The following is a 57185-nucleotide window of genomic DNA, read 5'->3' as shown; positions in this document are numbered from 1 at the left end:
CGCGGGGAGCTCCCCGGTGCGGACCAGCGAGTAGGCCTGGGTGGCGGAGATGCTGAGCATCTCCTGGACCTCGGCGAGGGAGAGGAAACGACCGGGCATGGCCCCATCCTGACACAGTCGTGCTGCTTCATCGCGGTTGTCCACAGGGGGTCGCGGATGGTGGCGGGGGCACCCCCTCGTCCCGGATGATGGGAGACGACTGCATCGTCGCTGGTCCCGGCGCTAGGGTGGCGGCGAACCGACGGCCCCCGCCCGCCGGACGCGACGATGCGCCCGGCCGAACCGAAGGACCGCTCCGTGAACGACGACGCCCTGCCGACCCCTGTCGCACCCCGCCTGCGCCGGCCCACCTGGCGAGATCCCCGGCTCGTCGTCGGGCTCGTCCTCGTGGCCGGTGCGGTCGCTCTCGGGTCCTGGGTCGTCGCGGACGCGGACCGCACCGTGCCCGTCTACGCCGCGGCCGGCACCCTGACACCCGGCGAACCCGTGGCGGCGGACAGCCTGCGGGTCGTCGACGTCAACCTCGGCACCGAGACCGCCCGGTACCTGCGTGCGGACGCCGGTCCGCCCACCGACCAGGTCGCCCTGCGCGTGGTGGAGGACGGCGAGCTCGTGGCCGCCGCGGCCCTGGGCCCGGCCGACGGCGTCGACGTCCGGGCGGTGGCCGTCCCGATCTCCGCCGGGCTGTCCGAGCGCATCCGCGCGGGCGCCGTCGTCGACCTCTGGTTCGTGCCCGAGGCGCGACCCGGAGCGAAGGGCGACGCGCCCGAGCCCGCACCGCTCGTCGCCGACGTCGTCGTCGAGCAGGTCGACGTCTCGGACAGCGGCCTGGTCGTGGCCGACGGTGGCACCGTGCACGTCCTGGTCGGCACGCAGGAGCTGCCGTCGGTCCTGGCCGCGCTGGGCGCCGACGGGTCGATCGCCGTCGTCCCCGTGGCGGGTGCCTGATGGCCGCACCCGTCACCGTCCTGTGCGCCGTCGACGGCCCGGAGGAGCCCGACGTCGTCGTCGCCCTCGGCGCCCCGGGGTCGGGTGCCACAGTGACCCGGCGGTGCGGCGACGTGGCCGAGCTGCTCGCCGCCGCGGCCGCCGGGGCGGGCACCGTCGCCGTCGTGACGGCCGACCTCGTCGGGCTCGACCGGGAGGCGGTCGGACGGCTGCACGCCGCCGGGACCCGTGTCGTCGCCCTGACCCACGCCGGTGGCGCGGACCGGGCGGAGGCGCTGGGCGCCGACGCCGTGCTCACCGGGCCGGGCGACCCCGGGTTCCTCGACGCCGTGCGGGACACCGCCCCGATCGACGACCCGCTGGCCACCGGCGAGCTCGACCTCGCCACCCTCGAGCGCGACGGCGCGACCCCGGGACGTCGTGGCGAGGTGGTCGCGGTGTGGGGGCCGGTCGGGGCGCCGGGACGGTCCACCACCGCGGTGGAGCTCGCGGCCGAGCTCGCCGGGATCGGTGCCGCGCCGCGGCGTCGGGGTCGCCGTCGGGCTACCTCCGGGCGTCCGCCGGGGGAGACCACGCTCCTCGTCGACGCCGACACCTACGGCTCGTGCCTCGCGGCCCGGCTCGGCCTGCTCGACGACGCCCCGGGGCTGGCGGCCGCGGCCCGCGCGGCCTCCCAGGGCAGCCTGGACCTCGCCACGCTCGCCCGGCACTCCCCGGTCGTGGCAGGTCGCCTGCGGGTGCTGACGGGGATCACCCGGGCGTCCCGGTGGCCCGAGCTGCCGGCCAGCGCCGTCGAGGTCGTCCTGGAGCGCGCCCGCGACCTGGCGCGCTGGACGGTGGTCGACTGCGGGCCGCTGGTCGAGGCCGACGAGCTGCTCATGTACGACACGCACGCGCCGCAGCGCAACGGCGCGACCCTGGCCGCCCTGCAGGCCGCCGACGTCGTGGTGGTCGTGGGCGCCGCCGACCCCATCGGCATCCAGCGGCTGGTGCGGGCGCTGGAGGACCTGGGCGAGGCGCCGGTCCCGGTGGCCGGCCGGCGGGTCGTCGTCGCCAACCGGGTGCGGTCGACGGCGGTCGGGCCGGACCCCGCCGCAGCGGTCGCCGCCGCGCTGGCCCGCTACGGCGGGGTGACGGACGTGCACCCCGTGCCCGACGACGCCGCCGCGTGCGACGCCGCCGTGCTCGCCGGTCGGAGCCTGGCCGAGCATGCGCCGTCGTCGTCCGCCCGGGACGGCTTCGCCGCCCTGGCCGGCCACGTGCGCGACCTGGTGGCCTGAAGGCCCCGCAAGGCCTGGTCGGGCAGACTGTCCCCATGCGCATCTACGTGCCCGCCACTCTGGACGAGCTCGACACCGCCGTGGTCGGGCGGGTGACCCGCTGGCCCGTCGGCCCGCGGAGCGCGCACGCCGTGACCGGGGCGCTCGCGGCCGAGCTCGCCGACGCCGACGACGAGGGGCGCGAGTACGCGGCCTTCCTCGCGGCAGCCGACGACTCGCTGTCGCTGATCGCGGCCCGGCCGGGTGCGGCGCCCGTGCGCGTGGTCGTGTCGGCGGACGTCGAGGACGACGTCGTCGCGGACGGTGCGGCGGACGGTGCGACGTCGGCGGTGCAGGTGCTGCGGGACGTCCCGGACGTGCCCCTGGCCGCCGTGCACGTCGACGAACCGGCCGCCGCCGAGGACGTCCGTGCGGTCCTGGCGGCCGTCGACGCCGACGACGCCGCCGACGACGAGGCGCTCGCGGACGCCGTCCAGCGGGTCACCGACCGGGACCTGCTCTGGTACGACCCGAGCGAGGTCCACCAGATCCCGCGCCCCTGACCTCGTCGCCCCACCCACCGCTGCGCCTCTTCATCGCTGCGCCTCCTCATCGCTGTGGGCATGAAATCTGCAGGCCGTCGATGCCGACGGCCTGCAGATTTCATGCCCACAGCGACGGGGGAGTGGCGTGAGTCAGCCGAGGTAGACCATCGCCTTGTCGTGCAGGAGCCCGTTGGTGGCCACGGCGTTGCCGCCCCACGGACCGTCCTCGCCGTCGAGCGAGGTGAAGCGGCCGCCGGCCTCGACGACGATCGGCACGAGAGCCGCCATGTCGTACAGCTCGAGCTCGGGCTCGGCGGCGATGTCGGCGGCGCCCTCGGCCACCAGCATGTACGACCAGAAGTCCCCGTAGCCGCGGGTGCGCCAGCACTCGCGGGTCAGGTCGAGGAACCCGTTGAGCTTGTCGCGCTCCTCCCAGCCGTCCAGGGACGAGTAGGCGAACGAGGCGTCGCCCAGGGAGGAGACCCCCGAGACGTGCATCCGCGTGGCGGCGGCGATGGACTTGCCGGTCCAGGCGCCGGAGCCCTTGGCGGCCCACCACCGGCGGCCGAGCGCAGGAGCCGAGACGAGGCCCATGACGACCTCGTCGCCGTCGGCGAGCGCGATGAGCGTCGCCCACACGGGCACGCCGCGCACGAAGTTCTTCGTGCCGTCGATGGGGTCGATGATCCAGCGGCGCGACCCGCTGCCGGCCTCGCCGAACTCCTCGCCGACGATGGCGTCACGCGTGCGGGCGCGGGCGAGCTGGGCGCGGATGAACTCCTCCGCGCCGCGGTCGGCGTCGGAGACCGGCGTCTGGTCCGGCTTGGTCTCGACATGGAGGTCGACCGCGCGGAACCGGGACATCGTCATCGAGTCGACCTGGTCGGCGATCACGTGGGCCAGGCGCAGGTCGTCCTCGTACGTGCGCCCGTGCCCCTGTGGGCTGGGAGTCTGCTGGAAGGTGGCCACCCTCACACGCTAGCGGTTCGTGACGTCGACGGGGGGCGCCACGACGCCAGGCGAGACGTGCGTGTCGTCGGCCCGGGGAGGTGCGCCCACGGCCGGGGTGCTCCCTAGCCGGCGTCGGTCCGCGAGGCCAGCAGCCGTCGGAACGAGGCCAGCCGCGCCGCGCGTGCCGCGCGGGCGTCGTCGTCCTCGGTGGCCCCGACCCACTCGTCCAGCGCGCAGTCGGGGGCGTCGGCGAGGTGCGTGCACCCGCGCGGGCACTCCTCAGCCGCGGCGTCCAGGTCCTCGAAGGCACGCAGCAGGTGCTCGGGCTCCACGTGGGCCAGCCCGAAGGAGCGCACACCGGGGGTGTCGATGACCCAGCCGTCGTGCCCGTCGTCGTCCACCGAGGAGCCCGGCCCGCTCGGCAGTCGCAGCGCCACGGCCGACGTCGAGGTGTGCCGTCCGCGTCCGGTGACGTCGTTGACGACGCCGGTCGCCCGCAGGGCGTCGGGCACCAGGGCGTTGATGAGCGTCGACTTGCCGACGCCGGAGTGCCCGACGAGCACCGACGTCCGCCCCAGCAGGCGCTCGCGGACCGTCTCGACGGAGTCCGCGTCGTCCCGCCGTGTCACCACGACGTCCACGCCGATCGGCTCGTACAGGTCGCGCAGCTCGTCGGGGGAGGCGAGGTCGGCCTTGGTCAGGCACAGCAGCACGTCCATGCCGGCGTCGTAGGCGGCCACGACGCAGCGGTCGATCATGCCGGTGCGCGGCTCGGGCTGGGCGAGCGCCGTGACGACGACGAGCTGGTCGGCGTTGGCCACCACGATCCGCTCGTAGGGGTCGGTGTCGTCGGCGGTGCGCCGCAGCGTCGAGGTGCGGTCGGTGACCCGCACGATCCGTGCGAGCGTGCCCTCGTGGCCGGACGTGTCACCGACGACGTCGACGCGGTCGCCGACCACCGTGCGGGTCCGCCCGAGCTCGCGGGCCTTCATGGCGAGGATCTCGCGCTCGTCCGGACCGCCGTCGTCGACCACGAGGGTGTACCGGCCGCGGTCGATGCCGGTGACCAGCGCCGGGACGGCGTCGGCGTGGTCGGGCCGCTGCTTGGAGCGCGGGCGCGACCCGTGCTTGGAGGGACGCGCGAACCGTTCGTGCTCGTCGCGGACCCGGCGGGCCATCAGTCCTGGTCCTCCGTGCCCCGGCCGAGTATCCGTGCCCAGATGCCGTCGAAGCCGGGCAGGGTCTTGGCGGTGGTTGCCACGTTCTCGACCTGTACGTCCGGGACCCGCAGGCCGAGCAGGGCCGCGGAGGTGGCCATGCGGTGGTCGGCGTAGGTGCGGAACACCCCGCCGTGCAGCGGGCGCGGGGTGATGACGAGCCCGTCGCGGGTCTCCTCGCACCGGCCGCCGAGCCGCGTGATCTCGGCGGCGAGCGCCGCCAGCCGGTCCGTCTCGTGGCCGCGCAGGTGCGCGATGCCGCGCAGGCGGGTGGGGGAGTCGGCCAGCGCCGCGAGCACGGCGAAGGTCGGGGCGAGCTCGCCGCCGGCCCGTAGGTCGACGTCGATGCCGTGGATCTCGCCGGTGCCGGTCACCGAGAGCACGCCGTCGTCCAGCGACGCCGTGCCGCCCATCTGCTCCAGCAGCTCGGGGACCATGGCGCCGGGCTGGGTGGTCGACGTCGGCCAGCCCGGCACCCGCACGGTGCCGCCGGCGACCAGGGCGGCGGCCAGGAACGGCGCCGCGTTGGACAGGTCCGGCTCCACGCGCAGGTCGCGGGCGGCGATCGGGCCGGGGGTGACCTGCCAGATGCCGTCGCGGGAGTCGTCGACGGCGACGCCGACCTCGCGCAGCGCGGCCACCGTCATCTCGATGTGCGGCAGGCTCGGCAGGGTCGTGCCGATGTGCCGCAGCGTCAGCGGGCGGTCGAACCGGGGGGCGGCCAGCAGCAGCGCGGAGACGAACTGCGAGGAGCCCGAGGCGTCGATGTCCACCGACCCCCCGGCGACGTGCCCGCGGCCGTGCACGGTGAAGGGCAGGTGCGACGGCACCGTGGCGCCGGCTTCGTCGCCCTCACCCGTGACGCGGACGCCGAGGCCGTGCAGCCCCGCGAGGACCGGCTGCATCGGGCGCACCCGTGCCTCCGGGTCGCCGTCGAACCGGACGTCGCCGTCGGCCAGCGCGGCCACGGGCGGCAGGAACCGCATGACGGTGCCGGCCAGGCCGCAGTCGATGCTCGTGCTCCCGGTGACGGGACCGGGCGTCACGTGCAGGGTGCTGGGCGCCTCGCCCTCGGTGATGGTGGCGCCGAGGGAGCGCAGCGCGGCGATCATGAGGTCGGCGTCGCGCGAGCGCAGCGCGCCGCGCAGCGTGCCGGGGCCGTCGGCCAGGGCGGCGAGGACGAGTGCCCGGTTGGTGAGCGACTTGCTGCCCGGGACCTCGACCGTGGCCTCCAGGGGGCCGTCGGCGACGGGGGCGTCCCACAGGGGCAGATCGGTCGAGGCAGGCGCAGACGTCATGCCCCGAGACTAGTTGACCGCGTCCGACGTCGGCGGCCCCGTCCGGACGTCAGGACACCTTCGCGGCAGCCTTCGCCGCGGCCTTCTCGGCGGACGCCCGGGCGCTCTTCGCGGTGGCCTTGGCGCTCTTGGCGCTCGCCTTCGCGTTCTTGGCGGTCGACCGCAGCTCGCGCTCGACCTGCTGCGTCGCGTGCCGGGCCGACGCCGAGGCGGACCGGCGGGCGTAGGTGGCGGACCGCTTGGCGTTCGCCACGGCGTGCTTGCCGGACCGCTCCAGGTTCTCGACGGCGTGCTTGCCGGACGTCGACGCGCTCTCGACCGCGTGGTGGGCGGACTTCGAGGCGGCGGCCCGCTTCTGGGCGATGCGGTAGGAGACGCCGGGGCGTCCCTCGAGGTCGATCCCGGCGATGACGGCGGCGCCGATCGCGCCGAGGTTCTTGACGAACTTGTCGGTCCGCTCGCGCCGCTCGTCGCCCTTGCTGGTGAAGGGCTGGTTGACCACGGCCAGCGGCGCGGTGAGCGCGGCGAGAGTCAGGGCGGCGGACCGCGGTGTGCGCCCGACGGCGAGCAGCAGGCCGGCCAGCGCCGTCGCACCGCCGTGCGCGCGGACGAGCAGGGAGACCTGGGTGTCGTCGAGAGGTTCGACGCCGAGCGCCTCCGTGACGGTGTCGGCGCCGCGACGGGCGGCCTCGGTGTGCTCGGCCGGTCGCAGGGCGGTGGAGACGCCGTCGTAGACGAACGGGACGGCCAGCAGGGGGCGGGCGAGACGTCGGAGCAGCATAGGCCCACTGTGGCAGAGCGGCTGCAGACATGCCCACCGATACACGCTGGTTGACGGCGTGAGCAGGGGTGCGGTCGGATGTCTGTCGTGCCCTCGACCCTCCGGCGCGCCGCTGCGCCCGCCGCCCTGCTCGCCGCAGCCGTGGTGCTGTCGGGCTGCGGGGACGTCGGCCTGGCACCGGAGGAGCCGTCGGACGTGCGGGGCGTGGTGGCCGACGGCGGCGCGGTCGACGACGACGGCGGCAGGGCGGGCCGGCCGGTCCTCGTGCGGGCCTCCGACCCCTACTACGAGGGGATGGCGCTGCTCACCGACGGCACGGAGGTGCTGGACGTCGACGGCTCCGCAGCGGACGTGGCCGTGCTCGTCGCCGGGGCGATGGTCGAGGTGTGGGTCGACGAGGTCTGCCAGGAGTCGGACCCCGTGCAGTGCGGCGTCGAGGTCGTGCAGCTCCTCGAGCCGTAGCCGCCCGCTGCCCGCCGCCTCCCGGAGCGGCCCTCAGCGCGGCTCGGCGCCCTCCCACCACTCGAGGTGGGACCGGGGCGGCCGGCGGCTCCCGAGCCCGTCGCGCCGGACGGTCCGTGCGAGCGCCGTCATCCAGACGCCGGCGGTCAGCAGGGTGAGCAGCAGCAGGATCATCGTCATGGCAGCAATTCTTCGCTCGTCGATGTTCTGTCACGAGTGGCGGTATCGACATCACCCGTCGATGTTCTGCCATCGAGCCGCCGGCGCCGCGGGGCGTTGACAGCCGATGGCCCGTGCGGTGCCATGACCTGCGTGGAAACAGGCCTCGTGGCGAGTGCGCCGGTCCGTCCGTGGAGGCGGGGTGTCGAGATCTGCGCGTGGGGGATGGCGAGCTACGTTCTGCTCTCCACTGCTGTGGCCGCGGTGGTCCGGGGGATCGCCGGCGCCGCGGCGCCTTCGGTCGGTGGACAGGTCCTCACGGTGCTGATCTGGGTCGGGCTGCCGCTGCTGCTGGCCGGCGTCCCCGGAGCCGCGCTGATCGTCGCGCTCGTGTGGCACCGTCCGCGATGGGCTCGTCTGACGGCGTTCGCCGTGGCGGGTGTCGCGTTCGGGCTGCTCGTCCGGGGGCGAGGGCTGAGCGTGTACGCGTTGTTCGACAGTCGGTCGTACCGGCTCGTCGGCTGGCTCGACCTCGGGATCGCGGTCACCGCCGCCGCAGCCTGCGCCGTCACCGGGTGTGCCGTCGTCTGGTGGCGCGTGGCGCGGAACGCCGGAGCCGGCTCGACCAGCGGGGGCGAGCAGGTTCGCGGTGCGACGGGAGCGCTCGAGGAGGGCTCCGGGGCGCCCGGTGCCCGGGCGCCCCGTCGCGCGACCGGTGAGGCGGCGTGGGCCGGGCCGCTGGCCTGGCTCGTGGGCGCCGCCGGCATCGTGATGATCCCCGCCTACCTGGCCTTCGCGGCGATGATCACCGCAGCGCCGCTCTTCGGTGTACCGGGCGATCTCGAGGCTGCCGCCGCCTACTTGTGGCGCGGGGCTGCCGTGGCCGGGGCGGCGACAGTGGTGATCGTCGTGGTGGCCTCGGTCGCGGGCCGTCGGGGGGCCGGCGTGCGTGGGCGGGTGGCCCTGGTCGCCGTCGGTGCGGTCGTCACCTTCGTGCTGGTCGGCGCGGCGGCTTCGTCGGCGTGATCCGGAGTGCTGCCGAGAGTGGCAGCATCTGGTCGTCAGTCGAGATCCCGCCACATCTGTGCCAGGCTGAGGGGATGATCGAGAAGGTGGCCGCCGTCGTCGTCCCCGGCGTCGCGCCGTTCGAGATGGGCATCGCCTACGAGGTGTTCGGCATCGACCGCCGCGACACCGGCGGGCCGACGTTCGACTTCACGCTGTGCACCCCCGAGCCCGGACCCGTGCCGACCAAGGGCGGGTTCTCAGTCCACGTCGACGCCGGGCTCGAGGCGACCGAGGACGCCGACGTCGTCGTCGTGGTCGCCTACGACGTCCTCACCGACGCCGAGCACATCGACGTCCCGCCCGCCTACCTCGACGCGATCCGGGCCGCGCACGAGCGGGGCGCCTGGATCGTCTCGCTGTGCTCCGGCGCGTTCGTGCTCGCCGCGGCCGGTCTGCTCGACGGGCGGCGCTGCACCACCCACTGGATGTTCGCCGACCGCCTCGCCGCGGCGGCGCCCCGGGCCGACGTCGATCCCGACGTGCTCTACGTCGCCGACGGTCGGGTGCTCACCAGCGCCGGCACGGCCGCCGGCATCGACGCGTGCCTGCACCTGGTACGCACCGAGCTCGGGGGAGAGGCCGCCCGTGCGGTCGCCCGCCGCATGGTCGTCCCGCCGCAGCGCGACGGCGGGCAGGCGCAGTACGTCGTCGACCCCGTCCCGCAGCAGGGCGACTCGCTGGCCGACCTGCTCGCCTGGATGCGCGGACACCTCGAGCTCGACCACAGCGTGCCGGCGCTGGCGCGGCGCGCGATGCTCTCCGAACGGACCTTCGCCCGCCGCTTCCGCGCCGAGACGGGTACGACGCCGGGTGCCTGGCTGACGCGGCAGCGCGTCGCCCGCGCGCAGGAGCTCCTGGAGCAGCCCGGCGTCCCGGTCGAGGAGGTCGCCCGGCTCGTCGGGTTCGGCAGCGCCGCCGTCCTGCGGCACCACTTCGCGCGCCTGCTCGGGACCAGCCCGACGTCCTACCGACGGCGGTTCGCGGACGTCGCGTCCTGATCCCGACGGGCCCCGGCGCCGCCGCGTCGTGGTGTGGGCCGAGGCAGCGCCCTGACCTGCGGGGAATGCCGGTCGGTCGTCCCTGGTTGCACCGCAGTGTGGAAGCCTGCATGACTCGAGACGCCCCCGCAGCGGGCGGGGTGCGCGACGCGACCCTGTTCTCCGTTCCCTCCGACCTCGGTCGGCCGACGGCGGCGTCCCCGGACGTACCCCGCAGCGGCTGGCCGCTGGGGCTAGGCTCGACAGCGATGACCCAGGATGACGACGCGGCGACCACCACCCCTCAGCCGACCGACGACGAGGTCGGCGAGGACACCGAGCGCGCTCCGGACGAGGAGTCGGCGGCGGACCGTGCCGCGCGCTTCGAGCGCGACGCGATGGAGTACATCGACCAGCTGTACTCCGCGGCGCTGCGCATGACGCGCAACCCGGCCGACGCCGAGGACCTCGTGCAGGAGACGTTCGCCAAGGCGTTCGCCGCCTTCCACCAGTACAAGCCCGGCACCAACCTCAAGGCCTGGCTGTACCGGATCCTGACGAACACCTTCATCAACAACTACCGCAAGAAGCAGCGGCAGCCGCAGCAGGCGCAGACCGACGACATCGAGGACTGGCAGATCGCCCGGGCGGCGACCCACACCTCGCAGGGGCTCCGCTCGGCCGAGGCCGAGGCGCTCGACCGGCTCCCGGACTCCGACGTGAAGCGGGCGCTGCAGGAGCTGCCCGAGGACCGCCGGATGGTCGTGTACTACGCCGACGTCGAGGGGTTCCCCTACAAGGAGATCGCGGAGATCATGGGTACACCGATCGGGACCGTGATGTCCCGGCTGCACCGTGGACGACGGCAGCTGCGCGAGCTGTTGGCGGACTACGCCGCGGACCGAGGACTCGCCGGAGCGCGCGGAGGAGAATCATGAGCGCGGACGTGACCCCCATCCCGCACGAGCCCGCCGAGGGCGAGAGCGACTGCGAGCACGCGCTGGGGCACCTGTACGAGTACCTCGACTCGGAGATGACCGAGGACGACGAGCACCGCATGCGTGCGCACGTCGCGCACTGCTCGCCCTGCCTGGCCGAGCTGAGCGTCGAGGAGCTCGTCAAGAAGCTCGTCAAGCGGTCCTGCGCGGAGCAGGCGCCCGCGACGCTGCGCCTGCGCATCCGTGAGCAGATCACGGTGATGCGCGTCTCGGGCTGAGAGCGCACCCGCACCGGCCGTCCGTCACGACGGTCCGGGGACGACGACGGGCCGGCACCCCGCAGGGTGCCGGCCCGTCGTCGTGCAGGGCGTCCTCAGGCGTTGGGACGCTTGCCGTGGTTGGCGTTCTTGCCCTTGCGGGCGCGACGCTTGTTTCCGCGCTTGCTCATGATCGTCTCCTCACGAGAAGGTGGTCGGGGGTCGGTCTATGATCCCACAATCGCACGACGACCCGTGTCACCGGCTCCCTGGAGGCAGCATGAGCACCGAGTCCTGGGCGATCGCCGCCCCGCAGACCGTCGAGGTCACGGGTGTGGGTGCGTTGACGATCCGGCTCCAGGACGGCCGGGCGGACGTCACGGTCGACCCGGAGACCACCCAGGTCACGCTCGAGGTGCTCGAGGTCGGGGAGAAGCCGCTGCACGTCGACCGCGACGGCGACCGGCTGCGCATTGGCTACGAGCGGAACGCGGTCGAGGCGTTCGTGGCCCGCGTGCGGTCGCTCGGCAGCTCCGAGCGGGCCGTCGTGCACGTCACCGTCCCGCCGCAGGTCCGGGTCGACGTCGGCACGACCGAGGCGGACGTCGAGGTCACCGGCACGTCCGGGACGGTGGTCAAGACGGTCACCGGCACCGTGCGCACGGCCGGCACGCACGGGTCGCTGTACCTGCGGTCCGTCTCCGGCGACGTGGCCTCCTCGGGGCACACCGGCGACGTCTCGGCGCAGGTCGTCTCCGGCGCCCTCGCCCTGGAGGGCACCCTGGGCCGGGTCACCACGAGCAGCGTGTCCGGTGCCGTGGCGGTCACCGCCGTCGGCACCGTGCCGATGGTGTCGGCCAAGTCCGTCTCGGGCGACGTCGCGCTCCGGCTCGACGCCGGCACCCCGGTCAGCCTCAAGGTCCGCGGCGCGGCGGGGCAGGCGGTGCTCGACGGGGAGGCGCTGCCCTCGACCACGCGGACGTTGTCCGTCGACCACGGCGAGACCCCGACGGACGGCCGGAGCATCGCCTACGTGACGGCCACCGTCACCAGCGCGCGGGTCATCGTCTCGCGCGGCTGAGGCGCCCGGTCACTCCGTCTCGTGCGGCAGGCCGAGCCAGGCGTGCCAGCCGGTGTGCAGCACCAGCCAGGCCATGAGCCCGTAGCCCGCCTGCCCGGGGTAGGTCGACCCCGTGGTGGCGAGGTCGGCCAGCCACTGCTCGTGCTGGGCGAGCGGGGTGTAGGTGTCCACGTAGGGCACGCGTCGACGGCTCGCGACGTCCTGGAAGGCCGCGGAGAGCTCGGCGATCCGGCCGCCGTCCTCCGGCCGCCCCGGCGGGGGCCCGACGACGAACGTCGACAGGCGCCGGTTGTCGGCGACGTCGAGGATGTTCGCCAGGTTGAGCCGCGACCGGGCGACCGACAGGCCGGAGTCGACGTCGTGGCGGCCCAGGGCGACCACGAGACGGTTGTCGTGGGTCTGCTCCGGGCCGAACCGCGGCTCGGTCTCGGCCTCCCAGCGCGCGCCGAGGGTCGACGTCGTCTCGCCCGGCACCGCCAGGGTGAAGGTCATCGCCGGCCGGTCGAACCGGGTCCGCGCCAGCACGCGTCCGGTCCAGCCCAGGGCGCGGCCGTCGCCGACGCCCACGCTGAGCTCGTCGCCCACCACGCAGATGCGCACCTCGCGGTCCGTCACGACCTGTCACCGTCCCCTGCCGAGTCACTGTGTTGCGCCGTCATTGTTCCGTGCCCAGGCTCGGCACGGCATGATCCCACGCCGGGCGCCGGCGGCACCCCTCCGCAGGGAGGGGCCGGCGCCCGGTTCGTGACATCTCGTCGCGGATGAGCCGTCCTGGCACGGTTCGTCACAGCAGGCTGGCACCCCAGCGGACCTCGTGGGAGTCGCCCGGAGCCAGCCGGACGAGCCGGTCGCCGGAGTTGAAGGCGTCGGCGTAGCAGCTCATGGGCTCGGCGGCCAGGCCGAAGCGCTCGTGGCCGGCGATGTGGTTCGCCGAGCAGACCTGCCAGCAGTCCATCGAGTCGTCCATCCAGACGGCGGCGGTCCGCCCGTCCGGGCGCCCCAGCCGGCACCACGACAGTCCGTCGTCGTCCCGCGTGGCCGAGACCCAGGCGTCGTCCAGGTCGAGCCCGGCCAGCGAGCGCGTCGCGCGCAGGTCGTGGTCGCCCGTGACCGGTTCGACGCCGGTGGGCAGCAGCCGGTCGTCGACGGTGACGTGCTCGGTGGCGTCCAGGCGCACGGTGCACGCGTCGAGGTCGGCGCCGCCGGAGGAGAGCCAGGGGTGGAACCCGACGCCGTAGGGTGCCGTGCCGGTGCCGACGTTGCGGGTGGTCACCCGGATCTCGAGGCCGCGCTCGGCGTCCAGGGAGTAGCGCACGCGGGTGGTGAGCTGGAACGGCCAGCCCTTCTGCGCGGGCAGCGCCAGCTCCAGCGTGACCGCGTCGTCGGCGACCTCGACGGCCGACCAGCGGTACCAGCAGCCGAGCCCGTGCAGGGCCGTGCCGCGGTCGGGCTCGCTCAGCGGGAGCTGGTACGTCTCGCCGTCGGCGGCGTACCGGCCGTCGCGAAGACGGTTGGGCCACGGGACCAGCACGGCGGCGTTGAAGACCGGTGCGGGCTCGTGCTCGGCGAACGGCACGAAGACGTCGAGGCCGTCGACGGTGTACTCGCGCACCATGGCCCCGACCTCGGCGATCGTGGCGCGGTGGGTGCCGGCGGACAGGTGGTACTGGGTGCCGGACGGCGTGGGTGCCGTCTCGGTGCTCGGGCTCGTGTTCACGGTCACACCGTAGTCGGCAAGCCTGATCGGTGCGTCCCGCGTACCGTGTGAAGGTCGACCCCCTCGGACTTGGAGGACACTGATGCAGAAGCGGGTACTCGGCCGGACCGGTCGGATGGTCTCGGTCGTCGGCCTGGGCACCTGGCAGCTCGGCGCGGACTGGGGCGAGGTGAGCGACGCTGACGCGCGCGCCGTGCTCGAGGCGTCGCTCGAGGCCGGGGTGACCTTCTACGACACCGCGGACGTCTACGGCGACGGCCGCAGCGAGCAGACGGTCGGCGCGTTCCTCGCCGACCACCGCGACGAGGGCCTCACCGTGGCGACCAAGATGGGGCGCCGCGCGGACCAGGTCCCGGAGAACTACGTCCTGGAGAACTTCCGGTCCTGGACCGACCGGTCGCGCGCCAACCTCGGCGTGGACACCCTCGACCTGGTCCAGCTGCACTGCCCGCCGACGCCGGTGTACTCCCGCGACGAGGTCTACGACGCCCTGGACACGCTCGTGGACGAGGGCGCCATGGCCTCCTACGGCGTCTCCGTGGAGACCGTCGACGAGGCCCTGACGGCCATCGCCCGTCCCGGGGTCGCGACGGTGCAGATCATCCTCAACGCCTTCCGGCACAAGCCGCTGGAGAAGGTCCTGCCGGCGGCGTCCGAGGCCGGGGTCGGCATCATCGCCCGGGTCCCGCTGGCCTCCGGCCTGCTGTCGGGCCGATACACGAAGGACACCACCTTCGCCGAGAACGACCACCGCACGTTCAACCGCGGCGGCGAGGCCTTCGACGTGGGCGAGACGTTCTCCGGCGTCCCGTTCGACGTCGGCGTCGAGGCGGCCGCGTCCTTCACCGAGCTCGCCGAGGGGCTCGAGCAGGACCTCACGCCCGCCCAGGCCGCGATCGCGTGGATCTGGCAGAGCCCGGGCGTCTCGACCGTGATCCCCGGTGCGCGCACCCCGGAGCAGGCCCGGCTCAACGCCGCGGCCGGCGAGGCCGGCAGCCTGGGACCGCTGTTCGCCTCCCGCGTGCGCGACCTCTACGACTCCTCGATCCGCGAGCACGTGCACGACAGGTGGTGAGCCGGGGCTGACCGCGCGGGTCCGGACCGCCCGCACCGGACCCGATCGCCGGGGACGCACGAAGGGCCCGGGAGCGACGGCTCCCGGGCCCTTCGTGCTGCCTGACGGCGACGGTCAGCGGCTGAACACCTGGTCCAGCAGGATCTCCTGCTCCTCGCGGTGACGCTTGGCCGTGCCGGCGGCCGTGGACGCCGACGCCGGCCGGGAGACGACCTGCACGCGGGGCAGGTCCTCGGGCATCGCCAGGTGCAGGTAGGACCACGCGCCCTGGTTCTGCGGCTCGTCCTGGACCCAGACGACCTCGGCGTCCGGGTACTTCGCGAACTCGGCCCGCAGCTGCTCCTCCGGGAACGGGTAGAGCTGCTCCATGCGCACGATGGCCGTGGCGGTGTCACCGCGCTTGCTGCGCTCGGCGACGAGGTCGTAGTAGACGCGGCCCGTGCAGAGCACGAGTCGGCGCACGCCGGCCGGGTCGAGGTTCCCGCGGGCCACCTCGGTGTCCTCGAGCACGGGCTCGAAGGTGCCGGTCGTGAAGTCCTCGACGCTCGAGGCCGCGGCCTTGAGGCGCAGCAGCTGCTTCGGCGTCATGACCACCAGCGGCCGACGCGGGCGGTCGTAGGCCTGCCGGCGCAGCAGGTGCGCGTACGACGCGGGGGTGGAGGGCTGCGCCACGGTCATGTTGTTCTCGGCGGCGAGCTGCAGGAAACGCTCCAGGCGGGCCGAGGAGTGGTCGGGCCCCTGCCCCTCGTAGCCGTGCGGGAGCAGCATGACGACCGAGGAGTTCTGGCCCCACTTCTGCTCGGCCGACGAGATGAACTCGTCGATGACGGTCTGGGCGCCGTTGACGAAGTCGCCGAACTGCGCCTCCCACAGCACCAGGGCGTCGGGGCGCTCGACGGAGTAGCCGTACTCGAAGCCGAGCGCGGCGTACTCGCTGAGCGAGGAGTCGTAGACCCAGAACTTCGCCTGGTCGCCGGAGAGGTAGAGCAGCGGGGTCCACTCGGCGCCCGTGTGCCGGTCGTGCAGCACGGCGTGCCGCTGGGTGAACGTCCCGCGGCGCGAGTCCTGACCGGCCAGGCGGACCGGCGTGCCCTCGATGAGCAGCGACCCGAAGGCCACGAGCTCGCCGAAGCCCCAGTCGATGTCGCCCTCCTTGGCCATGATCTGGCGCTTGTCCAGGAGCTTGCCGAGCTTCGGGTGGACGGTGAAGCCCTCCGGCGGCTGGACGTGGACGTCGCCCACGCGCTCCAGCACGGAGTGCGAGACGGCGGTCTGCCAACCGACCATCGTGCCGGCGTCCTCGCGCTGGGACTCCGGACGCTCCAGCCCGGCGATCTCCTCGGTGCCCGAGGAGCGGTCCGAGGACATGCCCTTGGTCTCGGTGAAGACGCGCTCGAGCTGGGCCTGGTAGTCCTTGAGCGCCTGCTCGGCCTCCTCGACGGTGATGTCGCCGCGGGCCACGAGGTTCTTCGTGTACAGCTTGCGCACCGACTGCTTGGCCTCGATGAGGTTGTACATCAGCGGCTGCGTCATCGAGGGGTCGTCGCCCTCGTTGTGGCCGCGCCGGCGGTAGCAGACCATGTCGATGATGACGTCGCGGTCGAACTGCTCGCGGTAGGCGAAGGCGAGCTCGGCCACGCGCACGCAGGCCTCGGGGTCGTCACCGTTCACGTGGAAGACCGGGACCTGGTAGCCCTTGGCCACGTCGGTCGAGTACGTCGTCGAGCGGGACGAGGACGGGCCCGTGGTGAAGCCGACCTGGTTGTTGATGACCACGTGGATCGTGCCGCCGGTGCGGTACCCGCGCAGCTGGGCGAGGTTGAGCACCTCCGGCACGACGCCCTGGCCGGCGAAGGCGGCGTCGCCGTGGATGAGCAGAGGCAGCACGGAGAAGCCGTCGCCGCCGAGGTCGATCCGGTCCTGCTTGGCGCGCACGATGCCCTCGAGCACCGGGTCCACGGCCTCCAGGTGGGAGGGGTTGGCCGCCAGGTAGACCTTCGTCGTCGCGCCGGTCTCGGCGGTGAACGTGCCCTCGGTGCCGAGGTGGTACTTGACGTCACCGGAGCCCTGCACGGACTTCGGGTCGAGCTGGCCCTCGAACTCCTTGAAGATCTGGCCGTAGCTCTTGCCGGCGATGTTGGCCAGCACGTTGAGCCGGCCGCGGTGGGCCATGCCGACGCCGACCTCGTCCAGCCCGCTCTCGGCGGCCTTGGACAGGATCGCGTCCAGCAGCGGGATGACGGCCTCGCCGCCCTCCAGGGAGAAGCGCTTCTGGCCGACGTACTTGGTCTGCAGGAAGGTCTCGAAGGCCTCGGCGGAGTTCAGCCGGCGCAGGATGCGCAGCTGGTCCTCGCGGGGGGTGCGGGCGTACCCGTGCTCGAGCCGGTCCTGCAGCCACTTGCGCTGGGTCGGGTCGGACAGGTGCATGTACTCGATGCCGATCGAGCGGCAGTAGGAGTCGCGCAGCAGGCCGAGGGTGTCGCGCAGCGTGGCCTTCGGGGTGCCGCCGAACCCGCCGGTCGGGAACGTGCGGTCCAGGTCCCACAGCGTCAGGCCGTGGTTCTGGATGTCCAGGTCCGGGTGCTTGCGCTGGCGGTAGGCGAGCGGGTCGGTGTCCGCCATGAGGTGACCGCGCGAGCGGTAGGAGTGGATGAGCTCGGCGATCTTGGCCGGCTTGGCCGCCTCGACGTCCGAGTCGACGGTGTTGTCCCGGACCCAGCGCACGGGCTCGTACGGGATCCGCAGGGCGGCGAACACGCGGTCGTAGAAGCCGTCGAGACCGAGCAGCTTGCCGGCCAGGATCTTGAGGAACTCACCCGACTGGGCGCCCTGGATGATGCGGTGGTCGTAGGTCGACGTGACCGTCATGACCTTCGAGACGCCCATCCGGGCGAGCTGCTCCTCGGACGCGCCGGCGAACTCGGCCGGGTAGTCCATCGCGCCGACGCCGATGATCGTGCCCTGCCCCTGCATGAGGCGCGGCACGGAGTGGACGGTGCCGATGCCGCCGGGGTTGGTCAGCGAGATCGTGGTGCCGGCGAAGTCGTCCATGCCGAGCTTGCCGCCGCGCGCCTTGCGCACCAGGTCCTCGTAGGCCGCCCAGAAGCCCGCGAAGTCGAGCTCCTCGGCCTTCTTGATGCTCGGCACGAGCAGCTGGCGCGAGCCGTCCGGCTTGGCGAGGTCGATGGCGAGGCCGAACCCGACGTGCGCGGGCTGGACGACGTGCGGCTTGCCGTCGGTCTGCTCGTAGTGCGCGTTCATCACCGGCATGTCCGCCAGCGCCTCGACGAGGGCGAACCCGATGAGGTGGGTGAAGGAGATCTTGCCGCCGCGGCCGCGCTTGAGGTGGTTGTTGATGACGATCCGGTTGTCGACCATCAGCTTGGCGGGCACCGCACGCACCGACGTCGCCGTCGGCACCTCGAGCGAGGCCTCCATGTTCGTCACGACGCGCGCGGCGGGACCGCGCAGCTTCCGGACGTCGTCCGTGGCCTCGTCCTCGTCGGACTCGGGCTCGGTGCGCGCGATCTCGGCGTACGGGGCCGTGGCCGGCAGCGCCTCGGCCACCGGTGCGTCGGCCGCGGAGATCTCCGGGTCGGCCGGCACGAGCGCGGGGGTGGACTGCTGGGAGGCCTCGGCCGCGGCCGTCCCGGAGGCGGCCGAGGACGTGCCCGGGGCGGGCTCGGAGCCCTCGCCCGCGGTGTCGTCGCCCGAGGCGGCGACGGTGCTCGCCCCGGTGTCGGTCTTCGCGGGAGCGGTGGTCGCCGACGACGCCGACCCGCCGGACGGGGCCGGCGTACCGTTCGCCGACGCCTCGCTGCTCTCGCCCGGGGTGTAGTCCTCGAAGAAGTCCCACCACGCGGGGTCGACCGCGTTCTTGTCCTTCAGGTACTGCTCGTAGAGCTCGTCGACGAGCCACTCGTTGGCCCCGAACGACGCGCTCTCGGCGCTGATCGACTCTGACCCTGCCTTGGGGGACACCACGCCCGGATCGCCCACTTCCCAGATTGCATGCGTTGTACTGCTGCCCGATGGTCGGGCACCCACCAGCCTAAGCCGTCCTGGCGCCTGTGCAGAGTCACCCGTTCCGCGCCGTCGCGCGGCGCACAAGGGCTCTGCCACCCCTGCGTGACGGGTCGGTAATACGTCGTCAAAGGTTGTCTCGTCCGGCGTCATGGCCCGCTCACGTCCGTGAGTCGGTCAGGTTTCCCTGTGACCGATCTCACGATGTGACATGGTGTCGTTACTCGGTGGTGACCCCGGGAGCGGGGCGAGCCTCCGCGGGCAGCGCGACCCGCATCGTGGCACCGACCTCGGTGTCGGCGACCTCGACGTGGCCGCCGTGCAGGTCCACCGCCCACCGCACGATCGCCAGCCCGATCCCCGTCCCGCCGCTCGTGCTGGCCAGCGACCGCACGCTCGGGGCGCCGCTGGCGAACCGCTCGAACACGCGCTCACGGTCCTCCGGGGCGATCCCCGGCCCCTCGTCGCTCACCTCGATCACGACGTCGTCGCGGTCCGGGTAGGCGTCCAGCCGGACCGTGCCGCCGTGCGGCGAGTGCCGGATCGCGTTCTGCAGCAGGTTGGTCACCACCTGGCGCAGCCGTTCGACGTCGGCCTCCAGGCCGAGGTCGTCGGGAGTGACGTCGACGACGTAGTGCAGCCCCTTGGCGGCGTCGACCATCGACATCGACTCGGCGCACTCCTCGAGGAAGTCGCCCACGGAGAACTGCGTCAGCGTCAGCGCCGACGCGCCCGCCTCCACCCGTGACAGGTCGAGCAGGTAGGTGACCAGCCGGGTGAGGCGTTCCGTCTGCTCCAGCGACAGCTCGAGGGTCGCCGGGGTGGGCTCGGAGACACCGTCGACGAGGTTCTCGAGCTGGGCCTGCAGCGCGGCCACCGGGGTGCGCAGCTCGTGGGAGACGTTGGCGATGAGGTCGCGGCGGATCCGGTCGGACGACTCCAGGTCGCCCGCCATCGTGTTGAAGGCCTCGGCGAGCTGGCCGACCTCGTCACGGCTCGTGGAGCGCACCCGGATGGAGTAGTCGCCGTCCGCCATCGCCTGGGCCGCCGCCGTCATCTGCCGCAGCGGGGACGTCATGCCGCGGGCGAGGAGCTGGGTGAGCACCAGCGAGACGATGATCGCCAGCGGGAAGGTCCGGCTGGGCCCGAACTCGTTGCGCAGGCCCACCCAGGTGATGAGCACCCCGACGGTCACGCTGGCGACCACCAGCAGACCCAGCTTGGCCTTGAGCGAGTGGATCGGGTCGAGGGGGCGGACGTCCGGGAGCCGGTGCTCCCGCCGTCGGCCGCCGTCGTCGTCGCGCGCGGCGGGCACGCTCAGCCCGCCGGCGGTTCGAACGCGTAGCCGACGCCGTGCACCGTGCGGATCAGCTCCGGCCCGAGCTTGCGGCGCAGGGCCTTGATGTGCGAGTCCACGGTGCGCGTCCCGCTGGCGTCGGCCCAGTCCCAGACCTCGGCGAGCAGCTTCTCGCGGGTCTGGACCGTCTTGGGCGCGCTGGCGAGCATCACCAGCAGCTCGAACTCCGTCGGCGTCAGGTGCACCTCCTCGCCCTCGCGGTGGACCCGCCGCTGGGCGCGGTCGATCGTCACGTCGCCGGCGACCAGCGGGGGCTCGGCAGGGGCCGACGCCGCGGCCTGCGCGGCACGCTCCACCCGACGCAGCAGCGCCTTGACGCGGGCGACCAGCTCCCGCATCGAGAACGGCTTGGTCATGTAGTCGTCGGCGCCCACGCCGAGGCCGATGATCATGTCCGTCTCGTCGTCGCGCGCGGTGAGCATGAGGATCGGGGTCGGGTGGTCCGCCTGGATCCGCCGGCAGACCTCCAGCCCGTCGATCCCGGGCAGCATGACGTCGAGCACCACGGCGTCCGGGTGGAGCCGGGCGGCGGCGTCGACACCCGCGAGGCCGTCGCGGGCGACCTCGACGCGCCAGCCCTCGGCGGAGAGGCGCTGCGCGATGGCCGTCGCGATGGCCGGCTCGTCCTCGACGACGAGCACCGTGGCGTTCTGCTGCCCCTGCCCGGGGCCGCTCGCAGTGGTGGTCATGACCCCATCTTGCACGCACACCCTGTGTCTTCGCTGGGCATCGGCTGGCGTGGCGTGCGGCGCCGCGGAGCGGATAGCATCTGTGCGCGATGGACGACAGTCGATATACCGGTCCGCCGAGCAGCTGGAGCCTGCCGTGCTGACCGACGTGCTCATGCTCGGTGTCGGTGTGCTGCTCACGGCCGGTACCGCGATCTTCGTGGCGAGCGAGTTCTCCCTCGTGACCCTGGACCCCGCGGTCGTGGGGGCCGACGACGAGGAGGGCGACAGTCCCTCGCCCGGCCGGACAGGTCCCGATCGTCGGGACCGTATCGTCCGAGCCGGGCTCAAGCACCTGTCCACGGAGCTCAGCTCCGCGCAGGTCGGGATCACCGCCACCACCATCCTGCTCGGCTACACGGCCCAGCCCGCGCTGCTGTCGCTGTTCGGCGCCTCGTTCGCGGCGACGCCGCTGGGCGAGGGCGCCTCCGCCGTGCTCGCCGTCGTGCTCGCGCTCGTCGTGGTCAACGGATTCTCGATGCTCTTCGGCGAGCTGATCCCCAAGAACTTCGCCCTGTCGGCGCCGCACGGCACCGCCCGGGCGGTCGTGCCGCTGCAGCGGGCCTTCACCATCGCGGCGGGCCCGCTCATCCGCGTCCTCAACGGGTCGGCGAACGCCATCCTGCGGCGGATGGGCGTCGAGCCGCGCGAGGAGCTCTCCGGCGCGCGCTCGGCCACCGAGCTGATCTCGCTCGTGCGGCGCTCGGCCCAGGAAGGGACGCTGGAGAAGGGCACCGCGACCCTGCTGGCCAACTCCCTGGAGCTGGACGAGCTGGCCGCACGCGACGTGATGACCGACCGCACCCGCATGGTCGTGGTCAACCGGGACACGAGCGCGACCGAGGTCGTCGGGCTCGCGCACCGCACCGGCCACTCGCGGTTCCCGGTGATCGGCGACGACCGCGACGACGTCGTCGGCCTCGTGCACCTGCGTCGGGCGGTCTCGGTGCCGTTCGACCGGCGCGACGACGTGCCCGCGGGGGCGCTGATGGTCGACGCACCGCGCGTGCCCGAGACCGTCAGCCTCGGCCCGCTGCTCGTCGAGCTGCGCGGGCTCGGGCTGCAGATGGCCGTGGTGGTCGACGAGTACGGCGGCACCTCCGGTGTCGTGACCCTGGAGGACGTCGTCGAGGAGCTCGTCGGCGACGTCACCGACGAGCACGACCGCCGTCGCGGCGGCGTGGCGCGGCTCGCGGACGGCGCCTGGTCCGTCCCCGGCGTCCTGCGGCCCGACGAGCTGGAGGAGTCGACCGGGCTGCGCGTGCCGGAGTCGCCGTCCTACGAGACCCTCGGCGGGCTCGTCATGGAACGGCTGGGCCGGTTGCCGCAGGTCGGTGACGAGGTCGCCTGCGAGGACGTCGTCCTGCGCGTCGACCTGGTCGACGGACGCCGCGTCGAACGGCTGCGCGTGCGATCCGGGCTGGAGGTGACCGCATGAGCACCGGGACCGCCCTGCTGATCGGCCTGCTGCTGCTCGTGGGCAACGCCTTCTTCGTCGGCGCGGAGTTCGCCGTGCTGTCCGTGCGGCGCTCGACCATCGAGCCGCGCGCACAGGCGGGGGAGAAGCGCGCCAAGGTCGTCCTGTGGGCGATGGAGAACGTCTCGCTCATGCTGGCGTGCGCCCAGCTCGGCATCACCGTGTGCTCGACCGGTCTGGGCATCATCGCCGAGCCGGCGCTCGCGCACCTGCTCGAGGGCCCCTTCGAGCGGATGGGGATCCCGGAGCAGCTGGTCCACCCGGTGGCGCTGGTCATCGCGCTCGGCATCGTGGTCTACCTGCACGTCGTGCTCGGCGAGATGGTGCCGAAGAACCTGGCCGTCACCGGTCCGGAGCGGGCCGCGCTGTGGTTCGCGCCGCCGCTCGTCTTCATCGCGCGCGTGGTCCGGCCGATCATCGTGGCGCTGAACTGGGTCGCCAACCACGTCATCCGGATGCTCGGGGTCGAGCCGAAGGACGAGGTCGCCTCGGCCTTCACGGTCGAGGAGGTGCAGTCGATCGTCGAGGCCTCCCGCGCCGAGGGGGTGCTGGAGGACGACCAGGGGCTGCTCACCGGCGCGATCGAGTTCTCCTCGCGCACCGCCCGCGACGTCATGGTCCCCGTCGACGCGCTCGTGACGGTGTCGCCCGGCGCGACACCCGACGACGTCGAGCACGAGGTCTCGCGCACCGGCTACAGCCGGTTCCCGATGGTCGAGCCCGAGTCCGAGGCCGAGTCCGTGGAGGACGGCGGCGGGGCGGCACGGCTGCTCGGCTACCTGCACCTCAAGGACGTCCTGTACGCCACCAACGGCAACCGGTCGCGGCCGGTGCCGATGTGGCGGGTCCGGGCCATGGCGACGGTCGACCCGACCGACGAGGTCGAGGACACCCTGCGGGCGATGCAGCGTTCCGGCGCGCACCTCGCCCGGGTCGACGACGCGGGCCGCACGGTCGGCGTCGTCTTCCTCGAGGACATCCTCGAGGAGCTGGTCGGCGAGGTCCGTGACGCGATGCAGCGCCGTCGGTGAGGTCTGAACAGGGTGTGAACAACCTGGGACTTGGACGTGAGGCGGGTCACCGCTAAGGTGCGGTCACAGATCGGCCGTGACGTGCTCGTCCAGGGCGTCGTCCCAGGTCGGTCGGGATGTCGGTAGGACGTGTGACCCGCGCTCGGCGGGAACGGATGCAGGAGGTGGCGTGGACACGACGTCGCAGGGCGACGCACCCGCTCCGCGCTCCCGCCGTGAGCTCCGCGAGGCCGAGCAGGGCCGCGCCGCACGGTCGTCACGGCGCCGGTCCTCCGGAGGACGGTCCCGGGCCCGTGGCGCGCACGCCGCACCGGCCGGTCACACCTGGGTGACGCGGGCCACCGTGCTGGGCTCCCTCGCCGCCGTGACGATCGCCGGCCCCCTGACCGCCGGCGCCCAGGGCGACGAGCGGTCGCCGTTCGACCAGGAGACGCAGCCGTCCGGCCCGTCCACGCTGTCGCTGCTGCAGTCCGGCACCACGGCGCCCCCGACCGCCTCCGCCATCGCGGCCGTGCCGCGCGAGCGCAACATGGACGTCGCCAGCCGTGCGACCGCCGACCGTGAGCCGCTGCCGGACTGCGACCCGAACGCCCCCGTCGAGGGGAGCAACGGTCGGCTCGCCGACCACTCGCTCTGCGACCTGTGGCAGGGCGGCGAGCAGCTGCGGCCGGACGCCGCCGTCTCGCTGAGCGCGCTCAACGAGGCGTTCACGGCGCGCTTCGGCCGGAACCTGTGCCTCGTCGACAGCTACCGCTCGCTCTCCTCGCAGTACGCCGTCAAGGCCAGCCGCGGTTACCTCGCCGCGACGCCGGGCACGTCGATGCACGGCTGGGGCCTGGCCATCGACCTCTGCTCGAAGGAGACGGGGAGCTCCGAGGTCTACGGCTGGCTCTGGGACAACGCCCCGATGTACGGCTGGGAGAACCCGCCGTGGGCGCAGCGCGGCGGTTCCGGCAAGTACGAGCCGTGGCACTTCGAGTTCCGCCCCGGGGTCGAGGAAGTCTCCACCTGGCACTGAGCCGCGAGGGCGGGCGTAGTCTCGGGGACATGTCCACGGACTACTCAGACTTCGAGTTCGAGCGCCGGTTCCTCGTGCGCGACCTGCCCGACGTGCTGCGCGACGCCCCGTCGCTGATCGTCCAGTCCTACTTCCTGTCCGACGGCGGCTACGCGCTGCGCGTGCGTGCCCAGGCCGGGGGAGTGGACGCCGCCCTTGACGGGCGCAGCGACGCGCGCGACGTCCTCGACGTCTGGCGCGACCGGGTCGACTTCGCGGCGATGACGGTCAAGGGCCCCTCGGCCGGCGGCACCCGGTACGAGGCCGAGCGGCAGCTCGACCCGCTCGTCGCCGTCGAGCTCGTCCGTCGGGGCGGTGCGCGGGTCGTCAAGACCCGGTACGCCGCCTGGCTCGGCGCCGACGGCTGGTCGATCGACGTCTTCGGCGGGGCGAACCACCCCTTGATCGTCGCCGAGTGCGAGCGGTCGGGGCCGGTCACGGAGCTGCAGATCCCGGACTTCTGCGTCACCGAGATCACCGACGACCGGCGGTTCTCCAACGAGTCGCTGGCCGTGCGGCCCTACGGCGAGTGGGCGGCCTCCTACGCCGAGGAGCTCGCGGCCCACGGCCCCTCGTTCCGCGACGACTTCGGGCCCAACCAGGAGCTGCCCTCCTGACCCCAACGCATCCCCGAGGAGCCGCGCCCCACCCCTGATCGCGCCCCATCCCACCGTTGTGGGCATGAAATCTGCAGCTCCTGGCGGGTGCCGACCTGCAGATTTCATGCCCACAACGCGCGACGGGGCGACGGGCGACGGGGTGGGCGAACCTGCCTCAGGTGCGCGGGACGTCTCGGCGCTCGTGTCCCACGTACGACGACAGCGGGCGGATCAGCGAGTTGGCCGCCTGCTGCTCGGCGATGTGCGCCGTCCAGCCGGTGACGCGGGCCGCGACGAACAGCGGGGTGAACGTCTCGGTGTCGAACCCCATGAGGTGGTAGGCGGGCCCGGCCGGGTAGTCGAGGTTCGGGTAGATCCCCTTGCGCTCGACGAACGCCGACTCCAGCGCCGCGTACAGGTCGCCGAGGTCCTGGCGGTCGAAGTGCTCGACCAGGTCGTCCAGGGCGGCCTTCATCGTCGGCACCCGGGAGTCGCCGTGCTTGTAGACCCGGTGGCCGAAGCCCATGACCTTGCGCTTGGCCGCCAGCGCCTCGTCCAGCCACGCCTCGGCCCGGTCGGCCGAGCCGATCTCGGTGAAGGCGTGCATGACCGCCTCGTTCGCCCCGCCGTGCAGCGGCCCCTTGAGGGCGCCGACGGCGGCGACGACGGCCGAGTGCACGTCGCTGAGGGTGGAGGCCACCACCCGGGCGGTGAACGTCGAGGCGTTGAACGAGTGCTCGGCGTACAGGATCATCGAGCGGTTGAAGGCGTCCACGACGGTCTCGTCCGGCTTGGTGCCGAACGTCATCCACAGCGTGTTCGCCGCGTGGTCCAGGTCGTCGCGTGGGGCGACGGGTTCCTGGCCGTGGCGGCGCCGCTGGGTGTAGGCGACCACCGCGGGCAGCTCGGCGAACAGCCGCACGGCGTGCTCCGCCGTCGTCCCCGCGTCGGCCAGCGCGAGCAGGTCGACCCCGGCGGTCTCCCGCGCGCCGATGACGCTCAGCGCCGTGCGCACGTCGTCCATGGGGTGGGCGTCGGTGGGCAGCAGGTCGATCGCCGTGCGCACGTCGTCGCCGAGGTCGCGGTGCGCACGCTCGCTCGCCCGCAGCGTCTCCAGCTCGGCGTCCGTGGGCAGCTCGCCGTGCCACAGCAGGTGGGCCACCGCCTCGAAGGGCTGGGTGTCGGCCAGGTCCTGCACGGGGTAGCCCCGGTACAGCAGGGAGTTCGACGCCGGGTCGACCTTGGACACGGCCGTGGTGTCGGCGTACACACCGGCGAGCCCCTTGTGGATCTCTGGTTCGTCGGTGCGGCGGGACTCGGTCATCGGTGCTCCTTCGCTCGGATGACGGACGCGGTGTGCGCGGTGTCGTCTCGGGATCTCTCGCGGGTCAGTGGTGGTGGCCCTCGAGGGAGAAGTCGTACACCCCGGCGTCGAAGGTGTTGTACGCCGGGTAGTCGAGCAGGTCGTACAGGTCGGCCCGGGTCTGCATGTGCTCGACCTGCGAGGCGAGCGACCCCTCGGCGCGCAGCGCCGTCAGCCCGCGGTCGGCGGCGCCCATGGCCAGGCGCAGCAGCGAGACGGGATAGATCACCAGGGCGATCCCGGCGTCGCGCAGCTGGTCGGCGGTGAACAGCTCGGACTTGCCGAACTCGGTCATGTTCGCCAGGACCGGCACCTCGAGCGCGTCCGTCATCTTGGCGAACTCGTCGAGGTCGCGCATCGCCTCCGGGAAGACGGCGTCCGCCCCGGCCTCCACGAGCGCCCGGGCACGGTCGATCGCGGCGTCCAGACCCGCCCCCGCCCGGATGTCGGTGCGCGCCATGATCAGCAGGTTCTCGTCCCGGCGAGCGGTGACGGCCGCGCGGATCCGCTGCAGCGCGGTGGCCTCGTCGACCACCTGCTTGCCGTCGAGGTGGCCGCAGCGCTTGGGGTTGACCTGGTCCTCGATGTGCAGCCCGGCGACGCCGGCGTCCTCCATGGTCTGGACCGTGCGGGCCACGTTCATGGCCTCGCCGAACCCGGTGTCGGCGTCCACCAGCGTCGGCAGGTCGGTCATGCGGGCGATCTGGCTCGCCCGGCCGGCGACCTCGCTCAGCGTCGTCAGACCGACGTCGGGCAGGCCCAGGTCGGCCGCGACGACGGCACCCGAGACGTAGACGCCGTCGAACCCGTGGCGCTCGATCAGCCGGGCCGAGAGCGGGTTGAACGCCCCCGGGAGCTGCAGCAGCTCACCGGAGGTCAGGCGCTCGCGGAACGCGGCGCGCTTGGTGGCAGGGGTGAGGTCCGAGTACAGCATCAGAAGATCCCGCCCCGCAGGTCGGCGCCGGCCATCGGGTCGGACGCCGGGGTGACGGTCAGCCCGGCGAGCTCCTCCGCGCTCAGCTTCGGCAGCCGCTGCACGACGTCGAGGAAGCGGTCGATCTCGTCGTCGGCCAGCACACCCTCGGCCAGGGAGCGGAACTTGGCGACGTACTGCTCACGGCCGAAGGGCCGTGCGCCGTAGGGGTGGGCGTCAGCGACGGCGATCTCGTCGACGATCGTCTCGCCGTCGGCCAGCTCGATCTCCACCCGGCCGCCGAACGACTTCTCGTCCGGGTCGGCGGAGTGGTAGCGGCGCGTCCACTCCGGGTCCTCGGCGGTGGTGACCTTGCGCCACAGCTCGACGGTGTCCGGTCGGCCGGCGCGCTCCGGGGCGTAGCTGGCGACGTGGTCCCAGGCGCCGTCCTGGAGGGCGACGGTGAAGATGTACGGGATCGAGTGGTCGAGCGTCTCGCGGCTCGCCGTCGGGTCGTACTTCTGCGGGTCGCCGGACCCGGAGCCGATGACGTAGTGGGTGTGGTGCGAGGTGTGCAGCACGATGGAGCGCACCGACTTGGCCTCGCGCAGCTCGGGACGCTCGGTGCCCAGCCGGCGTGCCAGGTCGATCCACGCCTGGGCCTGGTACTCGGCGGAGTGCTCCTTGGTGTAGGTGTCCAGGATGGCGCGGCGGTCCTCGCCCCGGGTGGGCAGCGGCACCGTGTAGCGCGCCTCGGGACCCGAGAGCATCCAGGCGATGAAGCCGTCCGTGCCCTCGTAGATCGGGCTCGGGGACGTCTGGCCGCGCATGGCCCGGTCGACCGCCTCGATCGCCATCTTGCCGGCGAAGGCGGGTGCGTGGGCCTTCCAGGTGGAGATCTCGCCCTTGCGGGACTGCCGCGTCGCCGTCGTCGTGTGCAGGGCCTGACCGACGGCCTGGTAGATGGTCTCGTTCGGCAGCCCCAGCAGCGTGCCGATCCCCGCCGCGGCGCTCGGTCCCAGGTGCGCGACGTGGTCGATCTTGTGCTCGTGCAGGCAGATGCCCTTGACCAGGTTCACCTGGATCTCGTACCCGGTGACGATGCCGCGCAGCAGCTCGGCGCCGTCCCGGCCCAGGTGCTGGGCGACGGCGAGGATCGGGGGGATGTTGTCGCCCGGGTGGGAGTACTCCGCGGCGAGGAACGTGTCGTGGTAGTCCAGCTCGCGCACGGCCACGCCGTTGGCCCAGGCCGCCCACTCGGGGCTGGTGCGGTGCTGGGAGGCGAAGACCGTCGACCCGGAGCCGCCGCGCGAGACCGGGTGCGCCTCGGCCTGGGCCCGGGCTGCCAGGATCGGCGCGCGGCCCAGGGACGCCGTGGCGACGGCGGCGTTGTCGATGATCCGGTTGATCACCATGTCGGTGACCTCCGGGAGCGGCTCGAGCTGCTCCGCCGCGACGTCGGCGATCTTCCAGGCGAGCTGGTCGGTGCGGGCCAGCGGCTCGTCGGCGCGGTACGTGCGGACGGTGTGGTCGAGCATGGATCCTCCGGATCGACGTCGGGGCGCACGACGTCGGCGTCGACGCCTGCCTGGGGGTGAACCTAACGTGGACCGTGCGGCGCGTCTACGGGGGTACCGGGTACCGCGCCGGTCCGGGAGGCCGTCTCGCAGCCATGAGTCACCGCACCAGCCCGGCCTCGTAGGCGGTGATGACGAGCTGGACGCGGTCGCGGCAGCCGAGCTTGCGCAGGATCTCCGAGACGTGGGACTTCACGGTCTCGTCGCCGATGTACAGCTCGGTGGCGATCTCGGTGTTGGATCGGCCGCGGGCCACCTCGAGGAGCACCTCGGTCTCGCGTGCGGTGAGGGTGTCGAGCCCGGTGGTGTCCCGCGTCCCAGCGCGGACGGCGAAGTCGTCGACGAGCCGGCGCGTCACCCGGGGGCCGAGGAGCATGGAGCCGTCGGCGACGAGCCGGACGCCCTCGATGAGGCGATCGCCGGTGACGTCCTTGAGCAGGAATCCGCTGGCCCCGGCCCGCAGGGCGTCGTAGACGTACTCGTCCAGGTCGAACGTGGTCAGGATGAGCACGCGGGTCGCAGGGTGCTCCGCGGCGAGGCGGGCGGTCGCGGCGATGCCGTCGAGGACCGGCATGCGGATGTCGACGACGGCGACGTCCGGTGCGTCGCGGGCGACGGCGGTCAGCAGCTCGGCCCCGTCTCGGGCGGTGCCGACCACGTCCAGGTCGTCGGCGGAGTCCAGGATCGAGGCGAATCCGTGCAGGACGACGGGCTGGTCGTCGGCGACGACGACGCGCGTCACGCGACCTCCTCGCGCTGGGGGAGCGACGCCGTCGGCCCGTGGTCGGGGTCGGTGGGCAGCGTCACGACGAGCACGAACGCGGAGGCCTCCGCACCCGCGGTGAGCGTTCCGCCGAGTGCTTCGACACGCTCACGCATGCCGGTCAGGCCGCGCCCGGGCACGACGACGCCGTCAGCACGGTCGACGGGGTTGGTCACGCGCAGCCCGGCGACCTGTGCCGCGTGGGTCAGCTCGACGGTGGTGGGGGAGCCGGGGGCGTGTCGACGGGCGTTGGTCAGGGCCTCCTGCACCGCCCGGTAGAGGACGTACCCCGGCGCGTCCGGCACGTCGTCGCAGTTTCCGGTCAGCGTGACGTCCTGGCCGGCGGCCCGTGCCTCGTCGACCAGGTCCGCGACGTCGCACGCGGCCGGCTGAGGCGCCCGACCAGCTCCCTCGGTGCGCTGCAGCACGCCCAGCACCTGGCGCAGCTCACTCAGTGCGGACCGGGCGTCGTCGGCGATCTCGGCCAGGACCCGCCGGGCGTTCGCGTCCAGGTCGGGGTGGATGTACGAGGCGGACTCGGCGCGGACCGCCACCAGGGAGACGTGGTGGGCGACGACGTCGTGCAGGTCGCGGGCCAGCCGTGCCCGCTCGGTCGCGACGGACTCCACCTCGAGCGCGTGCTGTTCGACGGCGGCCGCTCGGTCGCTGCGGCGCCAGGACTCGCGGACGAGGCGGATCGCCGCTGCTGCGCCGACGACGACGGCGACCGCAACGGTGTAGAGCACACCTGCTTCCACGACCTCCCGGGCGTCGGCGCTGCCCGCGGTCACCGGGCCGATCGGCAGCATGGCCGGGACGTCGCTGACCACGTACCACCACGCGGTCGCCAGGGTCGCCACGAGCGGGACGGCGGCGCGGCGCCAGGAGTCCTGCACGACCAGGCAGGTGATCATCAGCAGCGCGAGCCACCAGCCCCAGACGAACTGGCCCAGCAGCGGGATCGTGACGAACGGCCAGGCCGCCAGTGCCGTCGCGGTGAACGGACGACGGCGGGCCAGCACGACGGCAGTCACGCAGCTCAACCCGGTGGCCACGGAGACGAGGTTGATCATGCCGCTGGTATCGAGCCAGCTTGTGCCGACCAGGAGCGAGGTCCTGCCTGTTGTCGCCCCGACGACGCCGTCCTGCGAGGAGGACATCACGGCGATCGGCCGCGAGAGCGGTGAGTTCAGCAGGAACAGTCCGAGCACGGCGGCCAGCACGGCCGGTGCCACCCAGCGGCGATCGGCGTTCACGGTCTGCATGAAGGTGTCGTGACTGCTCATGACGACGATCCTGTCCGGCGGCACACGGCCCGCACCACCCCCGTGCGGGGGAGCGAGCCTCCCTCGCGCGGGGCTGCGAGCCCGGCGGCCTGCCGCCGGGTCAGCGGGTCGGCCGATCGTCCTCGATCGCGACCTCCGTCGTCGCGGGATCCGCTGCTCGGCAGGCCCCCGGGCGCGCGAGCGCGAGCACGACGAGGACACCGACGAAGACCGGCGTCGCGGGGCTGAGCGCGCCCTGGCGCGTCCAGGCCACGGCGAGCTGGTCGGTCACCCCGCCGTCCCAGGCGGAGGGTCGGCCGGCCAGGACGGACATGGCGCTGTACGGGAGCTCGGTGGTCACGGCGGCCCAGGCCGTCAGGGCGATCACCGTCACGAGAGCGGTCCACACGGGCAGCTGGTGCCATCGGGACGACGCCGTGCGCCGGCACCGCCAGAGCGGCCAGACGGCCAGGGCCGTCACGGCGGCGATGGCGAGCCCCTCCCACACCGGCGCTCGCGGCGGCACGATCGTGGGGACCATGTCCCCACCGAGCCGGGCTCCGGTACCGATGCTCGAGGCCCGCAGGTCGAGGTACCCGATCGCCGTGACGTAGACCGCCGCGCCGACGACCGCGGCGGCCGCACCGAGCAGAAGACCGAGCGACACGGGTCGGTCCGCGCTCCGCATGGTTCGTCCTCCGCTCTGCCGCCGGTCACGGCGACGGTGGCCCGAAGGTAGGGCGCGCGTCATGCGCGGGTCAAGAACGACGAAGGTCCCCGGGTCGTGGACGACCCGGGGACCTCTGCGGTGCGCCTGGAGGGACTCGAACCCCCGACCTTCTGCTCCGGAGGCAGACGCTCTATCCACTGAGCTACAGGCGCGGGCGCCGGGCACTCACCGTCGCGGACGACGATCGCTCGGCACGGTGCACGAGACTACCACCGAGAGTTGGCAGGTCGGAAAACCGTGCCGGGTCCCACGGCGCGAGGCCGATAGAATCGCCCGGTGACACCCGACGAGCTCTCCGAAGCACTCAGCGCTGCCCTCGCCTCGGCCGTGGCCGACGGCACCCTCGCCCTCGACGCCGACGCCCTGCCGTCGTCCGTCCACGTCGAGCGACCGAAGCAGCGCGAGCACGGGGACTGGGCGACCAACGTGGCGCTCCAGCTCGCCAAGAAGGCCGGCACGACGCCGCGGGCGCTCGCGGAGGACCTGGCCGGGCGCCTGGGCTCCACGCCGGGGATCAAGGCCGTGGACGTCGCCGGACCCGGCTTCCTCAACATCACCCTGGAGGCCGGCGCCGCGGGCGAGCTCGCCCGGACGATCGTCGAGGCGGGTGCCGAGTACGGCCGGTCCGACGCGCTGGACGGGCAGGTCATCGACCTCGAGTACATCTCCGCCAACCCGACCGGCCCGCTGCACATCGGCCACACCCGCTGGGCGGCCCTGGGTGACTCCCTGGTCCGGATCCTGCGCGCCGCCGGGGCCGACGTCACGGCCGAGTACTACATCAACGACGCCGGCGCGCAGATGGACCGCTTCGGCGCCTCCGTGCTCGCCCAGATCCACGGCACCGAGGTGCCCGAGGGCGGCTACCGCGGCGAGTACGTCGCCGAGCTCGGCCGCCAGGTGCTGGCCGCGAACCCGCAGATCGTCGACCTGCCCGAGGACGAGGCCGTGGCGCTCGCCCGCGACGAGGCCTACCGGCTGCAGCTCGCGGAGATCCGCGACGTGCTGGACTCCTTCGGCGTGCACTTCGACGTGTGGTTCTCCGAGCGGACGCTGCACGACTCCGGCGCGGTGACGACGGCGGTCGAGCGCCTGCGCGAGCAGGGCCACGTCTACGACGACGGCGGAGCGGTCTGGCTGCGCACCACGGACTTCACCGACGACAAGGACCGTGTGCTGATCCGCGCGAACGGCGAGCCGACCTACTTCGCCGCCGACGCCGCGTACTACCTGTCCAAGAAGGACCGCGGGTTCCCGGGCAAGATCTACCTGCTGGGCGCGGACCACCACGGGTACATCAACCGGCTCAAGGCCATCTCGGCCGCCGCCGGGGACGACCCCGCCGCCAACATCGAGATCCTCATCGGCCAGCTCGTCTCCGTCCAGGGCGCCAAGCTCTCCAAGCGGGCCGGCAACATCATCGAGCTGCGCGACCTCGTGGAGTGGATCGGCGCCGACGCGGTGCGGTACTCCCTGTCGCGGTACCCGGCCGACACCCCGCTGGAGCTCGCCGGCGAGGAGATGATCAAGCAGTCCAACGACAACCCGGTCTTCTACGTCCAGTACGCGCACTCGCGCACCTGCGCGGTGGACCGCAACGCGGCCGACCGGGCGGTGCGTCGGGTGCTCGACGACGGCACCGACGGGTTCGACCCGGCGCTGCTCGACCACCCGACCGAGGCCGTGCTCGTCGGTCGTCTCACGGAGTTCCCGCGGATCGTCGCCCAGGCGGCCGAGCTCCGCGAGCCGCACCGCATCGCCCGCTACCTCGAGGGGCTCGCCGCCGACTACCACAAGTGGTACGCCGAGTGCCGGGTGCTGCCGTACCCCGACGAGGAGGTCCAGGACGTGCACCGCACGCGCCTGTGGCTGAACGACGCCGTCCGCCAGGTCCTGGCCAACGGTCTCGACCTGCTGGGCGTCAGCGCACCGGAGCGGATGTGAGCGCCGGCGGCCACCCCGCCGCGACGGGGACGACGACGGCGCTGCCGACCGGCGGGGCCGACGCGGCCGGCGTGCCCTGGCCCTCCACGGCACGGCGTCGCGACGACGGCGAGCTCGAGGTCGGCGGGGTCGGCGTCGGTGACCTCGCGGCCGAGCACGGCACCCCCGCCTACGTGCTGGACGAGGCCGACTTCCGCGCCCGGGCGCGTGCCTACCGCCAGGCCTTCGAGGCGGCGTTCGAGCAGGTCGGTGCCGGCGTCGACGTCTACTACGCGGGCAAGGCGCTGCTGACCGTCGCCGTCGCGCGCTGGGCCGCCCAGGAGGGTCTGCGCGTGGACACCGCCTCCGGCGGGGAGCTCGCGGTCGCGCTGCGCGCCGGCGTGCCGGGTGCCGCCATCGGCCTGCACGGCAACAACAAGTCGGACGAGGAGATCCTCGCCGCCCTCGATGCCGGGGTCGGACGGATCATCGTCGACTCCCGGGTCGAGATCGACCGCGTGGCCGGCCTCGCCGCCGCGCGCGGCGTCGTCGCGCCCGTGATGCTCCGCGTGACCACCGGCGTCCACGCCGGGGGGCACGAGTACATCTCCACCGCCCACGAGGACCAGAAGTTCGGTCTGTCGGTCACGGCGGGGGACGACGACGGCACCTCCCCGGCGCTCGCGGCCCTCGAGGCGATCGTGGCGCGACCCGAGCTGGAGCTGCTCGGCATCCACTCGCACATCGGCTCCCAGATCCTCGACCCGTCGGGCTTCGAGGCCGCCGCTCGCGTGGTGCTGCGGCTGCGGGCCGACCTGGCCGAGCGCACCGGCGTCGTCGTCGAGGAGGTCGACCTCGGTGGGGGGTACGGCATCGCCTACCTGCCGACCGACGAGGCGCTCGAGCCCGCCCCGGTGGCGCGCGACGTGGCCGAGGCGGTCGCCGCCGTGTGCACCGAGCTGTCGATGCCGCTGCCGCGGTTCTCCATCGAGCCGGGCCGGGCGATCGTCGGGCCCGCGGGGATCACCCTCTACACAGTGGGCACGGTCAAGCCCGTCACGGTGTCCGGCAGCTCGGCCGACGACGAGACCTTCACGCGGCTCTACGTGTCGGTCGACGGCGGCATGAGCGACAACATCCGCCCTGCCCTGTACGGCGCCGACTACCACGCGGAGCTCGTCGGCCGGTCCTCGGACGCGGCGAAGGTGCTGGCCCGCGTGGTCGGCAAGCACTGCGAGAGCGGCGACATCGTCGTGCACGAGGTCGTCCTGCCCTCGGACGTGCGCGCCGGGGACCTGCTCGCCGTCGCCGCGACCGGCGCCTACGGCCGGTCCATGGCGTCGAACTACAACGCCCTGACGCGGCCGCCGGTCGTCGCCGCGGCGGACGGGGCCTCGCGGGTGCTGGTGCGCCGCGAGACCGTCGAGGACCTGCTCGCGCTCGACCTCGGTTAGGCCCCCCGCCGAGGTAGGCAACCTCCTGCCCAGGTAGGCAACTTCCTCACCAGGTAGGCAAGCTTCTGCCCAGGCGGGCCAGATTCTCACGGGGTATGCCTACCTGGCCGGAAAGTTGCCTACCTCGGCAGAGAACGGCCTACCTCGGCAGAGGTGCAGAACGGCCCCGCCTCCTGCAGCAGGAGGCGGGGCCGCTCGCTCTCGTGACGGTCAGCGACCGTCAGCGACCGTCAGTGGCGGTCGATGGTGAACACCGGGGACGTCCAGGTCTCCCAGTGGTCGGGGTTCGACCGGTCACCGTTCGCCTTGAGGGCGTCGATGTGGAGCTGGTAGTCGCCGTCCTTCAGCGTCTTGGTGACCTCGGTGTTGCCCCGCTTCTTGGTCGCGGTGCCGTCCCAGACGAACGCCTGGATGCCGGCGGAGGTCTCGCTGCGCCCGAGGGAGCCGAGGTCGGCGGCGACCGTGAAGGCGCCCTTCGTCCGGCCCTTGCTGTCGATCACCGAGATCTCGAAGTCCTCGACCTGGTGGTTGAAGTGCGCCACCACGTAGGGGTAGTCGGGCAGGCCGTCGACCCAGTCGAGCGTGAACGTGTCGCCGCCAGCCTCGCTGAACGTCCCGGCCGGGTCGATGCAGTCGAACTCGACGAACTCCGCGCACTCCGTGATCCGCGAGACCCACGGCACGTCGATCATCTGGCCGTCACCGAGGTCGATCGGGGTGGTCGCCTGGATGTCCTGGTAGTCGCCGTCGAAGCCGGCGTACGGCACCGTGACCTCGGAACCGTCGTCGCCGGTGATCTCGACGAACCCGCCGTAGATGACCTCGAAGCCGTCGAAGCCGGGCGAGGTGATCGTGACGTCCACCTCGGCCGACTCCCCGGCCGGCACGGTGACCTCGGTGGCCGAGAACTCCGCCGTGCCGTCGAGGATCGCGAGCGTCGGAGCGAAGGTGTCGCCGTAGGTCGCCAGCGCCGTGGTGTGCCCCATGGTGTAGGTCACCTCGGCGTCGGAGTCGTTGGCCACCGTCAGCGTCGTGGTCACCGGCTCGAACACCGGCGCACCGTCGACGCGGTCCACCACGGACTCGCCGAGCGAGATCTTCGCCGGGGTGACCGACGTCGTCGCGGCGTAGGCGGCCGGGACGTCGATCAGGCCGGCGCCCTGGCCGTGCACGGTCTCGACGTAGGCACCCGCGTACAGGATCGGCTCGGCCGTGTTCTGCAGCAGGTCCCGCATCTCGGTGGTGCCGATCTCCGGGTCCGCCTCGAGCAGCAGCGCGGCGGCACCGGCGACGTGCGGAGCGGCCATCGAGGTGCCCGACAGGGTGGCGTAGCCGCCCTTGGCGAGAGGGTACGTCGAGTGGATGTTCCCGCCCGGCGCGGCCAGGTCCGGCTTCAGCGTCAGGTCGGGGGAGAGCCCGTACGAGCTGAAGTCGCTCTTCTCGCCACCGGTCGGGCTGACGACGGACGTGGTCTGGTCGGTCCAGGCCAGGGTGACGTCGGCCCCGCCGTCGATCTCGGCCTTGAGCGCGTCGCCGCTGGCCAGGCTGATCCCGATGCCCGGGACACCGGCGTCCACGACGCCGCCGCCGTTGAACAGGCCGGGAATGTTGTTGGCGATGACGACGGCGGTCGCGCCGGCGGCCACCGCGGAGGAGTACTTCTCGTCGAAGGTGCAGTCGCCGCGGTCCACCAGCGCGGTCATGCCGGCGGGATCGGCGAGGAGCTCGTCACCCAGGGTGTCCACGCAGCCGCGACCGACGTGGACCATGGGGTCGGTCGAGCCAGAGGTGGGCGGCGCGGCGACGTCGGAGAGCACCGTGTACGGCACCTCGATGCCGGAGGGCTCGGCGACGGCCAGTGCGGCGTCGTTGTTGGTGTTGTCCACGGACGCGACGCCGATGACCTTCTCGCCCACGCCCGGGGCGCCGGTGGAGTAGACGCCGGTGCGGCCCGAGTTGCCGATGGAGGCGACGACGACCATGCCGGCGTCCACCAGGGCGTCCGAGGCGGTCGCGGTCGGGTAGTCGGGCCAGGTGAAGGACGAGCCGATCGACATGTTGAGGATGTCCATGTCGTCCTCGAGGGCCTTCTCCATGGCCGAGATCATGATGTCGGCCTCGGTGGAACCCTCGCAGCCGAAGACCCGGTACGCGCCGAAGGTGACCCCCGGGGCGACGCCGAGGACGTCACCGTCGGCACCGACGATGCCGGCCACGTGGGTGCCGTGGCCCTGGCAGTCCATCGGGTCGCCGTCGGGCTGCGGGACGCGCGCGGCGGGGTCGGGAGAACCGGCGTTGTAGTCGTCCCCGACGAAGTCGTAGCCGTAGGGGATCCGCTCGGTCGGGAACTCGCCGCCGCCGAAGTCGGGGTGCTCGTAGTCGATGCCGGTGTCCATCACCGCGACCTTGATGCCCTCGCCGGTGAGCCCGAGCTCGTTCTGCGCGACGTCGCTGCCGGTCATCGCGAGCGCGGTCGCCATGTCCGGGATCGCGGCGGTCTGGGGCTCCGGGACGGCGACCTGGACCATCGGGTAGATGGCGGCGACGCCGTCGGTCCGCTGCAGGCGGCCGAGCTGCGAGCTGTCCATGTCGACGGAGAAGCCGTTGAACAGGGTGGTGAACTCTTCGCGCTCGGTGTACTCGACACCGGCGTCGCGGGCCGCACGGCGGAACGCCGCGTGGTCGCTGCGCACGGCCGCAGCCTTGCCGCCCTGCGCGGTCGGGGCGGTCTCGAGCTCCACGAACCAGGCGCCGGGCGTCTCGTTGACCAGCGTGTCCTGGTCGCTCGTGGGTGCGGTGTGCACGGGGGCCAGGGGTTCCGGCCCGTCCGGGTCGTCGGCGGTCGCGATGCTCGGCAGCGCCACGGTGGTGGCAGCGAGGCCGAACGCGGCGAGCGCGCCCACGACCGGGCGTCGTCGCATGGTGATGCGCACAATGTCCTCCCAGTTAGGGTTGATGTGGCGGACACACTAGGCGTGATGTGTGACACAGATGTATCGGGCAAGTGTGTGGGCCGTCACACTGTGACCGGATCGTGATGTCGCGACACCGGTCGGCTTCGTCGCGTCACGATGCGGACGACGTGTCCGGCCGGGGCCGTCGCGCGGCTATCCTGAGCCTCGATCCCCGCACTCCCGAACCGAAGGTGGCCCCGTGCCCGCTGCAGACCACCGGCCCGCCGTGACCGCGACGTCGGACACCGACCGTCGTGAGCAACGCGCCCTGCGGGTCGCCCTGCTCGGGTGCGGCGTGGTCGGCACCGAGGTCGCCCGCGGCCTGCTCGAGAACTCCGCCGAGCTGGCCGCCCGTGCCGGAGCGCCGCTGGAGGTCGTGGGCATCGCCGTGCGGGACGCCTCGCGCGAGCGGCCGGGCATCCCCGCCGACCTGCTGACCGAGGACGCCGAGGCGCTCGTCGACGCCGCCGACGTCGTGGTCGAGCTCATGGGCGGCATCGAGCCGGCGCGCACGCTCATCCTGCGGGCGCTCGAGCGCGGCGCCAGCGTCGTCACGGCGAACAAGCAGCTCCTGGCCGAGCAGGGCCCGGTCCTGTTCGAGGCCGCCGACGCGGCGCGCGCGGACCTGTCGTTCGAGGCCGCCGTCGCCGGCGCGATCCCGATCGTGCGTCCCGTGCGCGAGTCGTTGGCCGGGGACCAGGTCGAGCGGGTCCTCGGCATCGTCAACGGCACGACGAACTACGTCCTGGACGAGATGACCACGCAGGGCATGGACCTCGAGGACGTCGTCAAGCGCGCCCAGGAGCTCGGGTACGCCGAGGCCGACCCGACCGCCGACGTCGACGGCTACGACGCTGCGGCCAAGGCGGCCATCCTCGCCTCGTTGGCGTTCCACACCCGCGTCTCGATCCACCAGGTGGCGCGCGAGGGGATCCGCCACATCACCAGCGACGACGTCGACTGGGCCCGACGTACGGGCTACGTCCTCAAGCTGCTCGCCATCGCCGAGCGCACCGACGAGGGCGTCGCCGCGCGCGTCCACCCGGCGCTGGTGCCGACCGACCACCCGCTGGCCGCGGTGCGCGGCGCGTTCAACGCCGTCTTCGTCGAGGCCGAGGGTGCCGGACCGCTGATGTTCTACGGGCAGGGTGCGGGCGGACGGCCCACGGCCTCGGCCGTGCTCGGCGACGTCGTGTCGGCGGCGCGCGACCGCCTCATCGGGGGCAAGGGACCCCACGAGTCGGCCTACGCCTCGCTGCCCGTGCTGTCCGCCGACGCCGCCGTCACCCGCTACCAGGTGCGCCTCGAGGTCGCGGACCGCACCGGTGTCCTGGCCCAGGTCGCCGGTGTCCTGGCCGACCACGGCGTGTCCATCGACACCGTGCGGCAGAGCGAGGCGCTCACCGCGCCCTTCGAGGCCGAGCCGGCCTCGGAGCCGGCGCCCTGTGCCGTGCCCGACGAGGGCGAGCCGGTGGCCCGTCTCGTCATCACCACCCACGCCGCCCGCGAGGCGTCGCTCGCCGCGACGGTCTCCGCGCTGCGCGACCTGGAACCCGTTCGTCAGATCACGTCAGTCCTGCGAGTCGAGGGAGTCTGAGCATGCCGGCCCATCAGTGGCGGGGTGTCATCGCCGAGTACGCCGACCGGTTGCCGGCCCACGTCGCCGAGAAGATCGTCACCCTCGCCGAGGGCGGGACGCCGCTCGTCGAGGCCCCGGCGCTGTCCCGGCGCACCGGCGCCGACGTCTACGTCAAGGTCGAGGGGATGAACCCGACCGCGTCGTTCAAGGACCGCGGTATGACGACGGCGATCTCCGCCGCCGCCGCCCGAGGAGCCCAGGCCGTCGTGTGCGCCTCCACCGGCAACACCTCGGCCTCGGCCGCCGCCTACGCCACCCGCGCCGGGATGGTCTGCGCCGTCCTGGTGCCGGACGGCAAGATCGCCATGGGCAAGCTGAGCCAGGCGATCGCGCACGGCGCCAAGCTGCTCCAGGTGGACGGCAACTTCGACGACTGCCTCGTGGTGGCGCGCAAGCTGTCCGAGGCCTACCCGGTCGAGCTCGTGAACTCGGTCAACCCCGACCGGATCGAGGGCCAGAAGACCGCCGCCTTCGAGGTGGTCGACGCCCTCGGCGACGCCCCCGACATCCACGCCCTGCCGGTGGGCAACGCGGGCAACATCACGGCCTACTGGAAGGGCTACCGGGAGTTCGCCGGGATCCCGACGAGCGAGGGGGGACCCGGTGCGGCGCCCGAGGCGGTGGCGACGCGGACCCCGGCGATGTGGGGCTTCCAGGCCGCCGGTGCCGCGCCGATCGTCGCCGGGCACCCCGTCGACCCCGAGACCATCGCCACGGCGATCCGCATCGGCAACCCCGCCTCCTGGGCGCAGGCCGAGGCGGCCCGGGACGACTCGGGCGGCGTCATCGAGGCCGTCTCCGACGCCGAGATCCTCGCGGCGCACCGGGTGCTCTCGGCCGACGTGGGCGTCTTCGTCGAGCCGGCCTCGGCCGCCGGCGTCGCGGGCCTGCTCTCGCGCGCCGAGCGAGGCCTCGTCCCGGCGGGTGCCCGGGTGGTCGTCACCGTCACGGGACACGGCCTGAAGGACCCGCAGTGGGCCCTGCGCACCCCCGACGGCGGGGACGTGACCCCGACCCGGGTCGGGGCGGACGTCGTCTCGGTCGCCGACGCTCTCGGGCTGGGCTGAGATGCAGCTCGGTACCGATCACGTCCTGGTGCGGGTGCCCGCCACCAGCGCCAACCTCGGTCCGGGGTTCGACGCCATGGGCCTCGCGCTGGGTCTCCACGACGAGATCGAGGTCGACCTCCTGGCCAGCGACGAGATCACGGTCGACGTCGTCGGGGAGGGTGCCGGCCAGGTGCCCGACGGCGAGGACCACCTCGTGGTGCGGGCGCTGCGGCACACGCTCGAGCTCGCCGGCGCGCCGCTGACCGGTCTGCGCATGCGGTGCACGAACCGGATCCCGCACGGCCGCGGCCTCGGCTCCTCGGCGGCCGCGGTCGTCTCGGGCGTCGTGGCCGCGCGGGGGCTGCTCGCGGACCCTCAGTCCCTCGACGTGACGACGATGCTGCGCATCGCCACCGAGTTCGAGGGGCACCCCGACAACGCCGCGCCCGCGCTGCGCGGCGGCGCCACGCTGGCCTGGTCGGGGGCGTCCGGCGCCCAGGCGGTCGACCTGGAGGTCGATCCCCGGATCACCGCGACGGTGCTGGTCCCCGACACCCAGCTCGCCACCAGCCGGGCCCGCGGCGTGCTCCCCGCCCAGGTGCCGCACGCCGACGCGGCCTTCACGGCCGGTCGTGCGGCGCTCCTCGTGGAGGCCCTGGCGCGCCGCCCGGAGCTGCTGCTGGACGCCACCGAGGACCGGCTGCACCAGGGCTACCGGGCCGAGGTCATGGCCGCGACCGCGGAGCTCGTGCGCGCGCTGCGGGCCGAGGGGTACGCCGCGACCGTGTCGGGTGCGGGCCCGACGGTGCTGGTGCTCGCCGCCGAGCGGCAGACCGCCGGCCTGGACGGCGTGCTCGCCGACCTGGTGGACGGCGTCGCAGGCTGGCGTGCCTGGCGGCCGGGGATCGACATCACCGGGGCCGTCTGCAGAAGTGGTAGCATGGACCAAGCCTTCGGGACGGTGGCAGGACGAGCATGAGGTCGTCGTTCCTGACCCACGTCGACATCGTCACGTGATGACGGTCCGAACGACGCGTCCGTCCGAAGCCCCTTCGCAGCCCGCTCGCCGGTTCCTGCGCCGAAGGCCGCCAGCAACCCCGTCAGCCGACGTCGTCGTACCACTGATGCGAGGTTTCGCGTCCGGGCGCCCCCAGCACCCGGACGCCCGCCACCCCGGTCCCCGCGGACGCACCGCGGGACCGCATACGAGGGGGAAGGGTCCTTCGTGACGAACAGCACCGACAGCCTGAGCTCGATGAAGCTTGCCGAGCTCCAGGCGATGGCGTCCCAGATGGGCGTCAAGGGAACGAGCCGGATGCGCAAGAGCGACCTGGCCGACGCGATCCGCGCCAACCGCGCGTCCGGCGGCAGCCGCCGGGACGACGCCGGCCGTGCGCCCGAGCGTCGGGCCGCGAGCGGGGAGGCCCCCGCCAAGGCGGCCTCCGCCGACCCCGTGGCCGCCGCGTCGACCGCCGCGCCCGCCGTCCGGACCGAGGCTCCCGCCGAGGACGCCCCGCGCCGCCGCCGTGCGGTGCGCACCTCGGGCGCCGCCGCTCCGGAGCAGGGCTCCGGTCGTGCCGGCGGCGCGGAGTCCGCGAGCGACCGCGAGGCCCGGCTGGCCGAGCTCGCCGACGCCGTCGCCGCGCCCAAGGAGCGCCAGCCCCGGTCGGACCGCCAGGACGGCGGCAACCGCGGCGACTCCGCGAACCAGGGCGACGGTGGCGACAACCGCCGTCGCGGGGGCCAGGACGGCCAGGACGGGTCCGGCGACAACCGTGGCGACCAGGGCGGCCAGGGCCGTCAGCAGGGCGACCAGCGCCAGCGCGGCGGCGACCAGCAGGAGCGCTCGGGCTCCCGGCGCCGGCGCGGCCGCGACCGCGGTCGGGACCGTCGCCGCAACCGCGGCGGGCGCGGCGGCAACGGGCCGGACATGCCCCTGGAGGAGCCGGAGGTCCGCGAGGACGACGTGCTGCTCCCCGTCGCGGGCATCCTCGACATGCGCGACAACTACGCGTTCGTGCGCACCAGCGGCTACCTGCCCGGGCCCAAGGACGTCTACGTCTCGATGAACCAGGTCCGCAAGTCGGGCCTGCGTCGCGGTGACGCCGTCGTCGGCGCGATCCGCCAGCCCCGCGACGGCGAGGACCAGTCGAACAACGGCGGCGGGGGCGGCAAGAACAACCCGCGCAACAAGTTCTCCGCGCTCGTGCGTCTCGACTCCGTCAACGGCATGACGCCGGAGGAGGCCCGGCAGCGTCCGGAGTTCACCAAGCTGACGCCGCTGTACCCGCAGGAGCGCCTGCGTCTGGAGAACCCCGAGGCGACCCGGCTGACCCCGCGCGTCATCGACATCGTCGCGCCGGTCGGCAAGGGGCAGCGCGGCCTGATCGTCTCCCCGCCCAAGGCCGGCAAGACGATCATCATGCAGCAGATCGCCAACGCGATCACGGCGAACAACCCCGAGGTCCACCTCATGGTGGTGCTCGTGGACGAGCGCCCCGAAGAGGTCACGGACATGGAGCGGACGGTCAAGGGCGAGGTCATCGCCTCGACGTTCGACCGCCCGGCGTCCGACCACACGATCGTCGCCGAGCTCGCGATCGAGCGGGCCAAGCGTCTGGTCGAGCTCGGCCAGGACGTCGTGGTGCTGCTCGACTCCATCACCCGCCTGTCGCGCGCCTACAACCTGGCGGCTCCGGCGTCGGGCCGGATCCTGTCCGGCGGTGTGGACGCCGCGGCGCTCTACCCGCCGAAGAAGTTCTTCGGCGCGGCCCGCAACATCGAGGAGGGCGGCTCGCTGACGATCCTCGGCTCCGCCCTGGTGGAGACGGGCTCGAAGATGGACGAGGTGATCTTCGAGGAGTTCAAGGGCACCGGCAACATGGAGCTGCGGCTGTCGCGCAACCTCGCGGACCGGCGGATCTTCCCGGCGGTGGACGTCAACGCGTCCGGCACCCGTCGCGAGGAGATCCTCATGTCCAAGGAGGAGCTCGGCATCGTCTACAAGCTGCGCCGGGTCATGGGTGCGCTGGACCAGCAGCAGGCGATCGAGCTGCTGCTCGGCAAGCTCAAGGACACCAAGACGAACGTCGAGTTCCTGCTGCAGGTCCAGAAGACCACGCCGTCCGGCCTCACGGACGACCGTCCCGGCGAGACCGTCTGAGGTCACACCGGGAACATCCCCGCCAGGACGTGCGTTCTGGCACAATGGTTCGTCGGCCTGCCGGTTCACGGCTCGCGGTCCTGCGAGGCGACCCGGCGGCATCACACCAAGGAGCATCATGAAGAGCGGTATCCACCCCGAGTACGTCACCACCGAGGTCACCTGCACCTGCGGCAACACCTTCGTCACCCGCAGCACCGAGACCTCCGGCAAGATCAACGCCGACGTCTGCAGCGCCTGCCACCCGTTCTACACGGGCAAGCAGAAGATCCTCGACACCGGTGGTCGTGTGGCCCGGTTCCAGGCTCGCTACGGCAAGAAGAACAAGTAGCACCCCCGGCAGCGCCGGTGGTCCGCCCGACAACCTCTCCAGGGGCAGTCGGTCGCAGGACCACCGGCGCTGCCGTCGTCTCCGGGGATCCCGACGAGCCCCGGAGCGGCCGGCGGCCCGTGCTACCTCGCCGAGCAGACGCCTACCTCGTCGGGACAGTGCCTACCTCGCCCGGAGGTCGCCTACCTCGCGGGGGGCCGGCTCCCGCGCGGACGAACAGGAGACGACGTGACCGAGGACTTCGCGGTGGCTCGGCCGCTGCTGGCGGAGCACGCCGAGATCGAGCGTGAGCTCGCCGATCCGGCGGTGCACGCCGACCAGGGCAGGGCCCGCACCCTCGGACGTCGCTACGCCGAGCTGAACCGTGTCGTGGGCGCCTACCGCGCCTGGCGGTCCGCGAGCGACGACGCCACCGCGGCGGCCGAGCTCGCCGCCGAGGACGAGTCGTTCGCGGCCGAGGTCCCCGCCCTGCGCGAGGCCGAGGCCGACGCCGCCGAGCACCTGCGCCGCGTGCTCGTCCCGCGCGACCCGGACGACGGTCGCGACGTCATCCTGGAGATCAAGGCCGGCGAGGGCGGCGACGAGTCCGCGCTGTTCGCCGGCGACCTGCTGCGGATGTACCTGCGCTTCGCGGAGCGCCGCGGCTGGGCCACCCAGGTGCTCGAGTCCACCGAGACCGAGCTCGGTGGTTTCAAGGACGTCCAGCTCGCCGTGAAGAGCCGCGGCACGCCCGAGGACCCGGCGGACGGCGTGTGGGCGAACCTCAAGTACGAGGGCGGCGTGCACCGCGTGCAGCGGGTCCCGGTGACCGAGTCCCAGGGCCGGATCCACACCTCCGCGGCCGGCGTGCTCGTGCTGCCCGAGGTCGACGACCCGGGCGAGGTCGAGATCGACCCGAACGACCTGCGCATCGACGTCTACCGGTCCTCCGGCCCGGGCGGGCAGTCGGTCAACACCACCGACTCGGCGGTGCGCATCACGCACGAGCCGACGGGCATCGTCGTGTCCATGCAGAACGAGAAGTCCCAGCTGCAGAACAAGGAGCAGGCGATGCGCGTGCTCCGTGCGCGGCTGCTGGCCGCGCAGCAGGAGGAGGCCGCCGCCGCCGCGGCGGACATCCGCCGGTCCCAGGTGCGCACGGTCGACCGCAGCGAGCGCATCCGGACGTACAACTTCCCGGAGAACCGCATCGCCGACCACCGCACGGGCTACAAGGCCTACAACCTCGACCACGTGCTGGCCGGCGACCTCGACCCCGTCGTGCGGTCCGCGGTGGACGCCGACGAGGCGGCGCGGCTCGCCGCCGCCGGCGATGCCTGAGCCGGTCGGTGCGCTGCTGCGCGGTGCGACGCAGCGCCTCGCCGCGGCCGGTGTCCCGTCCCCGCGCACCGACGCCGAGCTGCTCCTGGCCCACGTGCTTGCCCTGCCGCGCGGCGAGGTCCGGCGCCTCGCCCTCCTGGACGCCCCGGTGCCCGACGGCGGCCCCCCGGACGCCGGGGCCGCGGCACGCCGCTTCGCGGGACTGGTCGACCGCCGCGCCGCCCGGGAGCCGCTGCAGCACCTGACCGGGGCGGCTCCCTTCCGGCACCTGGAGCTGTCCGTCGGCCCGGGGGTGTTCGTGCCCCGGCCCGAGACCGAGCAGGTCGCCCAGGTCGCGATCGACGAGGCGACGGGCGTCGCCGCCGCCCGGGGCCGCGTCGTCGTCGTCGACCTGTGCACCGGCTCCGGGGCGATCGCGCTGGCGGTGGCCACGGAGGTGGCCGGTGCCGAGGTGCACGCCGTCGAGCTGGACGGCGCCGCGCACGGGTGGGCCGCCCGCAACGTCGCGGCGGTCGCCGGCGCCGACGGGACCGAGGTCCACCTGGTCCGCGGGGACGCCCGCACGGCGCTGGCCCGCCTGGACGGGACGGTCGACGTCGTCGTCTCGAACCCGCCGTACGTCCCCCCGGACGCCGTGCCCCGCGACCCCGAGGTCGCCGGTCACGACCCGGACGTCGCGCTGTACGGCCTGGGCGCCGACGGCCTGGAGGTGCCGCGCGGGATCGCCCGCGCCGCGGCGCGGCTGCTGCGCCCCGGCGGGCTGTTCGTCATGGAGCACGCCGAGACCCAGGCCGCCGGTGCGCGGTCGCTGGCGGCTGCCGCCGGGTTCGTCGACGTGCGCACCGCGGACGACCTGACCGGCCGCCCCCGCATGGCGGTGGGGCGACGGCCCACGGACGCCGCGGCCGGGCGGGGAACCGTGACAGACTGGGGCGAGTGAGCAGCGTGCACGACGTGACCGACGAGAACTCCTGGGGCCCCGCGATCGACGAGGCCGTGAACACGATCTCCCGGGGAGGACTCGTCGTCCTCCCGACCGACACGGTGTACGGGATCGGCGCGGACGCCTTCGACGCGGACGCCGTCGCCGCGCTCCTCGCGGCGAAGGGACGGGGCCGGCAGATGCCGCCCCCGGTGCTCGTGCCCGACGCCCGCACCCTGGACGGGCTCGCCGTCGACGTGGCCCCGGAGGCGCGGGCGCTGGTCGAGGCGTTCTGGCCGGGCGGGTTCACCATCATCCTGCGGTCCCAGCCGTCCCTGCACTGGGACCTGGGGGAGACCCACGGCACCGTGGCGCTGCGCATGCCCGACCACCCGGCCGCCCTCGCGCTGCTGCGCCGGACCGGACCTCTCGCCGTGTCCAGCGCCAACCGCACGGGCCGGCCCGCCGCCACCGAGGCGACGGACGCGGTCGAGCAGCTCGGTGACGCGGTGGGCTGCTACCTCGACGGCGGCACGGCCCCCGGCGGTGTCGCGTCGACGATCGTCGACGCGACCGGACCGCGGCTGCGCGTCGTGCGGGCCGGCGCCGTGCCGCTCGACGCGCTGCGCGAGGTCGCCCCCGTGCTCGGCGTCGACGAGACCGCGGAGGAGGAGACCTCCGGGTGAGGGCCTATCTGCTGGTCATGCTCATCGCCGCGGCGGTGACCTACCTGGCCACCCCCGGCGCTCGCTGGGTCGCCCGGCGCACCAACGCGATCTCCGCGGTCCGCGCCCGCGACGTCCACGTCCAGCCGACGCCGCGCCTGGGTGGGCTGGCGATGCTGCTCGGGATCGTCGTGGCCGTCCTGCTGGCCTCCCGGATGCCGTTCCTCGCGGGCGTCTTCGACGAGCCGCAGGTCTTCGGCGTGGTCGGCGGCGCCGTCATCGTCTGCCTGCTGGGGTGGGCCGACGACGTCTGGGACCTGGACTGGATGACGAAGCTGGCCGGGCAGATCCTCGCCGCCGGCTTCCTGGCGATCAACCAGGTCCAGCTGACCGCCCTGCCGATGCCGGGCGGGCTGACCATCCCGTCGGCGCGGCTGTCGCTGTTCGTGACGATCCTCGTGATCGTCGTGGCGATGAACGCCGTGAACTTCGTCGACGGTCTCGACGGGCTCGCGGCCGGGATCGTCGCCATCGGCGGGTCCGCGTTCTTCCTCTACACGTACTTCCTCACGCAGCAGGCGAGCCCGGCGGACTACTCGAGCTTCGCCACGATGATGACGGCGGTGCTCGTCGGCGTCTGTCTCGGCTTCCTGCCGCACAACTTCTACCCCTCGCACATCTTCATGGGCGACTCGGGGTCGATGATCCTGGGGCTGGTCTTCGCCGGTGCGGCGATCTCGATCACCAGCAGCTTCGACCCGACCGTCACCGACGCGCTGTCGGGCGCCCAGCGCGCCACGATCTTCATCCCGCTCCTGCTGCCGCTGGCCGTGACGCTGCTGCCGCTGCTGGACATGACGATGGCGGTCGTGCGCCGGCTGGCCGCCGGCAAGTCGCCGATGGCCCCCGACCGCATGCACCTGCACCACCGGATGCTGGCCCTGGGGCACTCCCACCGCCGCGCCGTGCTCATCCTGTACGTCTGGACGGCGGTCTTCGCCTTCGGCACCGCGGCGCTGGTGCCGTGGCGGTGGCAGGTGGTGCTGGCCTGGCTGGTCGTGGCGGTCGTGATCGCCCTGGTGCTGACCCTCGGCCCGCTGCGCACGCGCGGGCGCTTCCTCGACGACGACGTGGCCTCGGGCGCGCACCCGGTCGCCGCGACGTCGTCCTCGCCGACCGTCCCCGAGAAGGAGACCGACCATGACCGAGCAGAACGCCACACCGGGCACGCCGGACGAACCGGCTGAGGAGGCCGCGGGACGGTCGTTCGAGGAGGTGCAGTCCTCGGAGCGGGCGATGCTCCGGCAGGCGCTGCGCTCCACCCTGCTGCTCGTCGGGGCGCTCGTGGTGCTCGGCGGTCTCGTGGGGTGGTTCGTCGCGGGAGCGGCCGGCGTGTGGGGCGCCCTGGTGGGCGCCGGCCTGGCGGCCTTCTTCTGCGCGACGACGATCTGGTCGATGCTGCGCACGGTCGGCAAGTCGCCCACGGCGATGGCGGCCGGGGTGATGGGCGCCTGGCTGGCCAAGATCGTGGTGCTCCTGGTCGTGCTGGTGCTGCTGCGCGGCGCCGACTTCTACGACCCGTACGTGCTCTTCGTCGTCCTGGCCCTCGGTGCGGTGGGGTCCGCCCTGCTGGACTACCAGGCGGTGCGCGGGGCACGGATGCCCTACGTGCAGCCCTGACCTGCACGGAAGGCACGGCGCGCCGACCGCGTACGTGCCGTTGTTCACAAGGCGCACGATTCCAACCTCGAGATGCCTGGTTCCGTGTCGGACCATCCGACTTCATCTAGTAGGCTGTGCGCGAATCCATGACGGCCAGGTCCGACGGCGTGCCCACGTGTTCGTGGAGCGCCGAACGACCTTCGACCTCCGGGAGTCCTCCTGTTCACCTCAGCGACCCCCACGCTGCTCGCCGCCTCCGAGGGTGAGGGCGGCTTCCATGTGCCGTCCATCGACGAATTCTTCCCGCCCGCGATCCTCTTCGAGGACACGATCTTCCAGATCGACCGGATCTGGATCATCCGCATCATCGCGATGGCGGTGCTGCTGACCGTCTTCGTGGTGGCCGCCCGGCGCGCGAAGCTCGTGCCGGGACGGTTCCAGGGCGCGATCGAGATGATCCTCGACTTCGTCCGCGTGCAGATCGCCGAGGAGATCCTCGGCAAGACGAACGCCCGGCGTTTCGTCCCGATGCTGACGACGATCTTCCTGGCGATCCTCGCGTTCAACCTCACGGGCATCATCCCGTTCCTCAACATGGCCGGCACCGCCCGCATCGGGCTGCCGATCGTCCTCGCCCTGTGGGTCTTCGTCACCTACTGGTGGATCGGCGTCAGCAAGCACGGGCTCGGCGGCTACCTGAAGAACAACCTCTTCCCGCCCGGCATCCCGTGGCCGATCTACTTCATCGTCACGCCGATCGAGCTGCTGCAGATCCTCGTGGTCCGCCCGGCCTCGCTCGCGCTGCGACTCGCGGCCAACATGATCGCCGGGCACATCATGCTCGTGCTCTGCTTCGCGGCGACGCACTTCTTCCTCCTCGAGGCGTCGTGGGCGCTCAAGCCCATCGGCGCACTGACCCTCGCGGGCGGCTTCGCCGTCACGCTGTTCGAGATCCTGGTCGCTCTGCTGCAGGCGTACATCTTCGCCCTGCTCGCCGCGGTCTACATCAGCCTGTCGCTGGAGGAGGAGCACTGATCCTCGCGGATCAGGCTTCCTGACACGGCACGCCCACCTACCAACCCAGACGTAAGTCAGCGACGTCGGGCCGCCCGGTCCGACGCCCAACGGAAGGAAACCCAGTGGACGTCACCACCCTCGCCGAGGTCACCGGTAACCTCAACGCTGTCGGCTACGGCCTCGCCGCGGTCGGCCCGGGCATCGGTCTCGGCATCCTCATCGGCAAGACGATCGAGGGCATGGCTCGCCAGCCCGAGGTCGCCGGTCAGCTGCGCGCCACCATGTTCCTCGGTGTCGCGTTCGTCGAGCTGCTCGCCCTCCTCGGCCTCGTCGCCGGCTTCCTGTTCCCGGCCGCGTGATGGCGGCGGCGCACACCGCCGCCCCGGTCATCGTGGCGGCGGAAGAAACGGCAGCGGAGGGGATCGATCTCTTCATCCCCGCCTGGTACGACATCATCTGGTCGTCGGTCGTCCTCGCCGTCATCGCGGTCGTCTTCTACCGTTACGTCCTGCCTCGGTTCCAGGCGGTCCTGGACGAGCGCACGACGAAGATCGAGGGCGGTCTGGCCAAGGCCGAGCAGGCGCAGCAGGAGGCTGCGGCAGCGCTGGCGGAGTACCACCAGCAGCTCGCCGAGGCCCGCGCCGAGGCTTCCAGGACGCGCGAGGAGGCTCGTGCCGAGGGCACGGCCATCGTCGCCGAGCTGAAGGCCAAGGCCAACGACGAGGCGGCACGCATCGTCGAGACCGCGCACCGGCAGATCGAGGCCGAGCGTCAGTCCGCGGCGGTCTCGCTGCGGACCGAGGTCGGTACGCTGGCCACACAGCTCGCCTCGAAGATCGTCGGTGAGTCCCTCGAGGACAGCGCGCGTCAGTCGCGGGTCGTCGACCGGTTCCTCGACGAGCTGGAGGCCGAGCAGTCGGCGACCACGAGGGTCGAGGAGGGCTGATGCGAGGCACGAGCGGAGCATCCCTGGCAGCCGCCCAGGAGCGGTTCGAGCCGGTGCTGCGGTCCGCAGGGACCGACGCCGCCACGCTGGGCGAGCAGCTGTTCGCCGTCGTGAGCGCGCTCGACGGGTCGGCCCCGCTGCGCCGCTCGCTCGCCGACCCCTCGCGGGACGGCGAGGACAAGGCCCGTGTCGTCGCGGCGGTGCTGGCCGGCGGGTTCGACGAGCGCGTGGTCGACCTGGTGGCCGGGCTGGCCCGGTCGCGGTGGTCGAGCGACGCCGACCTCGGTGACGCGGTCGAGCGCCTGGCGGTCGACGCCATGCTCGCCGCCGCCGAGTCCCGCGACGCGCTCGAGACGGTCGAGGACGAGCTCTTCGTCCTCACCCGTGCGCTGGTGGGCCAGCGGCAGGCACGTCAGGCGCTCTCCGACGAGACGACGGAGCCCGTGCGGCGCGTCGCCCTGGTCGAGACGCTGCTCGACGGCAAGGCCGACGAGATCACGGTGGCGCTCGCCCGCCGTGCGACGACGTCCCCGCGGGGCCGCCGCTTCGTCCCGACGCTGACCTGGTACGGCGACGTCGCGGCCGAGCGGCGCAACCGCCTGGTCGCGTCGGTGACGAGCGGCTCGGTGCTCTCCGCGGCGCAGGAGGAGCGTCTCGGCGCCCTCCTCGAGCGGGCCTACGGGCGTGCCGTCCAGCTCAACGTCACGGTCGACCCGACCGTGATCGGCGGGCTGCGTATCCAGGTCGGCGCCGATGTCGTCGACTCCACCGTGCTGTCCCGCCTGGCTGACGCCCGTCGCCGGCTGGCCGGCTGACAACTTGACGCCCAGCCGGCCGTGGGTCGGCGCAGACGAACGTTCGGTCGCAGACTGCGGCCACGACAGGAGAAGAGCAATGGCTGAGCTGACGATCCGGCCGGAAGAGATCCGCGCCGCGCTGGACAGCTTCGTGAAGTCCTACGAGCCCGAGGGCGCGGTGACCGAGGAGGTCGGCCGCGTCACCTTCGCCGCCGACGGCATCGCCAACGTCGAGGGCCTGCCCGGCGCCATGGCCAACGAGCTGCTGCGTTTCGAGGACGGCACGCTCGGCCTGGCGCTGAACCTGGACGTCCGCGAGATCGGTGTCGTCGTCCTCGGCGAGTTCACCGGCATCGAGGAGGGCCAGGAGGTCCGCCGCACGGGTGAGGTCCTCTCGGTCCCCGTCGGCGAGGGCTACCTCGGCCGCGTCGTCGACCCGCTGGGCAACCCGGTGGACGGTCTGGGCGACATCGAGACCGAGGGCCGCCGTGCCCTCGAGCTCCAGGCGCCCGGCGTCATGCAGCGCAAGTCGGTGCACGAGCCGCTGCAGACCGGCATCAAGGCGATCGACTCGATGATCCCGATCGGTCGTGGTCAGCGTCAGCTGATCATCGGCGACCGCCAGACCGGCAAGACGGCGATCGCGATCGACACGATCATCAACCAGAAGGCGAACTGGGAGTCCGGCGACCCCGAGAAGCAGGTGCGCTGCATCTACGTCGCGGTCGGCCAGAAGGGTTCGACCATCGCCTCGGTGCGCGGCGCCCTCGAGGAGGCCGGCGCGCTGGAGTACACGACGATCGTCGCGGCCCCGGCCTCCGACCCGGCCGGCTTCAAGTACCTCGCCCCCTACACCGGCTCGGCCATCGGCCAGCACTGGATGTACGGCGGCAAGCACGTGCTGGTCATCTTCGACGACCTGTCGAAGCAGGCCGAGGCCTACCGCGCCACGTCGCTGCTGCTGCGCCGCCCGCCGGGCCGTGAGGCCTACCCGGGTGACGTCTTCTACCTGCACTCCCGGCTGCTGGAGCGTTGCGCGAAGCTGTCGGACGAGATGGGCGCGGGCTCGATGACCGGTCTGCCGATCATCGAGACGAAGGCGAACGACGTCTCGGCGTACATCCCGACGAACGTCATCTCGATCACCGACGGTCAGATCTTCCTGCAGTCCGACCTGTTCAACGCGGACCAGCGCCCGGCGGTCGACGTCGGTATCTCCGTGTCCCGCGTCGGCGGTGACGCCCAGGTCAAGGCCATGAAGAAGGTCTCGGGCACGCTGAAGCTCGAGCTGGCCCAGTACCGTGCGCTCGAGGCGTTCGCGATGTTCGCCTCCGACCTCGACGCCGCCTCGCGCGGCCAGCTGGCCCGCGGCGCCGTGCTGATGGAGCTGCTCAAGCAGCCGCAGTACACCCCGTACCCGGTCGAGGAGCAGGTCGCCTCCATCTGGGCCGGTACCCGCGGCAAGCTCGACGACGTCCCGGTGGACGACGTCAAGCGGTTCGAGTCGGAGTTCATCGAGCACCTGCGCCGCAACACCGAGGTGTTCACGACGATCACCGAGACCGGCAAGCTGGAGCAGGAGACCGAGGACGCGCTGACCGCCGCGGTCGAGGACTTCCGCGACGGCTTCCTCAAGGGCGACGGCACCCCGCTCGTCGGCGGCGAGGCGGACTCCGAGTCCGCCGCGGACGCCGAGCAGGAGCAGCTCGTCGTGCAGAAGAAGGGCTGATCGTATGGCCGGAGGATCCCAGCGCGTCTACAAGCAGCGGATCAAGTCGACGCAGTCGCTGAAGAAGGTGTTCCGCGCGCAGGAGCTGATCGCGGCGTCCCGCATCGGCAAGGCTCGCGGCCGCACGGCAGCCGCGGCCCCGTACGAGCGGGCGATCACCCGCGCGGTGTCGGCGGTCGCCACGCACACGGCGACCGACCACCCGCTGACCACCGAGCGCACCGACACGAACCGGGTCGCGGTCCTCGTGATCGCCTCGGACCGCGGCATGGCGGGGTCCTACTCGGCCTCGATCATCCGCGAGGCCGAGCGGGTCGTGGCCCGGCTGACGGCCCAGGGCAAGGAGGTCTCCCTCTACGCCACCGGTCGCCGTGCGATCTCGTACTTCCGCTACCGCGAGCGTGAGCTGGCGGGCGAGTGGTCGTACGGGTCGGACAGCCCGGAGGCCGAGGTGGCCGGCGAGATCGCCGACACCCTGCTCGGGGCCTTCCTCGCCCCGGCGGCCGAGGGCGGCGTCGGCGAGCTGCACGTGGTCTACACGCAGTTCGTCAACATGGTCAGCCAGAAGCCGCGGGTCGTGCGGATGCTGCCGCTCGAGGTCGTGGAGGGCGTCGCCGTGCCCGGCGAGAACGACGCCCTGCCGCTGTACGACTTCGAGCCGTCGCCCGAGGGCGTGCTCGACGCCCTGCTGCCGCGGTACGTGCGCAGCCGCATCTTCAGCTTCATGCTGGAGGCCGCGGCCTCCGAGCTGGCCTCGCGCCAGCGTGCGATGCACACGGCGACCGACAACGCCGAGGACCTGATCCGTACCTACACGCGCCTGGCGAACCAGGCCCGCCAGGCGGACATCACCCAGGAGATCAGCGAGATCGTCTCGGGTGCTGACGCCCTCGCGGCGTCGTGACATCCGCCGTCCGACGCCGTCGATCGACGAACTCACACCCGAACCTTTCGAAGCGAGGCAAGCAATGACCGCCACCACCGCGGAAGCAGCGCACGGCGCCGCCGCGACCGAGCCGGGGACCGGCCGTGTCGCGCGCGTGATCGGCCCTGTCGTCGACATCGAGTTCCCCGAGGACTCGATCCCCGACATCTACAACGCCCTGACGGTCGACATCGACCTGTCGGGCCAGGGCGAGGACGAGAACTCCTTCACCCTGACCCTCGAGACGGCCCAGCACCTGGGCGACTCGCTGGTCCGGGCCATCGCCCTGAAGCCGACCGACGGCCTGGTCCGTGGCGCCGTCGTCTCCGACACCGGCGCGCCGATCTCGGTGCCCGTCGGCGACGTCACCAAGGGCAAGGTCTTCAACGTCACCGGTGAGGCGCTGAACCTGGCCGAGGGCGAGACGCTCGAGGTCACCGAGCGCTGGCCGATCCACCGCAAGCCGCCGGCGTTCGACCAGCTCGAGTCGAAGACGCAGATGTTCGAGACGGGCATCAAGTCGATCGACCTGCTCACCCCGTACGTGCAGGGTGGAAAGATCGGCCTCTTCGGTGGAGCGGGCGTCGGCAAGACGGTCCTCATCCAGGAGATGATCCAGCGTGTCGCCCAGGACCACGGCGGTGTCTCCGTGTTCGCCGGTGTCGGTGAGCGCACCCGTGAGGGCAACGACCTGATCCACGAGATGGACGAGGCCGGCGTCTTCGACAAGACCGCTCTGGTCTTCGGCCAGATGGACGAGCCGCCGGGCACGCGTCTGCGCGTCGCCCTGTCCGCGCTGACGATGGCGGAGTACTTCCGCGACGTCAAGAAGCAGGACGTGCTGCTGTTCATCGACAACATCTTCCGCTTCACGCAGGCGGGTTCCGAGGTCTCCACGCTGCTCGGCCGCATGCCGTCCGCGGTGGGCTACCAGCCGAACCTCGCCGACGAGATGGGTCTGCTCCAGGAGCGCATCACCTCCACGCGTGGTCACTCGATCACCTCGCTGCAGGCGATCTACGTCCCGGCGGACGACTACACCGACCCGGCGCCGGCGACGACGTTCGCCCACCTCGACGCGACCACGGAGCTCTCCCGTGAGATCGCCTCGCAGGGTCTGTACCCGGCGATCGACCCGCTGACCTCGACCTCGCGCATCCTCGACCCGCGCTACGTGGGCCAGGAGCACTACGACGTCGCGACGGCGGTCAAGCAGATCCTGCAGCGCAACAAGGAGCTGCAGGACATCATCGCCATCCTCGGTGTGGACGAGCTCTCCGAGGAGGACAAGACGCTGGTGGCGCGTGCTCGCCGCATCCAGCAGTTCCTCTCGCAGAACACGTACATGGCGAAGAAGTTCACCGGTGTCGAGGGCTCCACGGTCCCGCTGAGCGAGACCGTCGAGGCCTTCAAGAAGATCACCGAGGGCGAGTACGACCACGTGGCCGAGCAGGCCTTCTACAACATCGGTGGTCTCGAGGACCTCGAGCGCAACTGGGCGAGGATCCAGAAGGAGTACGGGGCCTGACGGCCACGTCGCGCATCCCCACGGCGTCGCCCTGCCGCTACCGCGCGGTGCGGCAGGGCGGCGCCGTACCACCCTCGACTGAAGAACCCTGGAGCCCGACATGGCAGAGCTGAACGTCGACCTGGTCGCGGCCGACCGCAAGGTCTGGTCCGGAGCGGCCCGCGAGGTCAGCGCCCCGTCCGCCGACGGTCAGATCGGCATCCTCGCCGGCCACACCCCGCTGCTCGCGGTGCTGCGGCCGGGCACGATCAAGGTCTCGACCGCGCCTCGAGAGGTCGCCGTCGAGGTCCAGGTCGACGGTGGGTTCCTCTCGGTGGACGACGACGTCGTGACGATCGTCGTCGACTCGATCACCGAGGTCTCCGGACGCGAGTCCACGCTGGCCTGAGGGGGCGACGACGGTGGGGTACGTGCTCTGGACGGTCCTCGCCGTCGCGCTCGTCCTCGCTCTCGTGCTCGTCGTCGGGACCTCTCGGCTGCGGACGCTGTCCCACCGCGTCGGCTCGTTCCAGTGCGGTGCCCGCCCCGGCGGCAGCCCGCAGGCTCCCTGGTCGGCGGGCATCGCCCACTACGGCGTCGGCCGGATCGACTGGTGGCGCTGCTGGTCGTTGGCGCCGCGACCGGCGCGCAGCTGGCGGCGCGACCGCCTCGAGGTGACCGGCCGGGCTCCGCTCGACCTCGCCGGCCAGGCCGACCAGTACCTGGTGCGGTGTCGCTACGACGGCACCGACTTCGAGCTGACGATGTCCGCGGACGCCTACGCCGGACTCGCCTCCTGGCTGGAGTCCGCCCCGCCCGGACGACGCGACCTCGTCGTCTGACCGAGTCCCGAAGAGGAGAGCGTGAGACTCGTCGTCGCCCGCTGCTCGGCCCGTTACACGGGTCGGCTGACCGCCCACCTGCCCCTGGCCACCCGACTGCTGGTGGTCAAGGCCGACGGCAGCGTCCTGCTGCACTCGGACGGTGGCTCCTACAAGCCCCTGAACTGGATGAGCCCGCCGTGCTCCACGGTGACGGCCGCTCCGGACGACGACGCCGTCGCCCGCGGCGTGACCGAGGTCTGGACGGTCCAGCACCAGAAGTCCGACGACCGGCTCGAGATCGACCTGCACGAGATCGTGCACGACTCCGAGCACGACCTGGGCGTGGACCCGGGCCTGGTCAAGGACGGCGTCGAGGCGCACCTGCAGGAGCTGCTGGCCGCCCAGATCGAGCTCCTGGGGACCGGCCACTCGCTGGTGCGGCGCGAGTACATGACGGCGATCGGTCCCGTGGACATCCTGGCCCGCGACGCCGACGGCGGCACCGTCGCGGTCGAGATCAAGCGGCGCGGCGAGATCGACGGCGTCGAGCAGCTGACGCGCTACCTGGAGCTGCTGAACCGCGACCCGTTGCTGTCGCCGGTCCGCGGGGTCTTCGCGGCGCAGGAGATCAAGCCGCAGGCCCGGGTGCTCGCCGGGGACCGCGGGATCGACTGCCTCGTCCTGGACTACGACGCCATGCGCGGTGTCGACGACGCCGACTCACGCCTCTTCTAGGTTTGTG

General features: G+C 72.8%; 54 protein-coding genes and 1 tRNA gene (1 of these 55 running past the window's edge). 36 read left to right on the top strand and 19 right to left on the bottom strand.

The window, feature by feature from the left end:
• Positions 1–99, bottom strand: the start of a protein-coding gene (locus PO879_RS11895) for a helix-turn-helix domain-containing protein (protein WP_278235104.1). 111 nt of this gene lie to the left of the window's left edge; only the first 99 of its 210 coding nucleotides appear in the window; it begins with the start codon at positions 97–99; its stop codon lies off the left edge, out of view.
• 198 nt (positions 100–297) lie between these two features.
• On the opposite strand from PO879_RS11895, the gene PO879_RS11890 reads away from it, so the two are divergent.
• The 3 genes from PO879_RS11890 to PO879_RS11880 are packed head-to-tail and all read left to right on the top strand — an operon-like array spanning position 298 to position 2770.
• On the top strand, positions 298–948 hold the full coding sequence (locus PO879_RS11890) for a hypothetical protein (protein WP_278235103.1): 651 nt from the start codon (positions 298–300) through the stop codon (positions 946–948).
• Positions 948–2228, top strand: coding sequence for a hypothetical protein (locus tag PO879_RS11885; RefSeq protein WP_278235102.1), 1281 nt, complete (start codon positions 948–950; stop codon positions 2226–2228). Before PO879_RS11890 ends, PO879_RS11885 begins: the two co-directional genes overlap by 1 nt.
• A gap of 35 nt (positions 2229–2263) precedes the next feature.
• Entirely contained in the window at positions 2264–2770 is a 507-nt protein-coding gene (locus PO879_RS11880; protein WP_278235101.1) for a hypothetical protein, read from the top strand.
• A 132-nt stretch (positions 2771–2902) separates the two neighbouring features.
• Here PO879_RS11880 and hisN read toward each other — a convergent pair whose 3' ends face one another.
• The 4 genes from hisN to PO879_RS11860 form a co-directional block, all read right to left on the bottom strand.
• Positions 2903–3721: a histidinol-phosphatase gene (gene hisN, locus PO879_RS11875; protein ID WP_278235100.1), complete on the bottom strand. Its 819-nt coding sequence runs from the start codon at positions 3719–3721 to the stop codon at positions 2903–2905.
• Positions 3722–3825: 104 nt separating this feature from the next.
• A complete protein-coding gene (rsgA, locus tag PO879_RS11870; RefSeq protein ID WP_278235099.1) occupies positions 3826–4881 on the bottom strand; it encodes a ribosome small subunit-dependent GTPase A in 1056 nt (351 codons plus the stop codon).
• Positions 4881–6218: a 3-phosphoshikimate 1-carboxyvinyltransferase gene (gene aroA / locus PO879_RS11865; protein WP_278235098.1), complete on the bottom strand. Its 1338-nt coding sequence runs from the start codon at positions 6216–6218 to the stop codon at positions 4881–4883. The genes rsgA and aroA overlap by 1 nt, the downstream gene beginning before the upstream one ends.
• Positions 6219–6267: 49 nt before the next feature.
• The gene (locus PO879_RS11860) at positions 6268–6999 is read right to left on the bottom strand and encodes a DoxX family membrane protein (protein ID WP_278235097.1); all 732 of its coding nucleotides are present in this window, start codon (positions 6997–6999) and stop codon (positions 6268–6270) included.
• 87 nt (positions 7000–7086) lie between these two features.
• Here PO879_RS11860 and PO879_RS11855 point away from each other — a divergent pair, with 87 nt between their 5' ends.
• A complete protein-coding gene (locus PO879_RS11855) occupies positions 7087–7461 on the top strand; it encodes a hypothetical protein (RefSeq protein WP_278235096.1) in 375 nt (124 codons plus the stop codon).
• A 33-nt stretch (positions 7462–7494) separates the two neighbouring features.
• Here the strand turns inward: PO879_RS11855 and PO879_RS11850 are convergent, their stop codons facing one another.
• Positions 7495–7641, bottom strand: a complete 147-nt coding sequence (locus PO879_RS11850) for a hypothetical protein (RefSeq protein WP_278235095.1) — start codon at positions 7639–7641, stop codon at positions 7495–7497.
• A gap of 204 nt (positions 7642–7845) precedes the next feature.
• Here PO879_RS11850 and PO879_RS11845 point away from each other — a divergent pair, with 204 nt between their 5' ends.
• The 5 genes from PO879_RS11845 to PO879_RS11825 all read left to right on the top strand — a co-directional run bounded on the left by PO879_RS11845 (position 7846) and on the right by PO879_RS11825 (position 11941).
• Entirely contained in the window at positions 7846–8646 is an 801-nt protein-coding gene (locus PO879_RS11845; RefSeq protein WP_278235094.1) for a hypothetical protein, read from the top strand.
• 74 nt (positions 8647–8720) lie between these two features.
• On the top strand, positions 8721–9686 hold the full coding sequence (locus PO879_RS11840; protein ID WP_278235093.1) for a helix-turn-helix domain-containing protein: 966 nt from the start codon (positions 8721–8723) through the stop codon (positions 9684–9686).
• Positions 9687–9934: 248 nt separating this feature from the next.
• On the top strand, positions 9935–10603 hold the full coding sequence (locus tag PO879_RS11835; RefSeq protein WP_278235092.1) for a sigma-70 family RNA polymerase sigma factor: 669 nt from the start codon (positions 9935–9937) through the stop codon (positions 10601–10603).
• The gene (gene rsrA / locus PO879_RS11830) at positions 10600–10881 is read left to right on the top strand and encodes a mycothiol system anti-sigma-R factor (protein ID WP_278235091.1); all 282 of its coding nucleotides are present in this window, start codon (positions 10600–10602) and stop codon (positions 10879–10881) included. The genes PO879_RS11835 and rsrA overlap by 4 nt, the downstream gene beginning before the upstream one ends.
• 259 nt (positions 10882–11140) lie before the next feature.
• The gene (locus tag PO879_RS11825) at positions 11141–11941 is read left to right on the top strand and encodes a DUF4097 family beta strand repeat-containing protein (protein WP_278235090.1); all 801 of its coding nucleotides are present in this window, start codon (positions 11141–11143) and stop codon (positions 11939–11941) included.
• A 9-nt stretch (positions 11942–11950) separates the two neighbouring features.
• Here PO879_RS11825 and PO879_RS11820 read toward each other — a convergent pair whose 3' ends face one another.
• Positions 11951–12556, bottom strand: coding sequence for a GDSL-type esterase/lipase family protein (locus PO879_RS11820; RefSeq protein ID WP_278235089.1), 606 nt, complete (start codon positions 12554–12556; stop codon positions 11951–11953).
• Between the two features lie 169 nt (positions 12557–12725).
• The gene (locus PO879_RS11815; RefSeq protein WP_278235088.1) at positions 12726–13658 is read right to left on the bottom strand and encodes an aldose 1-epimerase family protein; all 933 of its coding nucleotides are present in this window, start codon (positions 13656–13658) and stop codon (positions 12726–12728) included.
• Between the two features lie 82 nt (positions 13659–13740).
• Between PO879_RS11815 and PO879_RS11810 the strand changes: the two genes are divergently transcribed.
• A complete protein-coding gene (locus tag PO879_RS11810) occupies positions 13741–14733 on the top strand; it encodes an aldo/keto reductase (protein WP_278235087.1) in 993 nt (330 codons plus the stop codon).
• A gap of 114 nt (positions 14734–14847) precedes the next feature.
• On the opposite strand, the gene PO879_RS11805 is transcribed toward PO879_RS11810, so the two are convergent.
• The 3 genes from PO879_RS11805 to PO879_RS11795 form a co-directional block, all read right to left on the bottom strand.
• Positions 14848–18717: a multifunctional oxoglutarate decarboxylase/oxoglutarate dehydrogenase thiamine pyrophosphate-binding subunit/dihydrolipoyllysine-residue succinyltransferase subunit gene (locus PO879_RS11805; RefSeq protein WP_278235086.1), complete on the bottom strand. Its 3870-nt coding sequence runs from the start codon at positions 18715–18717 to the stop codon at positions 14848–14850.
• Positions 18718–18976: 259 nt separating this feature from the next.
• Positions 18977–20071, bottom strand: coding sequence for a HAMP domain-containing sensor histidine kinase (locus tag PO879_RS11800; protein ID WP_278235085.1), 1095 nt, complete (start codon positions 20069–20071; stop codon positions 18977–18979).
• A 2-nt stretch (positions 20072–20073) separates the two neighbouring features.
• The gene (locus PO879_RS11795) at positions 20074–20802 is read right to left on the bottom strand and encodes a response regulator transcription factor (RefSeq protein ID WP_278235084.1); all 729 of its coding nucleotides are present in this window, start codon (positions 20800–20802) and stop codon (positions 20074–20076) included.
• Positions 20803–20938: 136 nt separating this feature from the next.
• On the opposite strand from PO879_RS11795, the gene PO879_RS11790 reads away from it, so the two are divergent.
• The 4 genes from PO879_RS11790 (at position 20939) to PO879_RS11775 (ending at position 25023) form a co-directional block, all read left to right on the top strand.
• Positions 20939–22279, top strand: a complete 1341-nt coding sequence (locus tag PO879_RS11790) for a hemolysin family protein (RefSeq protein ID WP_278237521.1) — start codon at positions 20939–20941, stop codon at positions 22277–22279.
• The gene (locus PO879_RS11785) at positions 22276–23349 is read left to right on the top strand and encodes a hemolysin family protein (protein ID WP_278235083.1); all 1074 of its coding nucleotides are present in this window, start codon (positions 22276–22278) and stop codon (positions 23347–23349) included. The genes PO879_RS11790 and PO879_RS11785 overlap by 4 nt, the downstream gene beginning before the upstream one ends.
• Before the next feature lie 169 nt (positions 23350–23518).
• Positions 23519–24367: a M15 family metallopeptidase gene (locus tag PO879_RS11780; protein ID WP_278235082.1), complete on the top strand. Its 849-nt coding sequence runs from the start codon at positions 23519–23521 to the stop codon at positions 24365–24367.
• A 29-nt stretch (positions 24368–24396) separates the two neighbouring features.
• A complete protein-coding gene (locus PO879_RS11775; RefSeq protein WP_278235081.1) occupies positions 24397–25023 on the top strand; it encodes a CYTH domain-containing protein in 627 nt (208 codons plus the stop codon).
• 157 nt (positions 25024–25180) lie between these two features.
• Here PO879_RS11775 and PO879_RS11770 read toward each other — a convergent pair whose 3' ends face one another.
• The 7 genes from PO879_RS11770 to PO879_RS11740 all read right to left on the bottom strand — a co-directional run bounded on the left by PO879_RS11770 (position 25181) and on the right by PO879_RS11740 (position 31768).
• Entirely contained in the window at positions 25181–26329 is a 1149-nt protein-coding gene (locus PO879_RS11770) for a bifunctional 2-methylcitrate synthase/citrate synthase (RefSeq protein ID WP_278235080.1), read from the bottom strand.
• Positions 26330–26393: 64 nt separating this feature from the next.
• Complete coding sequence (prpB, locus tag PO879_RS11765) at positions 26394–27302, bottom strand: methylisocitrate lyase (RefSeq protein WP_278235079.1); 909 nt, start codon at positions 27300–27302, stop codon at positions 26394–26396.
• Entirely contained in the window at positions 27302–28819 is a 1518-nt protein-coding gene (locus PO879_RS11760; protein WP_278235078.1) for an MmgE/PrpD family protein, read from the bottom strand. The genes prpB and PO879_RS11760 overlap by 1 nt, the downstream gene beginning before the upstream one ends.
• Positions 28820–28958: 139 nt before the next feature.
• Positions 28959–29600, bottom strand: a complete 642-nt coding sequence (locus PO879_RS11755; RefSeq protein ID WP_278235077.1) for a response regulator transcription factor — start codon at positions 29598–29600, stop codon at positions 28959–28961.
• Positions 29597–30907 (bottom strand): histidine kinase, encoded by a 1311-nt coding sequence (locus PO879_RS11750; RefSeq protein ID WP_278235076.1) that lies wholly within the window; start codon positions 30905–30907, stop codon positions 29597–29599. The genes PO879_RS11755 and PO879_RS11750 overlap by 4 nt, the downstream gene beginning before the upstream one ends.
• Positions 30908–31007: 100 nt before the next feature.
• Positions 31008–31553, bottom strand: coding sequence for a hypothetical protein (locus PO879_RS11745; RefSeq protein ID WP_278235075.1), 546 nt, complete (start codon positions 31551–31553; stop codon positions 31008–31010).
• A gap of 142 nt (positions 31554–31695) precedes the next feature.
• Positions 31696–31768: transfer RNA gene (locus tag PO879_RS11740), tRNA-Arg, on the bottom strand.
• Between the two features lie 124 nt (positions 31769–31892).
• Here PO879_RS11740 and argS point away from each other — a divergent pair.
• Both argS and lysA read left to right on the top strand, forming a co-directional pair.
• Entirely contained in the window at positions 31893–33560 is a 1668-nt protein-coding gene (argS, locus tag PO879_RS11735) for an arginine--tRNA ligase (RefSeq protein WP_278235074.1), read from the top strand.
• Between the two features lie 71 nt (positions 33561–33631).
• Positions 33632–34993, top strand: a complete 1362-nt coding sequence (gene lysA / locus PO879_RS11730; RefSeq protein WP_278237520.1) for a diaminopimelate decarboxylase — start codon at positions 33632–33634, stop codon at positions 34991–34993.
• 230 nt (positions 34994–35223) lie between these two features.
• On the opposite strand, the gene PO879_RS11725 is transcribed toward lysA, so the two are convergent.
• Complete coding sequence (locus PO879_RS11725; protein WP_278235073.1) at positions 35224–37914, bottom strand: S8 family serine peptidase; 2691 nt, start codon at positions 37912–37914, stop codon at positions 35224–35226.
• A gap of 259 nt (positions 37915–38173) precedes the next feature.
• Here PO879_RS11725 and PO879_RS11720 point away from each other — a divergent pair, with 259 nt between their 5' ends.
• From PO879_RS11720 to nucS, 20 genes are all read left to right on the top strand, one after another.
• The gene (locus PO879_RS11720; RefSeq protein WP_278237519.1) at positions 38174–39544 is read left to right on the top strand and encodes a homoserine dehydrogenase; all 1371 of its coding nucleotides are present in this window, start codon (positions 38174–38176) and stop codon (positions 39542–39544) included.
• Positions 39545–39546: 2 nt separating this feature from the next.
• Positions 39547–40653 carry a threonine synthase gene (gene thrC, locus PO879_RS11715; protein ID WP_278235072.1) on the top strand — a complete coding sequence of 369 codons (1107 nt, stop codon included), beginning with the start codon at positions 39547–39549 and terminating at the stop codon, positions 40651–40653.
• Position 40654: 1 nt separating this feature from the next.
• Positions 40655–41614: a homoserine kinase gene (gene thrB, locus PO879_RS11710; protein ID WP_278235071.1), complete on the top strand. Its 960-nt coding sequence runs from the start codon at positions 40655–40657 to the stop codon at positions 41612–41614.
• Positions 41615–41860: 246 nt separating this feature from the next.
• Positions 41861–43798, top strand: coding sequence for a transcription termination factor Rho (gene rho / locus PO879_RS11705; protein ID WP_278235070.1), 1938 nt, complete (start codon positions 41861–41863; stop codon positions 43796–43798).
• A gap of 118 nt (positions 43799–43916) precedes the next feature.
• Positions 43917–44129 carry a 50S ribosomal protein L31 gene (gene rpmE / locus PO879_RS11700; RefSeq protein WP_278235069.1) on the top strand — a complete coding sequence of 71 codons (213 nt, stop codon included), beginning with the start codon at positions 43917–43919 and terminating at the stop codon, positions 44127–44129.
• A gap of 228 nt (positions 44130–44357) precedes the next feature.
• Positions 44358–45449, top strand: a complete 1092-nt coding sequence (prfA, locus tag PO879_RS11695; protein WP_278235068.1) for a peptide chain release factor 1 — start codon at positions 44358–44360, stop codon at positions 45447–45449.
• Positions 45442–46389 carry a peptide chain release factor N(5)-glutamine methyltransferase gene (gene prmC / locus PO879_RS11690; RefSeq protein WP_278235067.1) on the top strand — a complete coding sequence of 316 codons (948 nt, stop codon included), beginning with the start codon at positions 45442–45444 and terminating at the stop codon, positions 46387–46389. The genes prfA and prmC overlap by 8 nt, the downstream gene beginning before the upstream one ends.
• A 5-nt stretch (positions 46390–46394) precedes the next feature.
• Positions 46395–47057, top strand: a complete 663-nt coding sequence (locus PO879_RS11685; RefSeq protein WP_278237518.1) for an L-threonylcarbamoyladenylate synthase — start codon at positions 46395–46397, stop codon at positions 47055–47057.
• Positions 47054–48283, top strand: coding sequence for an MraY family glycosyltransferase (locus PO879_RS11680; protein ID WP_278235066.1), 1230 nt, complete (start codon positions 47054–47056; stop codon positions 48281–48283). Before PO879_RS11685 ends, PO879_RS11680 begins: the two co-directional genes overlap by 4 nt.
• On the top strand, positions 48237–48716 hold the full coding sequence (locus PO879_RS11675) for a hypothetical protein (protein ID WP_278235065.1): 480 nt from the start codon (positions 48237–48239) through the stop codon (positions 48714–48716). The genes PO879_RS11680 and PO879_RS11675 overlap by 47 nt, the downstream gene beginning before the upstream one ends.
• A 261-nt stretch (positions 48717–48977) precedes the next feature.
• Complete coding sequence (atpB, locus tag PO879_RS11670; RefSeq protein WP_347568597.1) at positions 48978–49733, top strand: F0F1 ATP synthase subunit A; 756 nt, start codon at positions 48978–48980, stop codon at positions 49731–49733.
• Positions 49734–49837: 104 nt separating this feature from the next.
• Positions 49838–50074 (top strand): ATP synthase F0 subunit C, encoded by a 237-nt coding sequence (locus PO879_RS11665; RefSeq protein ID WP_098464265.1) that lies wholly within the window; start codon positions 49838–49840, stop codon positions 50072–50074.
• Complete coding sequence (locus PO879_RS11660) at positions 50074–50661, top strand: F0F1 ATP synthase subunit B (protein ID WP_278235064.1); 588 nt, start codon at positions 50074–50076, stop codon at positions 50659–50661. The genes PO879_RS11665 and PO879_RS11660 overlap by 1 nt, the downstream gene beginning before the upstream one ends.
• Positions 50661–51476 carry a F0F1 ATP synthase subunit delta gene (locus PO879_RS11655; RefSeq protein WP_278235063.1) on the top strand — a complete coding sequence of 272 codons (816 nt, stop codon included), beginning with the start codon at positions 50661–50663 and terminating at the stop codon, positions 51474–51476. Before PO879_RS11660 ends, PO879_RS11655 begins: the two co-directional genes overlap by 1 nt.
• A 79-nt stretch (positions 51477–51555) precedes the next feature.
• Entirely contained in the window at positions 51556–53187 is a 1632-nt protein-coding gene (gene atpA / locus PO879_RS11650; RefSeq protein ID WP_278235062.1) for a F0F1 ATP synthase subunit alpha, read from the top strand.
• A 4-nt stretch (positions 53188–53191) separates the two neighbouring features.
• Positions 53192–54091 (top strand): F0F1 ATP synthase subunit gamma, encoded by a 900-nt coding sequence (locus PO879_RS11645; RefSeq protein ID WP_278235061.1) that lies wholly within the window; start codon positions 53192–53194, stop codon positions 54089–54091.
• Between the two features lie 64 nt (positions 54092–54155).
• Positions 54156–55640 (top strand): F0F1 ATP synthase subunit beta, encoded by a 1485-nt coding sequence (gene atpD, locus PO879_RS11640; RefSeq protein ID WP_278235060.1) that lies wholly within the window; start codon positions 54156–54158, stop codon positions 55638–55640.
• 100 nt (positions 55641–55740) lie between these two features.
• Positions 55741–56028, top strand: a complete 288-nt coding sequence (locus tag PO879_RS11635; RefSeq protein WP_278235059.1) for a F0F1 ATP synthase subunit epsilon — start codon at positions 55741–55743, stop codon at positions 56026–56028.
• Positions 56029–56050: 22 nt separating this feature from the next.
• Positions 56051–56461 carry a DUF2550 domain-containing protein gene (locus PO879_RS11630; protein ID WP_278235058.1) on the top strand — a complete coding sequence of 137 codons (411 nt, stop codon included), beginning with the start codon at positions 56051–56053 and terminating at the stop codon, positions 56459–56461.
• Between the two features lie 21 nt (positions 56462–56482).
• Positions 56483–57178 (top strand): endonuclease NucS, encoded by a 696-nt coding sequence (gene nucS / locus PO879_RS11625; protein WP_278235057.1) that lies wholly within the window; start codon positions 56483–56485, stop codon positions 57176–57178.
• Positions 57179–57185 lie beyond the last annotated feature (7 nt).

The sequence above is a fragment of the Isoptericola sp. AK164 genome, from assembly GCF_029643425.1.
In the GTDB taxonomy this organism is placed as follows: domain Bacteria; phylum Actinomycetota; class Actinomycetes; order Actinomycetales; family Cellulomonadaceae; genus Isoptericola; species Isoptericola haloaureus.
Note: the sequence above shows the minus strand (reverse complement) of the source record. Positions and strands in the feature narration are given on the sequence as shown.

Excerpts from the sequence above, each read along its gene's own strand:
- PO879_RS11885 (WP_278235102.1), top strand. The coding sequence starts at position 948 with ATGGCCGCACCCGTCACCGTCCTGTGCGCCGTCGACGGCCCGGAGGAG.
- PO879_RS11880 (WP_278235101.1), top strand. The coding sequence starts at position 2,264 with ATGCGCATCTACGTGCCCGCCACTCTGGACGAGCTCGACACCGCCGTG.
- rsgA (WP_278235099.1), bottom strand. The coding sequence starts at position 4,881 with ATGGCCCGCCGGGTCCGCGACGAGCACGAACGGTTCGCGCGTCCCTCC.
- aroA (WP_278235098.1), bottom strand. The coding sequence starts at position 6,218 with ATGACGTCTGCGCCTGCCTCGACCGATCTGCCCCTGTGGGACGCCCCC.
- PO879_RS11860 (WP_278235097.1), bottom strand. The coding sequence starts at position 6,999 with ATGCTGCTCCGACGTCTCGCCCGCCCCCTGCTGGCCGTCCCGTTCGTC.
- PO879_RS11850 (WP_278235095.1), bottom strand. The coding sequence starts at position 7,641 with ATGACGATGATCCTGCTGCTGCTCACCCTGCTGACCGCCGGCGTCTGG.
- PO879_RS11845 (WP_278235094.1), top strand. The coding sequence starts at position 7,846 with ATGGCGAGCTACGTTCTGCTCTCCACTGCTGTGGCCGCGGTGGTCCGG.
- PO879_RS11840 (WP_278235093.1), top strand. The coding sequence starts at position 8,721 with ATGATCGAGAAGGTGGCCGCCGTCGTCGTCCCCGGCGTCGCGCCGTTC.
- PO879_RS11835 (WP_278235092.1), top strand. The coding sequence starts at position 9,935 with ATGACCCAGGATGACGACGCGGCGACCACCACCCCTCAGCCGACCGAC.
- rsrA (WP_278235091.1), top strand. The coding sequence starts at position 10,600 with ATGAGCGCGGACGTGACCCCCATCCCGCACGAGCCCGCCGAGGGCGAG.
- PO879_RS11825 (WP_278235090.1), top strand. The coding sequence starts at position 11,141 with ATGAGCACCGAGTCCTGGGCGATCGCCGCCCCGCAGACCGTCGAGGTC.
- PO879_RS11810 (WP_278235087.1), top strand. The coding sequence starts at position 13,741 with ATGCAGAAGCGGGTACTCGGCCGGACCGGTCGGATGGTCTCGGTCGTC.
- PO879_RS11795 (WP_278235084.1), bottom strand. The coding sequence starts at position 20,802 with ATGACCACCACTGCGAGCGGCCCCGGGCAGGGGCAGCAGAACGCCACG.
- PO879_RS11785 (WP_278235083.1), top strand. The coding sequence starts at position 22,276 with ATGAGCACCGGGACCGCCCTGCTGATCGGCCTGCTGCTGCTCGTGGGC.
- PO879_RS11775 (WP_278235081.1), top strand. The coding sequence starts at position 24,397 with ATGTCCACGGACTACTCAGACTTCGAGTTCGAGCGCCGGTTCCTCGTG.
- PO879_RS11770 (WP_278235080.1), bottom strand. The coding sequence starts at position 26,329 with ATGACCGAGTCCCGCCGCACCGACGAACCAGAGATCCACAAGGGGCTC.
- prpB (WP_278235079.1), bottom strand. The coding sequence starts at position 27,302 with ATGCTGTACTCGGACCTCACCCCTGCCACCAAGCGCGCCGCGTTCCGC.
- PO879_RS11760 (WP_278235078.1), bottom strand. The coding sequence starts at position 28,819 with ATGCTCGACCACACCGTCCGCACGTACCGCGCCGACGAGCCGCTGGCC.
- PO879_RS11750 (WP_278235076.1), bottom strand. The coding sequence starts at position 30,907 with ATGAGCAGTCACGACACCTTCATGCAGACCGTGAACGCCGATCGCCGC.
- PO879_RS11725 (WP_278235073.1), bottom strand. The coding sequence starts at position 37,914 with ATGCGACGACGCCCGGTCGTGGGCGCGCTCGCCGCGTTCGGCCTCGCT.
- thrC (WP_278235072.1), top strand. The coding sequence starts at position 39,547 with ATGCCGGCCCATCAGTGGCGGGGTGTCATCGCCGAGTACGCCGACCGG.
- thrB (WP_278235071.1), top strand. The coding sequence starts at position 40,655 with ATGCAGCTCGGTACCGATCACGTCCTGGTGCGGGTGCCCGCCACCAGC.
- rpmE (WP_278235069.1), top strand. The coding sequence starts at position 43,917 with ATGAAGAGCGGTATCCACCCCGAGTACGTCACCACCGAGGTCACCTGC.
- prmC (WP_278235067.1), top strand. The coding sequence starts at position 45,442 with ATGCCTGAGCCGGTCGGTGCGCTGCTGCGCGGTGCGACGCAGCGCCTC.
- PO879_RS11675 (WP_278235065.1), top strand. The coding sequence starts at position 48,237 with ATGACCGAGCAGAACGCCACACCGGGCACGCCGGACGAACCGGCTGAG.
- PO879_RS11660 (WP_278235064.1), top strand. The coding sequence starts at position 50,074 with ATGGCGGCGGCGCACACCGCCGCCCCGGTCATCGTGGCGGCGGAAGAA.
- PO879_RS11655 (WP_278235063.1), top strand. The coding sequence starts at position 50,661 with ATGCGAGGCACGAGCGGAGCATCCCTGGCAGCCGCCCAGGAGCGGTTC.
- atpA (WP_278235062.1), top strand. The coding sequence starts at position 51,556 with ATGGCTGAGCTGACGATCCGGCCGGAAGAGATCCGCGCCGCGCTGGAC.
- PO879_RS11645 (WP_278235061.1), top strand. The coding sequence starts at position 53,192 with ATGGCCGGAGGATCCCAGCGCGTCTACAAGCAGCGGATCAAGTCGACG.
- atpD (WP_278235060.1), top strand. The coding sequence starts at position 54,156 with ATGACCGCCACCACCGCGGAAGCAGCGCACGGCGCCGCCGCGACCGAG.
- PO879_RS11635 (WP_278235059.1), top strand. The coding sequence starts at position 55,741 with ATGGCAGAGCTGAACGTCGACCTGGTCGCGGCCGACCGCAAGGTCTGG.